The organism is Anaerococcoides asporogena, assembly GCF_029590275.1.
GTDB lineage: Bacteria > Bacillota > Clostridia > Clostridiales > Clostridiaceae > JG1575.
This window is the reverse complement of the sequence record NZ_CP120965.1, coordinates 1,954,694-2,012,364: the sequence shown is the minus strand read 5'-3', so window position 1 is coordinate 2,012,364 and position 57,671 is coordinate 1,954,694. Positions and strand designations below refer to the sequence as shown.

Annotated in this window: 46 protein-coding genes (1 of these 46 cut by a window edge); 38 read left to right on the top strand and 8 right to left on the bottom strand. The window is 51.1% G+C overall.

From position 1 onward, the window contains the following. Positions 1–15 precede the first annotated feature (15 nt). Positions 16–1,698, bottom strand: coding sequence for a hypothetical protein (locus tag P6M73_RS09380; RefSeq protein ID WP_277852795.1), 1,683 nt, complete (start codon positions 1,696–1,698; stop codon positions 16–18). A 466-nt stretch (positions 1,699–2,164) separates the two neighbouring features. Here P6M73_RS09380 and P6M73_RS09375 point away from each other — a divergent pair, with 466 nt between their 5' ends. Continuing rightward, complete coding sequence (locus P6M73_RS09375; protein WP_277852794.1) at positions 2,165–2,833, top strand: cell division protein ZapA; 669 nt, start codon at positions 2,165–2,167, stop codon at positions 2,831–2,833. 210 nt (positions 2,834–3,043) lie between these two features. Here the strand turns inward: P6M73_RS09375 and P6M73_RS09370 are convergent, their stop codons facing one another. Both P6M73_RS09370 and P6M73_RS09365 read right to left on the bottom strand, forming a co-directional pair. Continuing rightward, complete coding sequence (locus P6M73_RS09370; RefSeq protein WP_277852793.1) at positions 3,044–4,342, bottom strand: ISAs1 family transposase; 1,299 nt, start codon at positions 4,340–4,342, stop codon at positions 3,044–3,046. After that, positions 4,339–4,965 carry a hypothetical protein gene (locus P6M73_RS09365; protein WP_277852792.1) on the bottom strand — a complete coding sequence of 209 codons (627 nt, stop codon included), beginning with the start codon at positions 4,963–4,965 and terminating at the stop codon, positions 4,339–4,341. The genes P6M73_RS09370 and P6M73_RS09365 overlap by 4 nt, the downstream gene beginning before the upstream one ends. 194 nt (positions 4,966–5,159) lie before the next feature. Between P6M73_RS09365 and P6M73_RS09360 the strand changes: the two genes are divergently transcribed. The 5 genes from P6M73_RS09360 to P6M73_RS09340 all read left to right on the top strand — a co-directional run bounded on the left by P6M73_RS09360 (position 5,160) and on the right by P6M73_RS09340 (position 12,549). Next, the gene (locus tag P6M73_RS09360; RefSeq protein ID WP_277852791.1) at positions 5,160–7,505 is read left to right on the top strand and encodes a U32 family peptidase; all 2,346 of its coding nucleotides are present in this window, start codon (positions 5,160–5,162) and stop codon (positions 7,503–7,505) included. Between the two features lie 6 nt (positions 7,506–7,511). After that, entirely contained in the window at positions 7,512–9,872 is a 2,361-nt protein-coding gene (locus tag P6M73_RS09355) for an endonuclease MutS2 (protein ID WP_277852790.1), read from the top strand. Continuing rightward, positions 9,869–10,354, top strand: a complete 486-nt coding sequence (locus P6M73_RS09350) for a 2-thiouracil desulfurase family protein (protein ID WP_347276270.1) — start codon at positions 9,869–9,871, stop codon at positions 10,352–10,354. The genes P6M73_RS09355 and P6M73_RS09350 overlap by 4 nt, the downstream gene beginning before the upstream one ends. A 224-nt stretch (positions 10,355–10,578) precedes the next feature. After that, on the top strand, positions 10,579–11,604 hold the full coding sequence (locus P6M73_RS09345; protein ID WP_277852789.1) for an alpha-hydroxy-acid oxidizing protein: 1,026 nt from the start codon (positions 10,579–10,581) through the stop codon (positions 11,602–11,604). Positions 11,605–11,655: 51 nt separating this feature from the next. Further along, positions 11,656–12,549 carry a bifunctional enoyl-CoA hydratase/phosphate acetyltransferase gene (locus P6M73_RS09340; protein ID WP_277852788.1) on the top strand — a complete coding sequence of 298 codons (894 nt, stop codon included), beginning with the start codon at positions 11,656–11,658 and terminating at the stop codon, positions 12,547–12,549. Between the two features lie 181 nt (positions 12,550–12,730). Here P6M73_RS09340 and P6M73_RS09335 read toward each other — a convergent pair whose 3' ends face one another. After that, entirely contained in the window at positions 12,731–14,191 is a 1,461-nt protein-coding gene (locus P6M73_RS09335) for an aminotransferase class I/II-fold pyridoxal phosphate-dependent enzyme (protein WP_277852787.1), read from the bottom strand. A 294-nt stretch (positions 14,192–14,485) separates the two neighbouring features. Here P6M73_RS09335 and P6M73_RS09330 point away from each other — a divergent pair, with 294 nt between their 5' ends. From P6M73_RS09330 to P6M73_RS09285, 10 genes are all read left to right on the top strand, one after another. Further along, on the top strand, positions 14,486–16,213 hold the full coding sequence (locus P6M73_RS09330) for a phospho-sugar mutase (RefSeq protein WP_277852786.1): 1,728 nt from the start codon (positions 14,486–14,488) through the stop codon (positions 16,211–16,213). A 344-nt stretch (positions 16,214–16,557) separates the two neighbouring features. Next, positions 16,558–17,634 (top strand): tetratricopeptide repeat protein, encoded by a 1,077-nt coding sequence (locus tag P6M73_RS09325; protein ID WP_277852785.1) that lies wholly within the window; start codon positions 16,558–16,560, stop codon positions 17,632–17,634. 125 nt (positions 17,635–17,759) lie between these two features. Further along, positions 17,760–18,851 (top strand): recombinase RecA, encoded by a 1,092-nt coding sequence (gene recA / locus P6M73_RS09320; RefSeq protein WP_277852784.1) that lies wholly within the window; start codon positions 17,760–17,762, stop codon positions 18,849–18,851. Positions 18,852–19,073: 222 nt separating this feature from the next. Continuing rightward, positions 19,074–20,633 carry a ribonuclease Y gene (gene rny / locus P6M73_RS09315; protein WP_489666501.1) on the top strand — a complete coding sequence of 520 codons (1,560 nt, stop codon included), beginning with the start codon at positions 19,074–19,076 and terminating at the stop codon, positions 20,631–20,633. Positions 20,634–21,333: 700 nt separating this feature from the next. Further along, positions 21,334–22,569, top strand: a complete 1,236-nt coding sequence (locus P6M73_RS09310; RefSeq protein ID WP_277852782.1) for a glycosyltransferase family 4 protein — start codon at positions 21,334–21,336, stop codon at positions 22,567–22,569. 146 nt (positions 22,570–22,715) lie between these two features. Further along, positions 22,716–23,915 (top strand): pyridoxal phosphate-dependent aminotransferase, encoded by a 1,200-nt coding sequence (locus P6M73_RS09305; protein WP_277852781.1) that lies wholly within the window; start codon positions 22,716–22,718, stop codon positions 23,913–23,915. Positions 23,916–23,918: 3 nt separating this feature from the next. Beyond that, a complete protein-coding gene (locus P6M73_RS09300; protein ID WP_277852780.1) occupies positions 23,919–24,377 on the top strand; it encodes a PTS sugar transporter subunit IIA in 459 nt (152 codons plus the stop codon). Positions 24,378–24,479: 102 nt separating this feature from the next. Next, complete coding sequence (locus P6M73_RS09295; RefSeq protein WP_277852779.1) at positions 24,480–24,740, top strand: HPr family phosphocarrier protein; 261 nt, start codon at positions 24,480–24,482, stop codon at positions 24,738–24,740. 87 nt (positions 24,741–24,827) lie between these two features. After that, positions 24,828–26,258: an adenylosuccinate lyase gene (purB, locus tag P6M73_RS09290; protein ID WP_277852778.1), complete on the top strand. Its 1,431-nt coding sequence runs from the start codon at positions 24,828–24,830 to the stop codon at positions 26,256–26,258. Positions 26,259–26,557: 299 nt separating this feature from the next. Beyond that, a complete protein-coding gene (locus P6M73_RS09285) occupies positions 26,558–26,878 on the top strand; it encodes a putative heavy metal-binding protein (RefSeq protein ID WP_277852777.1) in 321 nt (106 codons plus the stop codon). Between the two features lie 173 nt (positions 26,879–27,051). On the opposite strand, the gene P6M73_RS09280 is transcribed toward P6M73_RS09285, so the two are convergent. Both P6M73_RS09280 and P6M73_RS09275 read right to left on the bottom strand, forming a co-directional pair. Next, on the bottom strand, positions 27,052–28,071 hold the full coding sequence (locus P6M73_RS09280) for a hypothetical protein (RefSeq protein WP_277852776.1): 1,020 nt from the start codon (positions 28,069–28,071) through the stop codon (positions 27,052–27,054). A gap of 321 nt (positions 28,072–28,392) precedes the next feature. Beyond that, entirely contained in the window at positions 28,393–29,730 is a 1,338-nt protein-coding gene (locus tag P6M73_RS09275) for an MATE family efflux transporter (RefSeq protein ID WP_277852775.1), read from the bottom strand. Positions 29,731–30,321: 591 nt separating this feature from the next. Between P6M73_RS09275 and P6M73_RS09270 the strand changes: the two genes are divergently transcribed. The 22 genes from P6M73_RS09270 to garR all read left to right on the top strand — a co-directional run bounded on the left by P6M73_RS09270 (position 30,322) and on the right by garR (position 55,993). Then, positions 30,322–30,894, top strand: a complete 573-nt coding sequence (locus P6M73_RS09270; protein ID WP_277852774.1) for a MogA/MoaB family molybdenum cofactor biosynthesis protein — start codon at positions 30,322–30,324, stop codon at positions 30,892–30,894. Beyond that, positions 30,818–32,350 (top strand): formate dehydrogenase accessory sulfurtransferase FdhD, encoded by a 1,533-nt coding sequence (fdhD, locus tag P6M73_RS09265; protein ID WP_277852773.1) that lies wholly within the window; start codon positions 30,818–30,820, stop codon positions 32,348–32,350. Before P6M73_RS09270 ends, fdhD begins: the two co-directional genes overlap by 77 nt. A 130-nt stretch (positions 32,351–32,480) precedes the next feature. Beyond that, positions 32,481–33,359, top strand: a complete 879-nt coding sequence (locus P6M73_RS09260) for an ABC transporter substrate-binding protein (RefSeq protein ID WP_277852772.1) — start codon at positions 32,481–32,483, stop codon at positions 33,357–33,359. Positions 33,360–33,610: 251 nt separating this feature from the next. Continuing rightward, positions 33,611–34,309: an ABC transporter permease gene (locus P6M73_RS09255; RefSeq protein WP_277852771.1), complete on the top strand. Its 699-nt coding sequence runs from the start codon at positions 33,611–33,613 to the stop codon at positions 34,307–34,309. Further along, positions 34,300–34,932 carry an ATP-binding cassette domain-containing protein gene (locus tag P6M73_RS09250; protein WP_277852770.1) on the top strand — a complete coding sequence of 211 codons (633 nt, stop codon included), beginning with the start codon at positions 34,300–34,302 and terminating at the stop codon, positions 34,930–34,932. Before P6M73_RS09255 ends, P6M73_RS09250 begins: the two co-directional genes overlap by 10 nt. Continuing rightward, complete coding sequence (locus tag P6M73_RS09245; protein WP_277852769.1) at positions 34,929–36,146, top strand: molybdopterin molybdotransferase MoeA; 1,218 nt, start codon at positions 34,929–34,931, stop codon at positions 36,144–36,146. The genes P6M73_RS09250 and P6M73_RS09245 overlap by 4 nt, the downstream gene beginning before the upstream one ends. After that, positions 36,143–38,044 (top strand): molybdopterin biosynthesis protein, encoded by a 1,902-nt coding sequence (locus P6M73_RS09240; RefSeq protein WP_277852768.1) that lies wholly within the window; start codon positions 36,143–36,145, stop codon positions 38,042–38,044. Before P6M73_RS09245 ends, P6M73_RS09240 begins: the two co-directional genes overlap by 4 nt. Then, positions 38,025–38,975: a GTP 3',8-cyclase MoaA gene (moaA, locus tag P6M73_RS09235; RefSeq protein ID WP_277852767.1), complete on the top strand. Its 951-nt coding sequence runs from the start codon at positions 38,025–38,027 to the stop codon at positions 38,973–38,975. The genes P6M73_RS09240 and moaA overlap by 20 nt, the downstream gene beginning before the upstream one ends. Positions 38,976–38,977: 2 nt before the next feature. Beyond that, positions 38,978–39,478, top strand: coding sequence for a cyclic pyranopterin monophosphate synthase MoaC (gene moaC / locus P6M73_RS09230; RefSeq protein ID WP_277852766.1), 501 nt, complete (start codon positions 38,978–38,980; stop codon positions 39,476–39,478). Between the two features lie 317 nt (positions 39,479–39,795). After that, complete coding sequence (locus P6M73_RS09225; protein ID WP_277852765.1) at positions 39,796–40,341, top strand: MOSC domain-containing protein; 546 nt, start codon at positions 39,796–39,798, stop codon at positions 40,339–40,341. After that, entirely contained in the window at positions 40,328–40,729 is a 402-nt protein-coding gene (locus tag P6M73_RS09220) for a hypothetical protein (protein ID WP_277852764.1), read from the top strand. The genes P6M73_RS09225 and P6M73_RS09220 overlap by 14 nt, the downstream gene beginning before the upstream one ends. 158 nt (positions 40,730–40,887) lie before the next feature. Continuing rightward, entirely contained in the window at positions 40,888–41,427 is a 540-nt protein-coding gene (locus P6M73_RS09215; RefSeq protein ID WP_277852763.1) for an NADH-quinone oxidoreductase subunit NuoE family protein, read from the top strand. A 53-nt stretch (positions 41,428–41,480) separates the two neighbouring features. Beyond that, on the top strand, positions 41,481–43,298 hold the full coding sequence (locus P6M73_RS09210) for an NADH-quinone oxidoreductase subunit NuoF (RefSeq protein WP_277855754.1): 1,818 nt from the start codon (positions 41,481–41,483) through the stop codon (positions 43,296–43,298). A gap of 10 nt (positions 43,299–43,308) precedes the next feature. Next, positions 43,309–44,265, top strand: coding sequence for an NADH-quinone oxidoreductase subunit G (locus P6M73_RS09205; protein WP_277852762.1), 957 nt, complete (start codon positions 43,309–43,311; stop codon positions 44,263–44,265). A 3-nt stretch (positions 44,266–44,268) separates the two neighbouring features. Beyond that, positions 44,269–46,938 (top strand): formate dehydrogenase subunit alpha, encoded by a 2,670-nt coding sequence (fdhF, locus tag P6M73_RS09200; protein WP_277852761.1) that lies wholly within the window; start codon positions 44,269–44,271, stop codon positions 46,936–46,938. After that, positions 46,938–47,444, top strand: a complete 507-nt coding sequence (locus P6M73_RS09195; protein WP_277852760.1) for a ferritin-like domain-containing protein — start codon at positions 46,938–46,940, stop codon at positions 47,442–47,444. Before fdhF ends, P6M73_RS09195 begins: the two co-directional genes overlap by 1 nt. 1,011 nt (positions 47,445–48,455) lie before the next feature. Beyond that, entirely contained in the window at positions 48,456–48,983 is a 528-nt protein-coding gene (locus tag P6M73_RS09190; protein WP_277852759.1) for a hypothetical protein, read from the top strand. Between the two features lie 1,067 nt (positions 48,984–50,050). Continuing rightward, complete coding sequence (locus tag P6M73_RS09185) at positions 50,051–50,986, top strand: hypothetical protein (RefSeq protein ID WP_277852758.1); 936 nt, start codon at positions 50,051–50,053, stop codon at positions 50,984–50,986. A 313-nt stretch (positions 50,987–51,299) separates the two neighbouring features. Beyond that, a complete protein-coding gene (gene rlmN / locus P6M73_RS09180; protein ID WP_277852757.1) occupies positions 51,300–52,370 on the top strand; it encodes a dual-specificity RNA methyltransferase RlmN in 1,071 nt (356 codons plus the stop codon). 29 nt (positions 52,371–52,399) lie between these two features. Further along, positions 52,400–53,443 (top strand): alpha/beta hydrolase, encoded by a 1,044-nt coding sequence (locus tag P6M73_RS09175; RefSeq protein ID WP_277852756.1) that lies wholly within the window; start codon positions 52,400–52,402, stop codon positions 53,441–53,443. A 208-nt stretch (positions 53,444–53,651) separates the two neighbouring features. Then, the gene (locus tag P6M73_RS09170; protein WP_347276269.1) at positions 53,652–54,989 is read left to right on the top strand and encodes a DUF1722 domain-containing protein; all 1,338 of its coding nucleotides are present in this window, start codon (positions 53,652–53,654) and stop codon (positions 54,987–54,989) included. Between the two features lie 113 nt (positions 54,990–55,102). Further along, on the top strand, positions 55,103–55,993 hold the full coding sequence (garR, locus tag P6M73_RS09165) for a 2-hydroxy-3-oxopropionate reductase (protein ID WP_347276267.1): 891 nt from the start codon (positions 55,103–55,105) through the stop codon (positions 55,991–55,993). 1,021 nt (positions 55,994–57,014) lie between these two features. On the opposite strand, the gene P6M73_RS09160 is transcribed toward garR, so the two are convergent. Beyond that, entirely contained in the window at positions 57,015–57,548 is a 534-nt protein-coding gene (locus tag P6M73_RS09160; protein ID WP_277852755.1) for a GNAT family N-acetyltransferase, read from the bottom strand. A gap of 40 nt (positions 57,549–57,588) precedes the next feature. Continuing rightward, positions 57,589–57,671, bottom strand: partial view of a CC/Se motif family (seleno)protein gene (locus tag P6M73_RS09155; RefSeq protein WP_277852754.1) — the end only. The gene runs 241 nt beyond the window's last position; 83 of the gene's 324 nt are visible here — the last part of the coding sequence; the start codon falls outside the window, past its right edge; the stop codon is at positions 57,589–57,591.

Sequence of the window (57,671 nt, the reverse complement as noted above, 5' to 3'; positions counted from 1 at the left end):
CTTATGGTTGATGTCTTAGGATTCAGGTGGCGAAGGAGCCTGTTCAGTCAATGGGTGATCATCATCCTCGGGATGGAGCACTTCATCGACAATAAGGGTTTCAAAGGTTCCTCCGGCCGGAGTGACCAGTTCGAGAAATTTCAGGGCTTCGATGTCCAGCCAGGCCTTGCTGATTCGGAAGGTCTTCTGTACTTCGATGGCATGGCTGAATTTTTCGGCTAACCCATGATCCCTGACGTGGGCTGTATTGTCCACATAGATTGCCTGATCAAAGGACTGCTCCGAGGCAATGGATCGAAGGTGACGTAAGAAGGCCAGCGCCGGTTCCTGTTCGGCAAAAGCTGCGCTGAAAATAACGGGCTTGGGATCGGTCAGATCCTCTCCGGCTTCCTCCAGGTCGAACAGTACCATTTCATTGATCAGTCGTACCTTCGTGCGATCGGATGGCATCAGTTCATGGAACGCGCTCCAATCCGTGTCATCGAGGGTCTGGAACTGTACGCTGCCCGACAAGTGTCGCTTCAGCCAACGTTGCAGTTGATGGACCTGCGCCTCTGTTTTGCAGTAGAGCAGGATAGTAAGTGTTTTTTGGGCCGGATCCTGCCGGCTGCCGGCCAGAAGAATGGCATGGTTATTCGAGAACAGAGCCAGGCGGTGATGCAGCGGTTCAGGATCAGCCGCTGACTCCAGATCTGACAAAGTCACCCGGCAGAGGCGTTGGTAGTGTTTGATCGGGAAGGTATCCTGGAGAAACGGATCCACCCGATGAATGGTGCCATTCTGCTCAAAGCGCATGAGTGATCCATGGCGCCGGACACTGTACTGACGCAAAAGCAGAACTACGGAGCTGAAAAAAATGCCAGCCAGCAGAACAATAATCACAAACAGAGGCAATGAACTCTGCCAGGTACGAATCAGAAGCTCAACGATCCCGTACAGGATACCCAGCAGAAGAATACATAAACTCAGGATCAGCAGGCTTTTCAGATAACCCTGATCGAGCAGGAAGATACTGCTGAAAAGCAAGCAAAATCCGATGCCAACGATCCAGACTGCCTGATAGGCATGGCCCGGGAACGGTGAATCGGTTCGAATTCCGCCGAAGATGATCAGACCGACAGAAAGAAGCATTGTCAGACTGGCGATGAAAATCCGCAGGATGCGAGCCGAGCCGGTCAGCTCAAGCAGATTACCCGGCTGGTTCACGGTGTAAGTCATGGCTTTATATTTTTGATGGGTCTCATAATCAACGCCGCAAATTGGGCGGGTTTTCATGCCCTCCTGGTTCCTTCGGATTTCTTCCAACGCGATGGGCGTCTCCCCGGTTAACCGGTGGGTAATCCATCGATCTGCAGCCGGGGGAAGAAACAGCATCAGTGGAATAAATACGATATTGGTGATGGTCGTTGAAGCGCTGTCACCTAGAAAGGTGGGAAGAAGGTGATTTAAGTCAAGCACTAGCGAAAACCCGATGCCAAGCAGCAGCAGAACCCAGTAGAGGAGCCAGCGGATCCCCTTGGCCAGACCGAATATTCGATAGATCAGCGCAATCATCACGGTGCCTGTTCCCAAAAACAGAAGAGCTCCACGGATCAGGGTGTCATCGGTAAAGTGCCAGCCGGATCCCGCCAGTGCGAGGGAACTAAGGATCAGGAGCAGTGCCCAGGGCGTTCTTTTCTGTTCAAGTTTTTGTAGCATATATCAATTACCTTTCAAGCGTGTTGCGGTCGAAATTCAGATACCTGCACCCAGCAGGCGGAAGACCTGGGGGAGAGATCCGTCACTTTGGAAATCCAAATAAGATCAGACGGTGTTATTTAGGCCGGGAGTGGAAGTTCAAAGAAACCGGAAGTCCATGTGGTACTCCTTTTAGAATAATTGAAGCCTTTGTGGTTTACAAGGCGAATCACCGAAGAAAGCTTAGGAATCACCAAATCAGCTCGCGGGGAGAGCTTTGGGATCACCAAATCAGCTCGTGGAGAAAGCTTAGGGATCATTAAGGTGAAGTGATGAAGGGGGTCTTTAAATTTCGCTGATTCCTGATCCTTGGGTGCGGACAGGCAAAAAGACCGGTCAGTTTCCTGAATTTCAGCTGTGGAATGCAGCTGATTAATTAAGGAAGTTCATTGAAATCAAAAGGTACTGTATAGTATGATAAGGATACATGAAAATCGGATCCCGTCGAGCGGGACGCAAAGCGACCCCGTCCAAATTGCGGGGATCGCGGATTCGAAGCGATCAGGAGGAGGAAGACGAGATGAACAAGGTGGCGGTGACTATCCAGGGATTGGATTACAATCTGGTCGGAGAAGAATCAGAAGAACATCTTCAGCGTATCGGAACCATTGTCGATGAACTTCTGGGCACCATGCTGAAGTCCAACCGTAAACTGAATACATCCACTGCAGCCATCCTGACCTCCTGCAATCTGGTTGATGAAAAACTCAAGCTGATGGAACGGATCGAGGCATGGGATGAGGTTCAGGCGAAGGTCGAGGCTGAGAAGGAAGATCTGCGCCGACAGACGGACCTTTTGACCACCCAGCTGGCAGAAAAGGATCAGGCCCTGGCTGCGGCTTCTGACCATGAAGCGGAACGGCTGAAGGAAAAGGACGAGGAATTCCGCAAACTTCAGACAGAAATGACGCTGATGCAGGAATCCGTGAAGGAATACCGAGATGACAATGAACAGTTGTCCAAGTTGAACAAGGAACTGAAATTTGAACTTCAGTCCTACAAATACAAGGTGCTGGATCTGCAGAACAAGCTGTTTGAAAATCAGATCACACCGTCGAAAGACAAAAAAGACGGCACGCCCCGTCCGACCAAATAACGGTCAGGGGAGAGCTGGTTTTATCGACCGGGACTGAGCCAAAACCACAGGGGACGTAATGACGGCCCCTAGGACAAACGCATCAATTCAAACAACATAACCTTAAAGGAAACTGTCCCCTGGCCATTACAGGCCAGGGGACAGTTTCAGCTTGAAAGGTGATTTTGGAGCGCACTTTCCCCAAGGTTTTTGTCGTTTTCTCCAAGATCCCTATTTTTTATTCAAATTTGCATTTTCTAAAGCGTTTTTCAAGACATTCTCGTCAAAGGAATTGAGCAGCTTAGCCAGATTATCTTCGAATCCCCAGGAGAAATCCTTCCGGATCAGCCGGATACTGCTGTTCTTTTTCATCAGTGGCTGGACCAGTTTGAACAGGGACAAGGCCATCTTATTGAGGATGCTCAAATTGGTGAACGCCTGTCGATCCACTGTCGTGTTGTCGTCTTCGTGGAAGGTATAGTCCAGATGCCAGTGCAGCTGGTTTTCCACACTCCAATGCCCCCGGATCGCGTCTCCGCCGAGTTCAACATCATTGAGACTGGTGATATAGTATCGGATTTCAGTGCTCTCTTTGCCGGTTATTGTGCTGAATATCCTTTTCTCGTAACAGATGAAATTACGAAGCCCCTGCCACTCCTTATCCAGATCAATGGCCTTGGTCATATAGAACTGCCTGGTTTCAATCTGACTGTGAGATTTTTCAGTGGTCTCGAAATAATTCTTTCCAGCTTTTCGAATTCTGACTTTATTCTTCTCCGTGAAGGATTCAGCGGCAGCCAGTGCCAATTTTCCCTGATTACCCTTCAGGGCACCAACATAGTTTCCGCCTCGCTCCATGATGATTCCGATGGTTTTGGTCTGCGTGTGCAGAGCATCAAAGGTGACGATGGCATTTTTGAGTTGGAGCATTTTGAGTGCTTCCTGGGCAGCGGGGATCTCATTGGTTTTGCTGTCGATCTGATGAGAGACTATGCAGACGCCATTGGAGGCATCGTAGATATGCAGAGTCTGCAGATTACGGATCTCCTGATCAGTACCGGCTTTGCGTCCCGTACCGCGTTCTTCTTTCCCATCAATGCACAGTTGACGTACCGATGATTTGATGCCCAAAGACTTCCTGAGGACAGCCATATTCTCCATTAGAAACAGTACAGTAGCCTTTTCCAGCTGCTCCGAGGCAATCAGTGAGAAGACCCGGCGAAACGTGTCATGAGAAGGAATCCCATTGTTCAGCTTCAGGAATTTTTTCAGCCACTTGTGCTTGGCATTGCCAAACCGCTCGATCTCATTCCAACTCGAGGCATTGCCAAGCACCGCCAGAAAGGCGATCACCAGGATCTCCTCGAGCGGGTAGTCGGTCATCGCCTGGATCCTGACATCTTCGATCTCCCGGAACAGGCGAATAAACCGCTTCATGATCTTTTGGGGAGGGGTGTACTCGTCAATGGTTATGCCGGTGGCTTTGATGACTTCCCGGTATTCCAGGATGGGTCTGCAAATCTTGCTCATAGCTGGTTCTCCCACTTCAAGTTATATTTCAATCGTAGTTGTCTGGTGACCTCGGGTTCCGCGGAACGGTAAATCCGGTCATTGATGCTGACCATGTAGACCAGAGGAAAAAGGAGCATCACGGTTGGAAGATCCTCACCAAAGTGTCTAGCCATCGTGTCCCGGATCATCAATTGACTCCGCTGGATCCCAAACTCTTGGGGCTTGGTCAGAACCGCGTCAAAATCAAGGTCTGGGAAGCGCCTGGATAGATAGGATTGTTTGAACAGAAGAGAGTCGTAAGTTCCATACAAAAACGAGAGGATGGATGCTGCCATGACCAGGTCACCAGCTTTGGTGAAAGTACGGCGCAGGCCTTTGTGGATGTTCTCGCAGATGGTAAGAACCGTTGTGGACATGCCAAACTCCAAAACAACCGGTGGCTCATTCACTTTGTCCTTGGGCGGGATCAAGCCATCTTTCTCAGTGATCCGACCCAGATAACCATCACTGACCCGGCGAACTTTGTCTGTGCCTTTGATCCGCTCCGAATGGGCAGCATACAGATAGTACTTACCTTTGACGACGTTGATGTAGGTACCTGGTTTCTTATGTTTAAGCACCCAATCGGGATAATCAGCCATTCCTTCACCGCCTTTTGTATTACATAGTATGTAATACAATTATGCGCTAAAAACCGACAAATAACAAGGGGAAGTCATTTGTCGGTTAAAATGAAGGCTAATTGATGCGTTTATCCTAGACGGCCCCTGTTTCGTTCTTTTTGTGCGTCAATTCGTGATATACTTATTCCATATGAAGAAATGAGGCAATAGCGATGAATCCTGAATTATTGAGTCCGGCGGGAGACCGCGATGCGCTGGACGCGGCGCTGAAAGCCGGAGCTGATGCCGTCTATCTGGGCGGCCCGCGCTTTTCAGCCCGTGCCTACGCCACTAATTTCACCGACGAGGACCTGGCTGAGTCGATCCGCCAGTGCCACCGGCTGGGTGTCAAATTATATATCACCATCAATACGCTGTTGAAAGACAGCGAACTTTTTGATGCCTATGAATATGCCGTTAAGGTATGGAATATGGGCGTCGACGCGATTATCATCCAGGATCCCGGACTGATCGCACTGCTGCGTCAGTTTCATCCAGCCATTGAACTGCATGCTTCGACTCAGATGACGGTCCACAATAAAAAAGGGGCGGATCTGATGGCCGGCAAGGGATTGACCCGTCTGGTTCTGGCCCGGGAGCTGACACTTGATGAAATCCGGGAAATTTCGGCAGATCATGAGACGGAAGTGTTCATTCATGGCGCTCTGTGCATCAGCTACTCCGGAAAATGTCTGATGTCCAGCATGCTGGGCGGTCGGTCCGGCAATCGCGGACGCTGTGCCCAGAATTGCCGGATGGAATACGAACTGACCGATGCGGAGGGGAAAACCCGAGCTCAGGGCTATTTAATGAGCCCTAAGGATCTCAGTACGTTGGATGTGATCGAGGACCTGGTTCGTACCGGGACGTCCTCTTTGAAAATCGAAGGTCGGATGAAGCGGCCGGAATATGTCTATGAAACAGTCACCCAGTATCGCCGGGCATTGACCGGTCAGACCTGGAACCATGACGGCATTACCCAGCTGTTCAACCGGGAAGGGTTTAACCATGCCTTTCTCCTGGGAAACGACGGCCGGGATATGATGGCGTTCCATTCCCCGCGCAATTCTGGGGTCGTTCTGGGGCGGGTCCGGCAGGGTCAGATCCGGCTTCAGACCGGGCTCAGTCTGGGTGATGGTCTGGCCAGCGGCGACTCGGGCTTTATCGTAACAAAAATGAAGCGGGGGGAAAAGGAAGTCCGGGATGCTGCCCCGGGCGATACCGTAGAGATCTATCCCAAACACTACCGTGACGGGGATCTTCTCATGAAGACCAATGACGCGGCGCTGATGAAGGACATCCAGGCCAAACTGCGCCAGAAGACCGCAGTCAGCTTTCCCATCCGTCTGCGGGCAGTGTTCCGCCCCGGCGAGAAGCTATTGCTGCGCGCAGACTATGGATCCCATTTCATCGAGGTGACCGGTGAGGTCGTGGAAGCTTCCGAAAATCAATCATTATCCAGGGAACGCCTGACTGAAAACCTCGCCAAAACCGGTGGAACGCCTTTTATTCTGGAAACGTTAGATCTTGAGTATGAGCCAGGCTTCCTTCGGATTTCCTCAGTCAATGAGCTGCGTCGTCAGCTGCTGGCTGACCTTGAGGAAATTTCGCTCCAGATCCGACGAAACCTGACATGCGTCAGCCGCGCAGACCTGGAGGACTTTTTTGCACAGCGGGCAAACGCCCGGTCAAACGGGTTCTTCAGCCTGCCGCCTCATCTGGTCGTAATTACCAGCAAGGAGCAGCTGCTGGCTTGCCGGGAAGTCCAGGGTCAGGGGACAGAACTAACACCAGTTCTGTATTTATGGCATCGGCAGGAAGGCAGTCTTGATTTTTCGGATGCCAGAGCGCTGGATGAAGCAGGCATCCCTTACTGGATCAAGCTTCCTGAGATCCTGAAATCAGAGTTTGAGGCAGTCATGGCGTCCCTGACCCGACTGGAACTTATAAGCGGCATCCTGACGGATAATTACGGTGTTATGGAGCATTTGAAAATCCTGCCGCTTACTCTGGTGGGTGACTATAAGCTCAACCTTCTCAACTCTTACGGCCGCCTCCTGTTCGAGGAACTTCAGGGTGTAACAGCCAGTGAAGAACTCAATTACAGCGAGCTGATCGGCTTGAAGGATAAATCGGACCATTATGTCGTTCTGTATGGACGAACTGAATTAATGCATTCAGAATATTGTCCCATCGGCGCGACGGTCGGCGGACGGACCAGAACAACAGCCTGTTCAGTGCCATGTCAGACGATGAATTTTTCCCTGACTGACCGAAAAGGGGAACGTTTCCCGATCCTGACGGATCGCTTCTGCCGCAGCTATATCCTCAACTGTAAGACCAAGAACAACCTGGATCAGCAGAAGATCCTGAAAAGTCAGGGTTTTTCTCATTTCCGCTGCGATCTGACTACAGAAAGCTACGAGGAGGCCAAGGCAGTGATGCTTGCCCTGACGAAAGGGGAGAGTTATTTTCTGTCGGCCCATACCCGAGGCCACTACAAGCGTGGCGTGGAGTAATATTTTATGAATCAAAAAAGTCTGGAAAAACTGGAATTAAACAAAATTAAAGAAGAAATCAAAAAAAGCGCGGTGTCATCCGCCGGTCAGGACCTGATCGAAGCACTGGCTCCATTTGACAACATTGAACTGGCACAGCGCGCTTTGAATGAAGTCGAGGAAGCGCTGCGGCTGATTTCCATCAAGGGCAGTGCGCCTTTTGAGGGCGTGTTCGATGTGCGCGATGCCATCAGCCGGGCGGGAAAAGGCGGCGTCCTTAATCCTGGCGGACTGCTCCGGATCAGCAATATTCTCCGCAGCAGCCGACTGTTTTTACGCTATATCAAAACGGAAGAATATGATGCGGCCAGCCTGAGGGATCTGACCAGCGGAATCACGCCGCTGCAGTCCCTGGAGGAGGAAATTGCCGATGCCATAATCGGCGAGGACGAAGTGGCGGACCGCGCTTCACAGAAACTGTATTCAATCCGCCGTTCGATCAAAGAAAAATCAGCATCGGTCAAGGATAAAATCCAAAGTCTGGTGCGCGCCAATTCAAAGTACCTGCAGGAAGCACTCTTTACCGTACGGGGTGACCGGTACGTCATTCCGGTCAAAGCCGAACATAAGGGCAGCGTGCCCGGACTGGTTCATGACCAGAGCGCTTCGGGTCAGACCCTCTATATCGAACCAATGAGCCTGGTCAATCTGAATAATGAAATCAAGGAACTCATGCTGCAGGAAAAGGCCGAAGTCGACCGGATTCTGCGCGAACTGTCCGGAAAAGTAACGAATCATCATGGCGCGGTTGCCCGCAATGCAGCCATCATTTTTGAGCTGGACAGCATTTTTGCCCGGGCCAAGTACGCGTCACGCATTGACGCGATGAAGCCGGAAATTCGGCAAGATGGTACATTTCATCTGATCAGTGCCCGACATCCCCTGATTGCGCCAAAAGTGGTCGTGCCTTCCACGATCTACCTGGGAGCTGATTTTACCAGTCTGGTCATCACCGGACCCAATACGGGCGGTAAAACAGTGACGCTCAAAACTGTCGGCCTGCTACACGCCATGGCCTTATCCGGGATCCTGATCCCGGTGAATGATCATTCCCACGTCTCCTTTTTTCGGGAAATCTATGCGGACATCGGCGATGAGCAGAGCATTGAGCAGAGCCTGTCGACGTTCTCCAGTCATATGACGAATATCGTCCGCATCATGAATGAGGCAGACGAAGACAGCCTGTGTCTGTTCGACGAACTGGGAGCCGGAACAGACCCGACCGAAGGAGCAGCCCTGGCTATGGCGATTCTGGAAGAGCTGCGGGAGCGCAGCTGCCGGGTTATCGCCACGACACACTATTCAGAACTCAAAGCCTATGCGCTGAGAACATCTGGGGTTGAAAATGCCTCGGTGGAATTTGACGTCAATTCATTGAAGCCGACCTACCGGCTCTTAATCGGAGTCCCGGGAAAATCCAATGCATTTCTCATCAGCAAACGGCTGGGCCTGTCCGATGAGGTCATCGACAAAGCGAAGGAACTGATTTCAGAGGATACCCTGAAATTTGAGGATCTGATTGAAAATCTGCAGCGATCCAACCTGAGTGCCCGGCGCGATGCGCAAAAGAGCGAAGCTCTGCGGCGGGAACTGGAGGAGAAGGAACAAAAGCTGGACGAAAAACTCAAGGGCATTCAGACCCAGCGGCAGCAGCAGCTCGATGAAGCACGCCGTGAAGCCAGAAATATCCTGCGTCAGGTGAAAGACGAAGCTGATGAAATATTAAAGAGCATTCGCAAACTGGAAACCCAGGGCATGTCCGGAAATATCCGGCAGGAACTGGAAAAGAACCGGCAGCGGCTCCGGGATACCCTGGAATTGATTGAATCCGATCAGACCGGGGAAGAGACGTCGGGAGAAGTCAGCTCCAACGTAAAAAAACAGCTGAAGCCAGGCGCGGAATTTATGCACCGGGGATTTGGTCAGGTCGTATCGATCCTGAGTCTGCCCGATGAGAAAGGCGATCTGATGGTTCAGGCCGGCATCATGAAAATGAAAGCCAATGTCCGGGACCTGGAGATCACGAAAGAAATGAAGAAAGAAGCCAAGGCGGCCCGCCGCCAGGTTAATCTGAACCTTAGACAGGTTGCATCCTCGATTGATTTGCGCGGCTTGGACGCAGAAGAGGCGGCCTACCGGACGGATCAGTACCTGGATGAAGCCGCGCTGGGCGGCTTGAATGAAGTGACCATCATTCACGGCGTGGGAACCGGAGCGGTCAAGAATCGAATCACAGGTCTTCTGCGCAAGCATCCTCATGTCAAGAAGAGCCGCCCCGGTGAATACGGGGAAGGCGGCATGGGCGTGACCATCGTCGAGGTGAAATGATGAAAATATTGGTCAGTGCCTGCCTTCTGGGAGAAGCGGTTCGCTACGACGGACGGTCTAGCCCGGTCGATTGGATTCAGACGCTGGCAGCCCAGCATGAACTCATTTCCTTCTGTCCTGAGGTGGAAGGCGGTCTGCCCGTCCCGCGGGAAGCCGCTGAATTGACCCGTGATGCCAGACTGGTGCTTGAAACAGGTGGCGGCGGCGTCTTAACAAAAACGGGTTCGGATGTGACCGAAGCTTTTGTAACCGGTGCCCGGGCAGCACTGGTCTGTTGTCGGAAATATGGGGTCACCGTCGCTCTGCTCAAAGAGAGAAGTCCTTCCTGCGGCAGTCATGCCGTCTATGATGGAAGTCATACCGGAAGGCTTATCCCAGGTGCCGGACTGACAGCAACACTGCTCGAAGAGAACGGCATCAAAGTCTTTTCAGAAAACGACCGAGATCAGCTGCAACAGTTCGCAAGTTCTTCGAAGGAGTAATACCTGGATCGAAGTAGGAACTCAATAGGGTTTCAGGAAAGGTTTCAGGAAGATTAAATAAGTGATCACAGTCAAGATTACAAAAGAGAATTTAGTGAAGATCACTGCATGCTGGGATAAAGCAAGAAAATTAAAAAGTGAATCGAAATCAATAAATCATAAGAATTCCATCAGAAAAATATATTGGAAAGATGCCAGACTCTTTGTCTGGTCAGGGAGGAACTATGAATCATCAGGAAATCAGAACCAAAGCCAGAGAACTGCTGAAACCTTTCTGCCGGGTCTGTCCCGAATGCAACGGGGTTGCCTGCCGCGGTGAAGTGCCCGGCATGGGTGGTAAAGGAACCGGACGGGCTTTTATGAATAATTATGACGCGATCAAGAAAATCAGCTTAAACATGAAAGTGGTCCATGGAGTGAAAGATCCCGATCTGAGCTGTCAGATCTTCGGAGAAACGATGTCTATTCCTGTGATAGCGGCACCCATGACAGGAACTCAATATAATATGGGGGGCAAGATGACCGAGCCGGAATTTATCCGGGAACTCATTGAAGGCTGTCATCTGGCGAATATTCTGCCATCGCTGGGGGATGGCGAAACCAAGAATCTCTTGATGGAAGGTATCCACACGTTAAATGAATTGAATCATAAGGGACTGGTGTTCATTAAACCCTGGCTCAACGAAGAGCTGAAAAGCCGCATGAGCATGCTCAATCCGGAACTGACTCCAGCCTTTGGCACGGATCTGGATGGATGCGGGCTGGTATTCATGAATAAGAATGGAATGGGAGTGTATCCTAAATCAGAGGCGGAGATCCGGGAAATCAAAAAAGCTTCCCGCATGCCGTTCATCATTAAGGGCATTATGACGGTGGAAGATGCCATTGCCTGCTACAAGGCCGGAGCGGATGCCATCGTCGTGTCCAACCACGGGGGACGGGTACTCGACTGCGCCCGGGGAACAGCCGAGGTGCTTCCGGAAATCGCCAGCAAGCTGAAAGGCAAGCTGACCATCCTTGTCGATGGCGGAATTCGGGACGGAGTGGATGTCTTTAAGATGCTCGCCCTGGGCGCGGATGCAGTCCTGATTGGCCGCCCCTTTGTTACCTACGCGTTTGGCGGCGGTCGGGACGGTGTTGCCCTGTATGTGGAAAAGCTGAGGGCGGAGTTAAAGAGCACCATGCTTCTGACGGGGGCAGCCAACCTTCAGGAGATCACATCCGAAAAGATACATTTACATAATAATTAATATTGGAAATTACAGGCAGAAATACATAACAAAGAGGGAAGGAGATCCTGTATGATTACAAGATTTGAACAGATGAAAGAGGTCAAGCTGAGCCGCCCGGCGGTTTTAGCCGTAGCTGCCGCCGAGGACGAACCGGTGATCGAGGCGGTTGTAGCAGCGAAAAAGCTGGGATTGGTCAGACCAATCCTGTTTGGAGACGAACAGAAGATTCGGGAGCTGCTGGGTTCAGAGACAGAGATTGAAGTTGTGGCAGCCGCGACTCCGGAGGAGTCGGCTCACCTGGCCTGTCAGGCTGCTGATGAGGGTAGGGCGGACATGATTCTGAAAGGGCTTTTAGAAACCAAAACATTGCTGAAAGAAGTTCTGAATAAAGAATTTGATCTGCGTCGTTCACCCGTTCTGTCTCATGTAATGATCTATGATATTCCAACCTACCACAAACTACTGCTGACAACTGACGGCGGAATGGTCGCCTATCCGACACTGGAACAGAAGGTGGAAATTCTCCGGAATGCGGTTCAGGTTGCTCATAAGCTTGAGATTGAATGTCCTAAGGCAGCCTGTGTCTGCGCAGTGGAGAAGGTCAATGAGAAAATGCCCTGCACAGTGGATGCCAGAGCATTGGAAGATATGAATAAAGCCGGTGAATTGACCGGCTGTGTTGTTCAGGGTCCCCTGGCATTGGACAATGCAATATCCAAGGAAGCGGCCGCGCATAAGGGGATTACCGGTGAAGTTGCCGGCGATGCCGACATCATCTTGGTACCGACCATCGAGGCCGGCAATATCATGGGCAAAACCCTGAGCTACTTTGCCAATGCGGTAAATGCCGGAATCATCATGGGTGCCAAGGTTCCTGTTCTGCTCGTTTCCCGGGCCGACAGTGCCGAAGCGAAACTGTATTCCATCCTGCTGGGCGCTCTGGTCAGCCAGGATACCAAGTAGACGTTCCCCAAGCCCACCGTCCAGACAAACCGACACGCCGCAACATCAAACACATTGTAAAAATGAACAGAAGATCTGCCGGATTTTAAGGAAATCCGGCAGATCTTCTGTTATTGATCATTGTTTTAGACCAGTGCAGGCTTATGGAATATGGAATCACCTGCTGGCCACCTTCGTCTGGTTAAACCACGACAAGGATATTTTCCACCTTGGGATCTTCCGTGCCTTGGACGTAGAGTCCGGTTTTCTTCAGATCTTCGACGTAGTTGACAATTTCTTCTGTGATGACTTCTCCAGGGCAAAGGATTGGAATTCCCGGCGGATAGGCCATCAGGAATTCTCCGGATACTTCACCCACGGATTCCTTGAGCGGAACCGAGGTCTTGTTGCCATTGAACGCTTCTCTGGGAATCAGGACCTGTTTGGGGATGGGCGGGATATCCAGGAAGTCTGCCTTGCGGGTATTTTCGTTTATGTATTCTTTGGAGATCTCGCGCAGCGCGTCGAGCAGTTTATCCATATTCTCCCGGGTATCGCCGAAGGAGCCGACGGCCAGAACGTTATACAGGTCAGACAGTTCCATCTGGATGTGATACTTGTTGGAGAGGATCATATCCAGGTCAAAGCCGGTGATGCCAAGATCACGGCAGGTGATGCAGATTTTGGTGGGATCGATGGCATAGACACCGGGCTGACCGAGAAGTTCTTCACCGTAACAGTAAAAGCCGGGAATCTTGTTGATTTCCTGTCGGACATAACCGGCCAGTTCGATTGCCTGATCCAGCAGTTCCTTGCCCTCCAGAGCAATTTGACGGCGGGAGGTATCCAACGATGCCATCAGGATATAGGAAGGGGAAGTGGTCTGCAGCAAGTTCATGATCTGCTGTACGCGGGCAATGTCAACATACTTGGTTCGGACATGAAGGAGTGATCCCTGAGTCATGGCGCCAATGATCTTATGAGTGGACTGGGAGCAAAGATCTGCTCCCGCTTCCATTGCACTCATGGGCAGCTTCTCATTGAACTTAAGGTGCGGTCCGTGGGCTTCATCCACAATCAGCGGAATGTCATAGCTGTGTACAATCTCAGCGATCCGTTTCAGGTCCGTGGATACGCCGTAATAGGTGGGATTGATGATCAGGACAGCTTTGGCATGAGGATTTTCCTTCAGGGTCTCTTCTACCGTTTCGGGCAGAACGCCATTGGCAATGCCGAGGTTTTTATCCAGTTCCGGCTGCATGTAGACGGGCACGGCACCGGAAAGAATGATGCCGGCAGTGACTGACTTATGTACATTGCGGGGGACGATGATGGTATCGCCGGCTCCCACGACGGACATAATCATGGCCTGGATGGCACCGGATGTTCCGTGGATCGAAAAGAATGTCGCATCCGAACCATAGGCGTCAGCAGCCAGAGCCTGAGCTTCTTTAATGGGACCGGTGGGATGATGCAGCGAATCCACCAGCTTGAATACCGTAACGTCTATTTTGAACGGGTTTTCCCCTATGAACTTTTTGAATTCAGCATCGATTCCCTGGCCCTTTTTATGCCCCGGGACGTGAAAGGGAATCGTATCCCTGGCAACATACTCCATTAGAGCATCAAATAGCGGTGTCTCATCTTGGTTGAGCTTATACACCTGGTCGCCACCTTCCTTTAATCTATAAATAGTTGGCCATACCACCGCTTAAGACCGCCCAGGCGGAGAAAGCGATGATTGCCAGAGCCGCACAGGTTCTGCGGGTGAACGTATTTATTCTACTTGATAAATCCATTGAATTCAATGGATTTAATTTTAAGCGATTTTTCAGCGGCAGGTGTAAAAAGTTCTTTAAAAGGAAGCTGGTTTCGGAGCGGTTCGATAAAAAACAGGTATAATGAATGAAAGATAATTGAAAAGCAACCAATCGATGATTTGACAGGGGGAATATCCATGGAATATCGGAAAAAATATGAATCCTGGCTCAGCGATGAGGCCATCGGATCGGAATATCGGGAAGAACTCAGTACTCTTACCGATGAAAAAGAGATCGAGGACCGGTTCTACCGGGAACTGGAATTTGGCACTGCCGGACTGCGTGGCGTACGCGGAGCCGGAACTAACCGGATCAATGAACATACTGTGGGCAAAGCAACGCTCGGACTCGCCCGGTATTTAACCAGACAGAATGGTCAGGCCAGGATTGTCATTGGGTATGATTCCCGGATCAAATCCACCGAGTTTGCCCGGATCTCGGCGCAGATTCTGGCTCATCAGGGTCATAAGGTTTATTTGTTTGATTCGCTGCGGCCTGTGCCGCTGCTGTCCTTTGCCATCCGATACCTGGGCTGTGATTCAGGAATTGTCATCACGGCTTCGCATAATCCGGCCGAATATAACGGATATAAGGTCTACAGCTCCTATGGCGGACAGGTCACAGATGAAGAAGCTGCCGCAATCCTGGCAGAGATTGAAGGAGTATCTTCCTACGGGGAGATTCAGGTCAAAGACTTCGACACGGCTCTGGCGGATCAAAGCATCGAAATCGTGGGTGAAAAAGTAGACCGGGCGTATTATGAATCCATCAAAACGCTGTGCATCAAGAAAGATTTAATTCAGGATCGAGCGGGCGAGCTGAAAGTTATTTATACCCCGCTGCATGGTTCGGGCAATGTCCCGGTGCGGACAATTCTGTCTGAGCTGGGCTACTCCCAGGTCCATGTCGTGCCGGAACAGGAGCTGCCCAACGGCCGCTTTCCCACGGCGCCGTATCCGAATCCGGAAAACCCGGCGGTCTTTGAGCTGGCCTTGAAGATGAATGAAACCATTAATGCGGATCTCATATTCGGTACGGATCCGGATGCGGACCGGCTTGGCGTAGTGGTTATCGAAAAGGATGGCAACACACGGGTCCTGTCCGGCAATCAGACCGGCATGCTGATCACCAGCTACATGCTGAAAGCATTGAGCGAAGAAGGCCGGCTGCCCGACCACGGAGTGGTGATCAAGACCATCGTCACCACGGAAAGCGTCCGGCGCATTGCTGCCAAGTATGGGGTTGAAGTGATGGATGTCCTGACCGGATTTAAGTATATCGGAGAAAAAATCGAAGAATTCCTTGAAACGAAATCCCATCAGTTCATTTTTGGATTTGAGGAGTCCTTTGGCTATTCGCTGGGAACCTATACCCGTGACAAGGATGCCGTTGTAACCGCTATGATGGTATGCGAAATGGCCTTGTATTACAAATCGAAGGGCATGACGCTCTACGATGCTCTCATGGATGTCTATGAGGAATTCGGTTATTTCCGAGAAGGACTGATGTCCTATACCAGAAAAGGCAAGGAAGGCTCGGAAGAAATTCGGGCATCTCTTGATTATTTCCGCACGCTTGATTTGAAAGAGCTGGGCGGAATCCAGGTCGTGAGCAAACAGGATTTTCTCACGTCAAAAGAAATGCTGGCAGACGGTACAGTCAGAGAACTGACGCTGCCGCCCTCCAATGTCATCAAGTTCATGCTGGCGGATGACTCCTGGTTTGTCATTCGGCCCTCCGGTACCGAGCCGAAAATGAAGGCCTATGTCGCCGTACGAGGCACATCGCTTGAAGATGCCCAGCAACGGCTGACTGATTTCACCGCTCGAGTAGAGGAACTGGTTCAGGCATCCTTTGGGTCCTGATTACTGATGTGCCGGCCCGCCGAATCGGACGGTCCGACAAAAGAGGCAGTGCGACAGACCAGACTGACAGTTAAAGCTGACTGATCTTTGAGTGAGCTGAACTCCGGTTAGGTTCCTGATTTAGTCTTTTTCCTCTCTTCGTTTTATGTGTTGCAGTGGGCGACTATGAGAAGCAGCTGGCGCAATCTGCCCGGAGAACGAAGTGCTTGTCAGCGGTCATTGCCCCAGGGGCAGAGCGAGAGATAAAATGTGATATGATAAAACTGGGCCGCAAGCGGTCCAGTTTTATCAATGATTGAGATTTTCCGATCCAGCAGGGATCGAGGCTAATAAAGAGGTGGAGAATGGAACAGCAGAAAGAACGGCTGAATTCGCTTTTATTCCTGGAATTTAACCGGGACAAGGCCGCTGAAATTTTTTCAGCGAAACAGCTGATCAACGAAACGGATGAATTGTATGTTCCGGTCAATCCGGAGTTCTTAGTGCAGAAAATTACGAATAATGAGGTCCCCAAGGAGTTGCCGGTCGCCGAGTTTATCATCGGCATGGCGTTTGCGCTGGCGATCGATCCGGATTTTAAGTACGCCGCGGATTATCGGGCAATGCTGAAAGGCTTTCAAGGAACCGAGCAGATTCTGAAAAAGAAAATCGCTCAGCTTTTCGAGCAGGAGAAACGCATGGACAGTTATCTTCTCCTGAAAGGATTGTATGAAGTCAGCGGAGATGAAGAAACGGAGAATATTCTGCTTTCCACCGGCGAGGAACTGGCACTGGCGGATCCGGCGTGGATGACTGAAGTTCTGCAATGCTGCGAAGAGGCCATTGTCAATGGAAATACCAATGGTTATCTGATCAGAGGTTCGCTGGAAAATGCCCGGGGAAATGAAGTACAGGCTCTGACCGCCCTGAAAAGCTATCTGGAAAAAGGGGGAGAAGCCACAAGCGCGGTTTTGCTTCGAATTGAAGAACTGGAGCGAAACACCCGGGCGGAAGATGCCTACCGGAATATCCAGGAGGATCCCCGGGGCAGTTTGGAAACACTGCTGGAGCTTTATCCCCGGGAACAGACCAATCCTCGGCTTATCTTTGCCATTGCCGTCTGCTATCGATTGCTGGGCAATCATGAAAAGGCCATTTTCTATCTGGAAGAAGCACAGAGCCTTGATCCCAGCTATTTTGACGTCCTGAATGAATTGGGCCTGAATTACGCACTGATGGAAGACTTTGGCACAGCCCGGGATTATTTTAAAGCGGTATTCGATGCCACCAGGGAATTGGAGCCGATGACCAACCTGATGATCAGTCTGTTCCATCTGGGGGAGACCGAGGAGGCGCTGGAACTGTTTCGACGGGCGGAAGAGATCGCCCCGGAAGATGAAATCCTTCAAAGGATTCGTCAGGCTTACGTGGAAGGCGTCTGATTCTGTCCCATCAAAGTGTATAATCAAATCGTGACATCGCCATAATTACTTTGGCAATTGATTGATTTTGTCCGATCAATCCCATATAATGAAATAGAACAAACGTTCTTATGAGAGGAGTTACTATGCCAGTAAACGCAGATAAGCTGAAAGCAATTGAAGCGGCCATGGGCCAAATAGAAAAACAATTCGGAAAGGGTTCCATCATGAAGCTGGGGGATGACGCGAAGATGAACGTCGAATCCATCCCCACCGGATGCCTTGACCTCGACATTGCGCTGGGAATCGGCGGCATTCCCAGAGGCCGGATCGTTGAAGTCTATGGTCCGGAATCCTCCGGAAAAACCACGGTTGCTCTGCACATGGTGGCAGAAGCCCAGAAACTTGGAGGCATTGCTGCCTTCATTGATGTGGAGCATGCCCTGGATCCTCAGTACGCCAAAGTAATCGGCGTTGATATCGACGACCTGATCGTATCTCAGCCGGATACCGGTGAACAAGCCCTGGAAATCACAGAAGCCCTGGTACGTTCCAACGCCGTGGACATTGTGGTAGTAGACTCCGTCGCTGCCCTGGTACCGCGGGCGGAAATTGAAGGAGAAATGGGTGATTCCCACGTCGGCCTGCAGGCCAGACTCATGTCCCAGGCCCTGCGCAAACTGACGGCATCCATCAGCAAGAGCCGCTGCTGCGTGGTGTTTATCAACCAGCTGCGAGAGAAGGTCGGCATTATGTTTGGAAATCCGGAAGTAACGCCGGGTGGCCGGGCACTTAAATTCTACGCATCCGTTCGTCTGGACGTGCGTCGTACTGATACGATTAAAACCGGAGATGAGTTCATGGGCAGCCGGACCCGGATCAAAGTGACCAAAAACAAGGTTGCCCCTCCATTCCGGCAGGCAGAGTTCGACATCATGTACAATGGCGGGATCTCCAGAGAAGGCAATATCATCGATGTCGGTGTCAAAGAAGATATTGTTGGTAAATCCGGCGCCTGGTTCTATTATGGAGAAACCAGACTGGGGCAGGGTCGTGAGAATGCGAAAAATTACCTCAGAGAGAATCCTGAGCTGGCGCTGGTTTTGGAAAACAAGATCCGGGAAAAGCATAATCTGCCCTTGTTGAAGGGAAGTGATTTGCCTGGAGAAACTTCCGGCTCGGAGATGAGTCCTGAAGAAAAGCCGGCAAAAGCTGACAAAGCGAAGACTGTGAAATAAAATAACCGATTGAAAGCAACAGGACGGAAGAAAAACCAGTGATTATGCGGGTTCTGACGTCCTGTTGCTTTTCCTGTGTTTATTGACTTCAAACATTCATTCTAGTAAAATGGAATAGAACTAATTTAGCACTGCCAGTCTGATATTGCGGGTTTTCCCACATCGTAATCAAAATACAATGTTGGAGGATACACAATGGAAGGCATATTCGTGACACCAATTATGGCCATCGGAGGAGACGTCATCCTTACTGCCGTATTATTGGCTGTCGCCCTTGGAGCGGTCGTCTATTCGGGGATCGTTTCTAAAAATAAACTGAAAGAAACCGAAAGCAAGCTGAAAGAAACAGACTTGAAGATCGAGTCTGAACTCTCAGCCGCGAAAGAAAAAGCAGAAAGTCTCAAGAAAGAAGCCTTGCTTGAGGCTAAGGACGAAAATCACAGGCTTCGAATCGAATTAGACCGGGAAATCAAAGAACGCCGTTCTGAGATCGCACGGTTGGAAAAACGTACCATGCAGAAGGAAGAGACGCTCGACCGCAAAATCGATAACATCGAGAAGAAGGAAGAGACGTTAAATCGCAAGCTCAACGACATACAGGAAAAGGAAAAGCAGGCGGATGATCTGCACCAGTTAAGGAAGACTGAACTGGAGCGCGTATCCGGCTACACCTCGGATGAAGCAAAACGCGTGCTGCTGGATGAAATCAGCCAGAGCGCGAAGCATGAAGCCGCCATCCTCGTAAAGGAAATTGAGACCAGAGCCAGAGAAGAAGGCGATCGGCGTGCTCGAGAAATCATCACGCAGTCGATTCAGCGCTGTGCTTCCGATCATGTATCGGAAACTACTGTTCATGTGGTATCGCTTCCCAATGATGAAATGAAAGGCCGGATCATCGGCCGCGAAGGACGCAACATTCGTACCCTGGAAACCCTTACCGGTGTCGATCTGATTATTGATGACACTCCGGAAGCAGTCATTCTGTCCAGCTTTGATCCGATTCGGAGAGAAGTGGCCAAGAACGCTCTGGAAAAACTGATTGTGGACGGACGAATCCATCCCGCCCGCATCGAAGAAATGGTAGAAAAGTCCAAGAAGGATGTTGAAAATGGAATCAAGGAAGAAGGCGAACAGGCTGCTTTTGAAACAGGCATCCATAACCTTCATCCGGAACTGCAGAAATTGGTCGGACGCCTCAAGTTCCGCACCAGCTATGGCCAGAACGTGCTGAAACACTCCATCGAAGTGTCCAAGCTGTGCGGTCTCATGGCAACTGAGCTTGGATTGGATCCCACCGTTGCAAAACGGGCCGGACTGCTCCATGACATTGGAAAAGCCGTAGATCATGAAGTCGAAGGATCGCATGCCATGATTGGAGCGGAGTTAGCCAAGAAGTACCATGAACCACCTGCGGTGGTGAATGCCATCGGTGCACATCACGGGGATCTGGAAATGGAAAACCTGGAAGCCGTTTTAGTCCAGGCAGCAGACGCGATTTCTGCCGCCAGACCAGGCGCCAGACGTGAGACTCTGGAGACCTACATCAGAAGACTTGAAAAATTAGAAGAAATTGCAAATTCATACGAAGGCGTGGAGAAATCTTATGCAATCCAGGCTGGAAGAGAAATCAGAATCGTAGTCAAACCGGAAATCGTTGATGATCTGGGCGCAACACAGATGGCGAAAGATATCGTCAAGCGGGTAGAACAGGAACTGGATTACCCGGGCCAGATAAAGATCAACGTCATTCGTGAGACGAGAGCGATCGATTACGCTAAATAGTTTAAGGGAAGGACACGAAAGTGTCCTTTTTTTAGTCTGCAGAACACACTGACAGTCAAGTGTGTTCATTATGTAGGAAACAGAACGGCCATTGATGATTTCATTTCATATATGGGGTCGATGACAGACGATTTAATATTTTGCCCTCCTATTTTTTTAAGTTCAATCGGACCCCGCATACTGATCTGATGAAGGAAGGGAACTTGCCATGAAAAAAGCAGCAATTGTACTATTGGTTATTCTTATGATAATCACTCGTTTTTCGTCCTGCGCCGATACCAGGACAGTGTTTGATGATATAAAACTGTTTTCGACAGACTCAGTAAAAAAACCGTAAAAGTCTAAATATCCCATCATTTAGATTCCAGTTCTTTGTGCAGACAGTGGGGAGAAACTTGAGCCAGTGATTCTTCTGTTCAGTTATAATGAAATTGAATATTATCGGTTCACGGAAATTAATAGTTTCCCGACCGTTGGAAAAGTTTTGCTCGGCAGGTGGAAAAAGAATATTACTCTAGTTTGTGTCATAATACTGCCAGGCACAGGGGATAAAGGATAATTTGACTCTGCCCGGGCAGTTCACCTGGCATTTAGATAATATTAGGTCTGTCACAAATAATCCGGGAATTTCCGACCGATGGTCTACTCGGAGGGAACGAATGCCGGCTGCTTCTGAATGGAAGCGATGAGGAGGAATGTGATGCGTATTTTGCATATTATTACACAAAAACCATTTGCTACCGGTTCCGGGGTATATCTGACTGGAATTATGACTGCACTGGGGCAAAGACATGACCAGTACCTGATTTGCGGACTGAATCAGGGGGATACGGTCCAACTGCCGCAGATGGATCATCCAGCCCTAGTGGATCCGGTCCTCTTTGAGTCACAGTCATTGCCGTTCCCAGTACCAGGAATGAGTGATGTCATGCCTTATCGCAGTACGCTCTATTCCAAGCTGAGTGAGGAAGATGCAGATTCTCTGGTGCGGGAATTTTTTCGGAAGATCGACAGAGCTTTGGCAGAGTTTGCTCCGGATGCGGTGATCCTGGAACATCTGTATTTGCTGACGGCCCGCACAGCGGCTTGGATCCGGCGGCAGCCCACAGGTGACGATCTTCCTCTGATCGGGATCTGTCACGGGTCTGAGCTGCGTCAATTTGAAAACACGGCTTCCTGGCATCCGGAGATCCAGGCAGGGGTCCAATTGCTGGATCGGGTGATATCCACTCACACGGAGCAGGCTGAGGTGATCACGGATTTACTGGGCGTTTTACCTGAACGAATCCGAATTCTGGGATCGGGCTACAATGATTCAATCTTCAACCGGATCGGCCGCTTGCCTGATCTGCCTGAGTCCCCGCTTCGGATTGTTTATACCGGAAAATTGTCCCGGGCCAAGGGGGTTCCGGAGCTTTTGGCAGCCTGTGCCATCGTTCATTCGAACCATCCGCTGACACTCACCCTGATCGGTTCGGGGGCAGATCCGTTAGAGACTGCGCAGATTGAAGCGAGTGCCGCGTCTCAGACTTATCCGGTGACTCTGACAGGGCAGCTCCGGCAGGAGGAAATAGCCCGAATTTACCGGACCAGTCACCTCTTTGTGCTTCCCTCCTATTATGAGGGGATGCCACTGGTCGTTCCCGAAGCGCTGGCCTGCGGACTGGCGGTGGCCGTGACCCATTTGCCGGGCTACGCCCAATGGCTCGAGCCATTTTCAGATCGGGTGAGCCTGATCGACCGGCCAGCGATGAAGCGTCTGGATGAACCCACCGAGTCAGGCAGAGAACAGTTCGTTCAGTCCATTGCCCACTCGATTGTGGCTTTGGCAGAAGGACTCTCGTCTGCTGGCGAATCTGACCTGGCAAGTCTGTCTTGGGGGGGGCTGGCTCAGCGAATGGAAGGGGTTCTGGAGGAATTGATAAATGGTCAATAAAATTGCGTGGATCTTAAAAATGTTATGTCGGTACAAGGGAATTATTGGAGTAAATTGATTGTTTCATGGGGATTCGGCCCATCGGTCAGGAACTGTGTTATATTTAAATCAACAGATCGACAAATCGAAGGAGAGTTCAAAAAGACATGAAATATGCAGAACGGGTATCTCAGATTACCCCATCCGTCACATTGCAGATCACGGCGAAAGCCGGCCAGTTGAAACAAGAAGGCAAGGACGTCATCGGCTTTGGCGCGGGAGAACCGGATTTCAATACACCAGACCACATCATCCAGGCTGCGATTAAGGCCATGTATGAAGGCAAGACGAAATACACTCCGACTCCGGGCATCAATGAGCTTAAGCAAGCCATCGTCAAGAAATTCCGTGATGACAACGGGCTGGTCTATGAGCCCGCTCAGATCCTGGTATCAACCGGAGCTAAGCAGAGTCTGGCCAATGCCATGCTGGCGCTGGTGGATGATGGCGATGAAGTTCTTATGGCCGTGCCATACTGGGTCAGCTATCCGGAACTGGTCAAGCTGGCAGGCGGTGTTCCGGTCTACTTGAACGGATCTCCGGACAATCAGTATAAAATGACACCGGAACTGATCGAACAGCACATCACTCCGCGGTCAAAGATTCTGATCATCAACAGTCCGAACAATCCGTCCGGTACCATCTACAGCCGGGAAGAACTTTCGGCCATCGCTGATGTATGCAAAGCGCATGACCTGATCATTATCAGCGATGAAATCTATGAGAAGCTTATCTATGGCGGAATTAAGCATGAATCCATCGCTGCCGTGTCACAGGACGCTTTTGACCGCACCATCGTCGTCAACGGGGTCAGCAAGGCGTATGCCATGACTGGCTGGCGCATTGGCTATCTGGCCGGACCGACCGGCCTGGTCAAGCAGATGTCGTCCATTCAGAGCCACATGACCTCCAATCCCTGCTCCATTGCACAGTACGCTTCACTGGAAGCCATTGCCGGAGATCAGAGCTTTGTTGCCGAGATGAAGGATGAGTTCGAAGCCCGGCGGGATCTCCTGGTCAGCCTCATCGAAGAAATTCCGGAAGTAACCTGCATTAAGCCGGAGGGCGCGTTCTATGTCATGATGGATGTCCATCAACTGTTCGGACGCACGTATAAGGGAACACTCATCAGCAATGCCATGGATTTCTCGGATCAGCTGCTGTCAGATCAACTGGTTGCCGTTGTCCCCGGCGAAGGCTTCGGGATCGAAGGGTTTATTCGCTTATCCTATGCAACGTCCAAAGAAAATATCAGGAAGGGAATGACCAGAGTCCGGGATTTCATTGCAGCATTGCACAAGGAGTAATTTATGGCGAGAAAAGTGGATCTCTATATGCCTGTACGGGGCGAGTTAATCCCACTGAATGAAGTCAACAATTACCTGGCGGACGAAACCGTCGACGGACTGGGTGTCGCCATCCTGCCGGAAGAGGATATTTTTTACTCTCCTGTTTCAGGAGAGGTCGTCCTGGTCGGGGAGAACTTCAACACCGTAGGGATCTCGATCACACCGGAACTTACCATCCTGATTCACTGTGCCATCAACGCCGACAAACTCGGGGGACGCGGTTTCTCCTCCTATGTCCGGGTTGGCGATCACGTGACCCTGGGCGATAAGCTGATCTATATGGATCGCGACTACGTTTCCAACCATGCTGATATCACGACACCCATCATCATTTCCAATCGGACCGGAGTCAGTCATGTGAATATCGATTTTTCAGTGACGGATTCATTCCAGAAATTTATGGAAATACACTTGAAGTAAGCTTTTGATTAAACATTTCTTAAAGCAGAATAATGCATTGCAATGCTTTTTTCAATTAGTGTATACTGAGGTTATATTAACCAGTGAGAATGAGGTGAAAGTGTGATTACAAAAGAAGTAACAGTCAAAAACCCCACTGGATTACATGCTAGACCAGCGACATTGCTGGTGAAAAGGGCATCTACCTATAAATCAGATGTAAGCATTGAATTCAATGGCAAAAAAGCAAACGTGAAAAGCCTGATCGGCGTTTTATCACTTGGTGTGGTAAAAGGATCCATCATCAAGGTTGTAACCAGCGGTGAAGATGAGGAAAAAGCAGCTGAAGAGCTGGCCTCGCTCATCGAAAATCTGGAAGAATAGACCGCTTGCTGCGATCAGAATAACTAAATCAATCAATTTTTAAACCCTGTATAACTGGTACAGGGTTTTTTAGCGGGAGAGGATATCATGGAAAAACGAACTCAGTACAACAGTCCCCTGACGAAGAGATATTCCGGAGATGCGATGAGCTATCTGTTCAGCGAGGAATATAAATTTAAAACATGGCGCAGACTCTGGCTGGCACTGGCTGAAGCAGAATCCGAGCTGGGGCTGCCGATCACTGGGGAACAGCTGGAAAATTTGCGCGCCCATCTGGACGATATTAATTACGAAGCGGCCGAAGCACGTGAAAAGGAAGTGCGCCATGATGTCATGAGCCATGTTCACGCATTCGGGCTGCAGGCAGAGAAAGCACGGGGCATCATCCATCTGGGGGCAACCAGCTGCTACGTTGGAGACAACACGGATCTGATCGTCATGCGTGAAGCCATGCTGCTGATCCGGCGCAAGCTCGTGGCTGTCATTCGCAACCTGAAGCGCTTTGCTTTGGAAACGAAGGATCTGCCGACTCTGGGCTTTACCCATTACCAGCCGGCCCAACTGACAACCGTGGGAAAACGGGCTTCTCTCTGGCTTCAGGATCTGGTCATGGATTTTGAAGAGGTTGAGCATGCCCTGTCCATCATGAAATTCCGCGGCGTGAAAGGCACAACGGGAACTCAGGCCAGTTTCATGGCACTGTTTGACGGAGACGAGGAAAAAGTCCGCCTGCTGGATCAGAAGGTTTCCGAAAAATTCGGTTTCAAGCCCTTTGCCGTGACCGGACAGACCTACCCCCGGAAACTGGATTCCATCCTGCTCAATACACTCTCAGTCGTCGCGCAGAGCGCCTATAAGTTCAGCAATGACCTGAGGCTGCTGCAGAATCTGAAAGAAATGGAAGAACCCTTTGAAAAGAATCAGATCGGATCATCCGCTATGGCCTACAAACGCAATCCAATGCGGTCAGAACGCATGGGGTCGCTAGCCCGCTATATCATCATTAATTCCCTGAATCCAGCGATCACGGCCTCCACCCAGTGGTTTGAGCGGACCCTGGATGATTCGGCCAATAAGCGGGTATCCGTTCCGGAAGCTTTCCTGGCGCTGGATGGCGTATTAAGCCTGTATCAGAACATCACAGAGGGTATGGTGGTCTACGAGAAGCAGATTCAGCGGCGCATCATGTCTGAGCTTCCCTTCATGGCCACAGAGAATATCCTGATGGCAGCCGTCAAGCAGGGCGGAGACCGGCAGGAACTTCATGAACGGATTCGGGAGCATTCTATGGCAGCCGCCCGCGTCGTCAAGGAAGAAGGCAAGGACAACGATCTGCTGACTCGCCTGCTGAACGATCCCGCTTTCGGGCTCGATCAGGCCGGTCTGGATCAGATCATGGATCCCACGCAGTTCATCGGCCGCGCTCCGTCTCAGGTGGTCGAAATGATCCGGCAGGAAGTCGATCCGATTCTGGCACAGTTTGAAGAAACCGACGAAGCGACCGACATCAGAGTATAGGAATCAATACGAAATTGAATCAGGATCCATTGACGGAGCATCCACTCTGAGAATCGGCTTCCATGGGCCGGAGCTCATGGTCGAAGCCGATCAGCGAGTCAGCCTCAAATCTGCGGTTTGAGGCTGACTCGTTTTCCATGTGGAAAACAGTCAGATTCTGAATAGGGTCGGATCGAAAGCTCAAGGCCGGCTTGAGTTCACATTTTATTAAAAACTAGGACTTACAATGAAATCAGGTGAAGGCACAGAAATGGCCTGACGCGTTAAGAAAAAATAAAGTATTCAGGGAGATGGATGAAATGATCGTCAGTACGACTCCTTCCATTGAAGGCAAGAAAATCGTCGAGTACAAGCAGATTGTATTTGGTGAAGTGATCGTCGGGGTAAATTTTGTCAAAGACTTTGCCGCGGGTCTGACTAATATTTTCGGAGGACGCTCCAGTTCCTATGAACAGGAATTGATTGATGCCCGCGTGAATGCTCTTCGCGAAATGGAAGAGCGGGCCAGGGATCTGGGAGCCAATGCGGTCGTCGGAGTAGACATTGATTATGAGGTTCTGGGAGCAAACAACGGCATGCTTATGGTTACGGCTTCGGGCACCGCAGTGCTCATCGAATAGTTCAATCCATGGCCTTAACCGGAATTACCGGTTACAGGGTACCGGTTACAGGGGGCAAAAGAAAATAAGAACAGACCTGAATCGGTGATTCAGGTCTGTTCTTATTTCAGATTCCTAATTTGATTGTAAAAATCGCGTGATCGCCCTGGAAGGGGCCTGATTCAGGAGATCCATCAGGCAGAAGGATTCAGTGATTTATTTTTCTGACGTCTGCGCCGGGCGCTTGTGCCAGGATCGATGGCCTGATCATACAGGAAGAGCAGTCCCCACCAGGCAACAACGGAAGCGAAGGCAGTGGTTCCAAGTTTTCCGCCCAGACCGACAAAGTTGATCTGGGTATAGAGGAAGATTACACCGCCAAACAGAGATGCCACATATAGATAAAACTCATTGGAGAGACGATCCAGGATCGTCATGCCGACAAAGGATCCGCAAAAGGCAGCGACTGCATAGCTGGCGCCCACGGGACCGTAGAGTCTGGGCAATACCAGACCGGCAATCAATCCAACGCCGGAGGAAGCCAGAATAGTTCCGGTCCGGTTAATCTTATTGACGTGGTAGGTGAAAACGGCGCCCAGAATGAAGTAGAATACCAGATTGTAATCGCGATTGAGGTCGCCCAGCTGATTGTTGTAGATAAACCGGTCCGATAGGAGGGCGGTCGTGATGGTTCCGAAGAATCCGGCTGCACCTAGTTTTCCACCAAATCCATCATAGATCTCACGCGAAGCGGCCAGCAGCAATCCGGACAGGAATCCAGCCAGACCAACCCACCAGATGTTGGTGAAAATCATGGATGTGGCCATTCCGGCAAAGGAGCCGCAGAAAATAGCGCGCTGCAGTTTGGGTGCCAGCAGGGGACCGAGCAGTCCGACCATGGCCGAAGCCACGACGCCGCCGAGCTGAAGATGGTTGTTCAGGAAAAAGGTGAGCAGTGTACCTCCCAGTGTGGACAGAATGACAAAGAGGTCAAACAGCTGAAAGGAAGCTTTTTTCAGGCGCTCCTTGTCTTCTTCGAGGATCAGCTGGTATTCCCGGTGATGCCCGGAGATCAGTCCGATTAAAACCACCAGAAGGACCGCGGCGAAGAGGTAGGATCCTACCGCTAAGGCGTTGAATAAAGAGGACAGTACCAGAAAAATGCTGATTACAACAAAAATCAAAAAGCTGATAAGAGAAGGAATATACATCATTAGTTCTCCTTGCTGACATTGATAAATCTTTAGTAAAGGTGGGCATTTCATTGGCGGATTTGTCAATATTTCCCCACTCTAAATTGATTATAAGAAACATTGTCCTCCACTGCAACATTTTATTTTCACATAAGGAAGGACGCAATCCGTCGCGATTGTAAGGGTGATAACGAGGGGCAGTTAAATTATGAATTCCGATTGTTAAATCATTATCTATTAACGCTCAGGTAAATATGACTGGATTTTTTTATTTCTTTCCTGAGAACGCGCAGAATCCACTGCGGCTGCAGTGGATTCCAAGAACTTATGCGGGAGATCATGTTATACCAGCTGCCGGGTCCAGCGGTTGCTCCGGTAGACCCAGAAGCCATAGACAATGACTGCGATGTTCGACAGATTCATAGCGATCCAGATGCCGCGCTGGCCAAGCCCGGTAAAATGATCCAGCAGCAGGATGGCAGGTATGCGAATGAGCCAGAGCCGGCCAATGGCCATGAACATGGAATGGTTGGTATGCCCTGAGCCCTGGAACAGTCCCTGGAAAATCGAGAACAGTCCCATCAGCGGGATGGTGGGAAGAATGTACAGCAAGTATTCCATACTATGGGCTACCATCAGCGCCTCAGCAGTGGGCGTGAAAAAGTAGACGAGCTGATAGCGGAACAGGAAGATGAGGATCGATCCGACGACACTGATGGCCATGGACAGACGAATGGCTTTGATGAAGCCTTCGCGAATGCGTTCTTCATTGCCGGCGCCCATATTCTGACCGACGATGGATGTCAGTCCGGAGCCGATGCCCATGGCCGGCATCATGATCATGTCATTCATCCGGTTGATCAGGCTGAAAGCGGCCATCAGGGAGGTACCGTACTTGGCGATGAAGGTGTTCATCAGAATAAAGCCGAAGGCAGATCCGGAATGTCCGGCCGCACTGGGCAGACCGACCGTTACTATTTTTTTAAGCTTTTTGGGATCAAAGAAAACATGGCGAAAGGCAATCGGAAGGGTTACGGAAGTTCGGCGCATGACGTAAAAGCCAAGGATCATGAGGAAGACATGAGCCAGAGAAGTAGCCAGGGCGGCTCCTGCCACACCCAGGCCCAGTCCGGGCAGACCAAGTACCGGAATCCGGCTGAAAATGAAGAACGGATCCATTACGACATTGGCCAGGGCTGCTGCCGAGTTGACCAGAGTGGTGGATTTGGTATTGCCCTGCGCATTCATGATGGCCATAAAGCCCATGAAGACGATCTGAGGCGGTACACCCAGAAAAATATACCGAAGATATACCAGTGACAGTTCACCGAAGCGGCCGGTCCCGCCCATGAAGGAAATAATCCAGGGGGAGGTCAGATAGCCGGTCAGCCCAAGAAGCAGACCCATGCCGACGGTAAACAGAATTACATGCCAGGCATACTCTTTCGCTTCCTGAATGCGGTCCCGTCCAATCAGCTGTGACAGAATCGAGGTGCCGGCGATCTGAATTCCCAGGCCGATGGATCGAAACAGAAACATGACCGGATTGACAAAGGACACCGCGGCAAATTCGGTCGTGCCGAGCTGCCCGACAAATACCGCGTCAGCCATGTTATAGAATGTCATAATTAAATTATTGAGAATCAGCGGCAGGGAGATCATCCAGATTACCTGATACATTGGACCCTGCAGGATCATTTGGGATTTGGTCAGCCCGGAGGCGGAACCTGGTTTATCGATGGACATATATATTACCCTTTCCTGTTTGAGGTTGTCGTTCTGCTCAGCTTTCTTCAAAAGCCCGTAGAGCCGAAGAATTCTGGCAGACCTCAAGTAATTCAGTCATTTCACCGGAATGCCAATTAACACTATAGCATGGACGTTTCACCTCTGACGCCCGGACAGAATACAGATTTGGCGAGAGAGGATACAAAAATCGGTGGAATATCCGGATGGTTCGGATCTGCCCTGAGGACAAACTGCCCATTGACAGGGGTTTCTCTGGATCTCGTTCATCCAGGGCTTCCTCCTCTGATAGGAAATTGTCAGGGCTTCCTATCAGATCGGAAATTGCCGGGGGTTCAACGATTATTCGGAAGGATACAACCGAATAGGGATTTCGTGTACAATAAAATCATTGGACTCATATTGTTTCCATCATCGATCGCAGAATCGTACCCGGCGGAAGCCCGGCGAGGAAGCATTCGGGAACAGATGGCAGCCAGGCAAATTCTATTAAATAATGATCAGTCAGCATTGGAGGAATAAATCATGTATCGAGCAGGCATATTAACCATGAGCGACAAAGGATCCCGCGGGGAACGGGAAGATCTTTCCGTGAAGGTCATACGGGAAATTCTGGAGAAGAACAATTACGAAGTAGCGGCCTACCGACTGATCCCGGATGAGTATGACCAGATTCGGTCCGAGCTGATACAGATGGCGGATGAACAGGGTCTGGATCTGATCCTCACAACAGGCGGAACCGGTTTCTCGCTGAGGGATGTCACTCCGGAAGCGACCCGATCAGTGATGACCCGGGACGTTCCGGGAATCAGCGAAGCCATGCGCTATGACAGCATGAAAGTCACCCGACGGGCCATGCTCTCCCGGGCGGTGTCTGTTTTACGCAACAGTACCCTGATTATCAATCTGCCGGGTTCGCCCAAAGCCTGCCGGGAAAATTTAGAAAGCGTCATTGATCAGCTCCGCCACGGGCTGGATATTTTAACCGGGCGGGATGGAGAATGCGCAGTCCCTGATCCGCATGACCATCATGAGGACGACGAACACCATGTGCACCATGAACACCATGAACACCATGAACACCATGAGCACAACTAATACTGCCATTATTCTGGCCGGGGGCAGAAGTTTGCGAATGGGCTTCGACAAGCAGCTGCTGAAACTGAACGATCAGTTCCTGCTGGAAAAGAATCTGTCGATTTTACTGGAGCTGTTCCCTCAGGTCATTGTTGTCTCCAATGAACCGGCTGAACTGGAGGCCGTCCCGCTGATTGAGCGGACGACCATCGTATCGGATCGGTACCGGGATGCCGGTCCGCTGGCAGGCATACATGCCGGCCTGGAAGCGTCGGAATCAGCGTATGCCCTGGTACTGGCCTGTGACATGCCGGTCATTGATCCGGACTATATCCGGCGCATGAAAGCTATTATGGCACAGGCCAGCGGTGCCGACGGGCTGATCAACCGCAACCGGGTGACGGGTGAACCGGAGCCTTTCTGCGCCTTTTACGGACGCCACCTGCTGCCGGAACTGGAACAGTCCATCCAAAGCTCCCGGCGCTCACTGCGCCGTTTCATCGACAGCCATCAGTTCCTTGATCTGGAATATGCTTCCAAACCGGGGGAGAAGGACATCTTTTTTAACATCAACGACAAGCGGGAGCTGCGGCAATACCATGAACAGAGCGAGCCGCTGGCCCTGCAGCTGAGTCAGCTCTCCGAAGCCATCGCTCCGCCGATTCAGTCTGTCCCGATCATACGCTGCAAAGGGTCAGCCCGGGCCGAATTGGAGGATGAAGTCATTACGGAGGCGGAACTGACGGTCTCCCTGAATGGAGAGTACCTTCAGACCATGTATGCGACCCCCTGCTGCCTGGAGGAGCTGATCACGGGCAATCTGTATGCCCAGGGCCTGATTCAGTCTGCTTCTCAGATTGCTCAGATCAACATCCGGCGGGCGGACGACCTGGGGATTCATCTGCAACTTGAAGTTCAGCTCCGGGAAACCGCTCCCCGAGAGCGGGCAAACCAGCCGATCATCACCACATCCGGCACTGCCCGCCCGGATCTGCCTTTTGCCGGAAGCCTGACCCGGCCCGATGCCGAACTGGTGCTGAATCTTGAACACATTACCCGGATCTCGGCGGCGTTTCAGGATACTTCGGCCTTGTTTGCCCGGACCGGCGGCAGCCATGCCTGTGCCTTGATCCAGCACGATGCGATGGTAGCTTTTCAGGAGGACATCGGCCGACACAATGCATTGGACAAGCTGATCGGTCAGGCTCTGCGGGACGGCCGCGACCTGTCGTCCTGCCTGATTCTTCTGTCCGGCCGAATGGCTTCCGAAATGACCATGAAAGTACTGAAAACACCGGTTACTGCATTGCTTTCCCGGTCTGCTCCCACCGACCGTTCGATTCGTCTGGCGAAGGAGCATAATCTGACCATGATGGGATTTATCCGCGGGGATCGTCTCAATGTCTATCACCTGAACAGGGGCCACCGGCTGGATCCGGGATCGGGAACGATCTCACCAGGAAACCCTTCGACATAGATCGAAAATCATCTGATATCCCTTGTTATTTTATTAACCTGTCAATATTATGCAGAATGAGGTATAATTAATGCAATTGGTTGGGCGCTCTGACGCCCACTCAGCCATTATTAACCCATCGGAGGATATTATGAAACACATCAAGATCACGACTCTGCTGCTCACCGGAATGCTTCTGGCTTCCTGCCAGGCTACTGCCCCGTCGACTACCGCTGGCTCATCCGCTGCCGGAACCACAACACCAGCCAAAGCGGAAGGGGAAATCATTCTGGCAACAACGACTTCCACCCGCGATTCCGGTCTTCTGGATTATTTGCTGCCCGAATTCAAAAAGGCCAAGGGTATCGAAGTCAAAGTCGTGGCTCTGGGTACCGGAGCGGCCATTGACGCTGCCAAGGCAGGCAATGCCGATGTCCTGATGGTTCATGATAAAACCAAGGAAGAACAGTTTGTCAAAGACGGCTACGGCATTAAGCGCTACGATCTGATGTACAATGACTTCCTACTGGTAGGAGCGGCTGAGGTCAAGGCGTCCGTTGGAACGGAAAAGAACATCGTCAATCTGCTGAAAGTCATTTCTGAGAAAAAACTTCCGTTTATCTCCCGCGGAGATGAATCCGGCACTCACAGCTTTGAAAAGAAAACCTGGAAGGCCGCCGGTGTGACTCTGCCGGAAGGAAGCTCCGACTGGTACTTCTCGATTGGCCAGGGCATGGCTGAAACTTTGAACATGGCAGCCGAAAAGAAGGGGCTGACCATTACCGACCGCTCCACCTTCCTGGCGACCAAGGACACCACCAAGCTGGAGGAGGTTTCTGAGCCATCCAAGGAGCTGGTTAATCAGTACGGCATCATTGAGCTTAATAAGGACAAAGTCACCGTGAAAAATCCGGAAGGCGCCAAAGTCTTCATCGAATGGATCCTGTCGGACGAGGCCACGGCGCTGATCAAGGAATACGGCAAGACCCAGTATGGACAGCAGTTATTCTTCCCGGGAACCTTCAAATAAGATTTTCACCTTGCATGGCAATCCTCTCTGGAACGGGCGAAAGAGATACTCAGCCGCAACATCAACCCGGAACCGCTGACAGAAGAAAATGCTGAGCAGCAGCCAATACACGAAGCAAACGACCGCATGCTCCCTGAGTCACTCAGTGAGTGGATCTCAATATCATCCGGGACAGGATCATTCATGGCAGCTCTTCGAAGAGGGCCAAGGGAAGAGAAACCCAGGAACACCGCAAGGAGAGTAGGAAAACAATGACATCAATCTGGGACGGAATTCAAGAGGCATTTGAACTGATTCTCCACTGGAATCCTGAAATAGCCGGCATTGCCGGTCTCTCTTTGGCGGTTTCCGGAGCGGCGACCCTTCTGGCTGCCGCTTTGATGATCCCCCTTACATTGTTAATTTATTTACGGGGCGGGTGGCTGCGGGAATGGACCACCCGCCTGTCCTATATCCTGATGGGAGTGCCCTCGGTCATTGTCGGACTGCTGGTGGTGCTGGTCATATCCGGCAACGGACCGCTGGGAGCTCTGGGGCTGATGTATACGCCCCAGGCCATGGTGATTGCCCAGTTCTTTCTGATTCTGCCGGTGGTCTGCGCACTGACCATGACCATTATCCGGCGGGAGGGACGCTCGATCCTGCGGCTGGCGAAAACCAGCGGAGCGAACAATGGGCAGATCATCCGTCTGCTGATCCGGGAACTGACCCCGGAAATGACCGCTACGGTCATGACCGCTTTTTCCCGGGCCATTGCCGAAGTGGGAACCGTCATGATCGTCGGAGGAAACATCCGGCACAGTACCCGGGTGATGACCACTGCCATTTCCATGTATACGTCCATGGGCCATCAGAGCCTGTCCATCGCGCTGGGCATCATTCTGTTCGTCATGACGCTGGCCATCAATCTGGTGGTTCTGCTGATTCAGGGAGAAAGCCAATGGAAATAACGATCGATGATCTGCAAAAAAGCTACGGCCAGCGCCGGATTCTGGACGTTCCGCATCATGTTTTTGAAGGAGGAGCGATTCATCAGATCTGCGGCGCCAACGGCGCCGGAAAGAGCACGCTGTTTGAGATTCTCTGTCTCCTGGATGAGGAGTACTCCGGCCGGGTCACAGTGGGCCGCACCGATCTTCGCGCCATCCCGGCCGATGGCCGCACGGTGACATGCGTCTTTCAGCAGCCCGTCATGCTGCATCGCTCAGTCTGGGACAATCTGGCCTATCCGCTGCGCCTGAAGGGGACGACTGAAGCAGCCATCCGGCAGGACCTGGCATTTTATCTGGATTACCTGCCCCTGGATCCTCTGCTCCAGCAAAAAGCTACCAACTGCAGTCTGGGCGAAGCACAGAAAATATCCCTGATCCGGGGTCTGGCCATGAAAACACCGGTTCTCCTGCTGGACGAACCGTTCTCAGCCATGGATGCCGCCTCGCGCGAGCGATCCCTGGCCCTTATTCTGGAACATCAGAAACAATACGACACAACGATTCTGATGATTTCGCACCGTGAACTGGAGCATCCGATGATGAAACTGCACTACCTGGAAGGAGGCAAGCTGCGAACATGAAATTCTTAAAAACCGTCAGTCTGGATCAGGCAGTGAATCTCCTGAATCAGCACTGCACGCTCCCCCGCGAGAACGAAATGGTCAAACTGGAAGATTCCCTGGGGCGGTGCCTGTTTGCCGATTTGCTGGCTTCAGAGGATATCCCGTACTATAACCGGTCAACGGTGGATGGCTATGCCGTCGTCTCGCTGACCACCCAGGGCGCTTCGGAGTCCATTCCGGTGGTGCTGAAATCACTGGGCAGCATCCCCATCGGCACAATGACCACGACCCAGGTCACCCCGGAGGCAACTCTGTATGTGCCCACTGGCGGCATGGTCCCCCAGGGGGCCGACGCCATGGTCATGATCGAGGATACCAGGGTGCTGGATGACCTGGTTCTGATTCAGAAAAGTGTTCCGCCTGGCAGCAATCTGGTTCTCCAAGGAGAAGATGTGGCCCAGGGTCAGCTGGTTCTGCCAAAGGGCCATTGCCTCAAGAGCCAGGACATCGCGGCCCTGGCCAGTTTGAACCAGCTGCAGGTGCCAGTCCTGAAGCGGCCGAATGTGATCATTATTTCCACCGGTGATGAGTTTGCCTCCCCCCAGGAGGAACTGACCGATGGCAAGATCCGGGATATTAACTCCCACAGTCTGGCGGCCCTGTGCCGGGAAACCGGACTGAATCCCGTGGGAACAACCCTGGTGCGGGATGATCTGGAAGAAATCCGCAGCGCTATTCGCCAGGGCCTGGATCAGGCAGATCTGGTGCTTCTGTCCGGCGGCAGCTCCGCCGGAGAACGCGACTACACCAAACAGGCCATCCTCGATCTGGGGGGAGACATCCTGTTCCACGGCATCCGGATCAAGCCGGGCAAGCCCACCATCGGCGCTTCGATCCAGGGCAAAGCAGTCATCGGACTGCCGGGGCATCCGGTTTCTGCCATGATGCTGTTTAAAACCCTGGTAACCGACTTTTTCAGGGAACAGACCCGCAGCCAGGTTCCCCGAGTCATGGTGAAAGCCCGGACCCGGGTGAATTTTCCCTCACAGCCGGGACGCCTCACTTGTCAGTTCCTGACCTTATCCGAACAGGATGGGGAATTATTCTGTCAGCCGTATTATTCCAATTCCGCACTGGTCAGCCAGCTGACTCAGGCTCAGGGGTTCACCCTGATCCCAGAGGAAGCGGAAGGCCTGGACGCGGGCACTGTAGTGGATGTGATTTTATTATGATGAATGAAAAGCGATATATCGGAAATACCCGGGAGGAAGAGGCCAGATCGGCTTATCTGGGTGCTCTGGAGCTGCAGCCGGCGACGGAACAGGTGCCGGTTACCGAGAGTCTGGGCCGAGTGACAGCCAAAGCGGTGCAGGCCGTTCTGTCCTCGCCGGCCTTTAACTGTGCCGCCATGGACGGGGCCGCGGTGGTCTCCAAAGTGACCCGCAGCGCCCGCCCGCAGGCACCGGTGCGGTTGGTGGAAGGGGACAACTTTGTGTTCGTCAATACCGGCAATCCGGTGGAAGACCCCTTTGATGCCGTGATCATGAAGGAAGATCTGATCCAGGACGGTCAGGATCTTCTGATTTATCAGCCGGCCATTACCTGGCAGCACGTTCGGCCCATCGGCGAGGACATTGTCGCGACGGAAATGATCCTGCCCCGGGCGCATGTCATCCGGCCCTTTGATCTGGGATCCCTTATTGCGGGGGGCATTTCCGAGCTGGAGGTCATCCGGCGTCCCGTGGTTTCTATCCTGCCCACCGGTACGGAGCTGGTGGAAACTCCGGAAGAAGTCACCAAAGGACATATCCCCGATTCCAATTCCTGGATGCTGAAAGGGCTGGTGGAAGAAGCCGGCGGTGTGGTCCGGCGCTGGGATCCGATCCCGGATGAATATGACCGGATTAAATCAGCCATTGCCCAGGCGGCTGTCGGGTCGGGCCTGGTTCTGGTCGGAGCCGGCTCATCCGCCGGAACAAAGGACTTTACAGCCCGGGCGGTGGCGGAACTGGGAGAAGTCATCGTCCATGGCATTGCTATAAAACCGGGTAAACCGTCGATTCTAGGAAAGGTTGGAACAACGCCGGTCATCGGAATTCCGGGGTATCCGGTATCAAGCTACATCAGCTTCCAGGAATTCGCTGCCCCGGTACTGGCCCGTCTGACGGCCCGGCCGGTGAAAGATACCTTCGTCGAAGCCATTCTGACAGCGGATGTGCATTCGTCCCTGAAAAACAAGGAATATATACGGGTCAGTCTCCACTACGAAGACGGCATTTACCGGGCCACACCCTCGCGAAGTGGCGCAGGTGTCTCCATGAGCCTGGTGCGCAGCGACGGCATCGGCATCATCGAACAGCAGGACGAAGGTCTGTCCCGCGGCGAAACCATCCGGGTCCGGCTCCTGCGGACGTTGGACGAGGTACATGAGCGGCTGACCATCACCGGTTCCCATGATATCTGCATTGACCTGCTGGGGGACCGCATGCCCATTAACTCCACGCATGTGGGATCCATGGGCGGCGTCCTGGCCATGCGCAATCAGGAAGCTCTGCTGGCTCCGGTTCATGTACTGGATGAGACAGATGGTTCCTACAATCTGCATTTACTCAAAAAATACTTCCCGGGTAATACCCATGTCCTGCTGCGCGGTCCCGGCCGAATTCAGGGTCTTATGGTGAAAAAAGGCAATCCGGACGGCATTCATTCGATCCATGACCTGACGCGTCCCGACGTTCTCTTCATGAACCGCCAGCGCGGTTCGGGTACCCGGATTTTCGTGGATCACCTGCTGCGGCAGGAGGCAATCAATCCGGAGCAGATCCAGGGGTACGAGCGGGAGGCGACGACGCATACCACGGTTGCGGCCGCCGTTGCCCAGGGCAATGCCACAGCCGGTGCCGGGGTTCTTTCGGCAGCGCTGGCGCTGAACCTGGACTTCATTCCGCTGGGGCAGGAACATTATGATTTCCTGGTTGCCCGGGACAATCTTGAGGATGAACGGATTCAAGCCTTCCTGGGCTATCTGCGCTCTGACAGCTTCCGGCAGGAACTGGAGGAGCGGGGTGGTTACCTGACGGATGATCTGGGCATGATTTTGGAGGCAGACGATGTTGAAAGATCGATATGACCGAAAACTGAACTACCTTCGCCTGTCCGTCACGGACCGGTGCAATCTCCGCTGCACCTACTGCATGCCGGAAAAGGGCATTCCCATGATCCGGCCGGATGAGATCATGACGAAGCAGGAGATTCTGACACTGGCCCGGGCCTTTCTTGAGCTGGGCGTGACCAAGGTCCGACTCACCGGCGGGGAACCGACGCTGCGGGGAGACCTTTCGGAAATAATCCGGGAACTGAAGGTCATGGGTGCCGAGCAGGTGGTGCTGACTACCAACGGCATTCTGCTCCGGGACAAAGCGAAAGAATACAAAGAAGCCGGGCTTGACCGGGTCAACATCAGCCTGGACACGCTGGACGCGGCCAAGTATCGGGAAATCACCCGGGGCGGAGAACTCAGCGATGCCCTGGCCGGCATCGAAGCGGCTCTGGCAGAGGGGCTCACCCCGGTGAAGCTGAATGTGGTCCTGATGCGGGGCTTCAACGATGTAGAAGCGGATGATTTCATTGAGCTCACCCGAAATCCCGCCATCCATGTGCGGTTCATCGAACTGATGCCCATCGGCCAGGCCGAGGGCAAACAGGCCCAGTTCATGCCCGTGAGTGAAATCATCGAGCGCTATCCGGATTTCATCGAATTGCAGTCCTATGACCACTCGGTGGCCCGCCGCTTCCAAAAGCCGGGCTACCCCGGCATAGTCGGCTTCATCAATCCGGTCAGCTGCAATTTCTGCTCGGACTGCAACCGGATCCGGGTATCGGCTTCCGGCCGGCTCAGACTGTGTCTGCATGCCGGGGAAGTAGGCAATCTGAAGAGCTTCCTGCATGACCCCGACCAGCTGAAACAGGAAATCCTGCGTCTGGTTGATCAAAAGCCCCAGTCCCATCACCTTGATCTGAAAAGCGATGCCGGAACCAACATGAACGAAATCGGAGGATAATCATGGAATTCACTCATCTGAACGAAGACGGCCGCGGCCGAATGGTGAATCTGGCGGACAAGGCCGATACGCACCGGGAAGCGATCGCCAGCGGCCGCATCACTCTCCAGCCTGAAACCATTGCCCGGATCCGCGAAGGTTCCCTGGCCAAAGGCGATGTCCTGGGCATCGCCCAGATCGCCGGAATTATGGCAGCCAAGAAGACACCCGATCTGATTCCCCTGTGCCACAACATTCTCCTGCGCGGCGTGGATCTGTCCTTTGACATCACCTCAACCGGCGTTGCCGTCCAGGCCACTATCCATACCCAGGGCCCCACCGGAGCGGAAATGGAAGCTCTGACCGCCGTATCCGCGGCACTGCTCACGATCTATGACATGTGCAAGGCCATCGACAAGACCATGGAAATCCAGGACATCTGCCTGCTGCGCAAAACCGGAGGCAAATCCGGCACCTTTGAGCGAGACGATAAAACACCCGACCGTGCCGACACCGAAACATAATGATCGAGGGCACGGAATCGACAGGTTGCTGAACTCCCGGAACGAGGAGAAATAAGCCCAGACAAACGGTTCTGAGCTGCAGATCAATTCATCGTGACACCAAAGAGAATTTGAAACCATAACATCCGATTTTAATAGTTTGAATGCTGCATGCGATTCTGAATCGCGTGATAATGTAAAATTCCTCCAAGAAGAAGCTGAAAAAACATGATAACTAAGCAGCAGCTTCTGAACGATAACTCAGCAGAATAGCAGCTTCAACCGACGGGACGCTTGAGAATTATCAAAGGAAATGAGAAACAATGGGAGAAAATAGAATGGATAAGCATGAAAAGAATTCTTTGACTGAGGGACAGGAACCAGACCGCTTCATTGCGCTGGGCAAGAAGCGTGATGTTTCGGAACTGATTGCTCCGGACGCAAAAGTAATCAGTGTCAATATCAGCGAAACCAAGGGAGTTGTCAAAATCCCGGTAGAGCAGGGTGAGTTCGTGGTGGATCTTGGGCTCAAGGGTGATGCCCATGCGGGAGCCTGGCACCGGATGGTCTCGCTGCTGGCCATCGAGTCTTATGGAGCAATGAGCCGGAAGGGGGCCGGCGAACTGGCCATCGGGTCTTTTGCGGAAAACCTGACGACTCAGGGCATCATTCTGCATGAGCTGCCGGTGGGCACGCGGTTGGCCATCGGTGAAACGATTCAGGAAGTAACCCAGATCGGCAAGGAATGCCACACTGGCTGTGCCATCCGTCAGCTGGTGGGGGACTGCGTCATGCCGCGGGAAGGCATATTCACCCGGCTGATCCGGGGCGGCACGATCCGCCCGGGAGATGCGATTCGTCTGGCATCTGATGAAGATAACTAGAATTGCTTCAGGATCTGCCGCATCGGATGAAACGGAACTTAAGGAATTATTCCTGTCGGCGGATGGACTGCGGGACGGTCAGGTGAGTCTGACGGATGAGGCCGTCGTTCGATTCTGTAAATCGACTGATCCGCCCGGATTGTGCACGAGCAAATTCCGGGCAGATCTGATTGTAGATGAGCTGGTGCTGCTGCCATCTGAAAGCCTGGCTGCCTGCGGCGAAGTTCAGTTTCGGGTGGAGGCCAGAAGAAAGCACTGTTATCCTGGCTGCTCGTTGCATCCGGCGAAGTGCCGGCTGAATGGCCGGGTGCTTTATTTAAAAGTGCTTAAGGAAGGCCTGATCCATATTGGAGATGAAATCGTTTTGATGGCTCAGGTGCTGAAATGACACATCCTCCCAATTAATTGTTACCAAATTAACAATTAATTGGTTTTGTGCAATCAGTTTTTCAAGGGTATAATAGATTGTATGGGGTTAACTCCAATTATTTATTAATTTCTTAACAAACAAGGAAAATTCATTAAGACATTGCAAGGGGGAACAAGATGTCAAAATACTTTGATCCGCAGGAACGGGCTCAGGAGCTCCGTGACTTTAAAGACTTTCTGGCACCGCTCAAGGGGAAGGCCGGTCAGCTGATGCAGGCTCTGCATCATGCCCAGGATACGTATGGATTTATTCCGCCGGAAATCCAGGAGCTGATTTCCACGGAACTGAAGATCCCGATGGCTGAAGTTTACGGGGTTATTACGTTCTATTCCCGCTTTACCGAAATCCCGAAAGGCAAGACCCAGATCTCGGTCTGCATGGGAACTGCCTGCTATGTCAAAGGCGCAGTAAAAGTGCTGGAAGAGATTCAGATGGTGACTGGTGTCAAGGCCGGGCATACCAGCGAGGACGGACGGGTGTCAGTATCCACAACACGCTGTCTGGGTGCCTGCAGCATGGCCCCGGTGATGACGGTGGGACATGAAGTGCACGGCCGTCTGCTGCCCAAAGATGTGATTGAACTGCTCAAGCATCTGAAATACGATGAGCAAGCCAAACTGGAAGCGGAAGCGTTTCTGGCCGGGGAGGGGAAATAGCCATGATGACAATTGAACAGTTGAATCAGATTCAGGCCAGAACGCTGGAAGCGATGTCTGCCCGCCTGGGCAAGCGGACTCCCGGCGGCTATAAGTATGAAGTTATGGTCTGCCGTGACACCGGCTGCTCTTCCAACAAAGGAGACAAGGTCATGGAGCGGCTCCAGGATCTGGTCAGAGAGCGCGGACTCGAACACGAGATCAGCATCAAACGGACCGGCTGCTTCGGATTCTGTGCTGCCGGACCTATTCTGGTGGTTTATCCGGAAGGGACATTCTATTCCCGAATCAAGCCGGAGGACGCTCAGCGGATTTTTGAGGAACACCTGATCGGCGACGCACCGGTGAAGGACCTGATCTACCCGGCCAATATCCTGGAAGACAAGTTCCTGCCGCTGCACGAAGCACCGTTTTACAAGTATCAGAAAAAGATCGTCCTGCGCAATACCGGACTCATCAATCCGGAGTCATTGGACGAATACATCGCCATGGACGGCTATCAGGCGCTGCACAAAGTGCTGACAGCCATGACGCCCGAGGAAGTTATTGAAGAAGTCAAGAAGTCCGGGCTGCGGGGACGCGGCGGAGCCGGTTTCCCCACGGGACTCAAATGGCAGTACACCCGGGAAGCGGTCGGGGATCAGAAATACGTCGTCTGCAACGCGGATGAGGGAGACCCAGGCGCATTCATGGACCGGTCCGTGCTGGAAGGGGATCCTCATTCCGTCATTGAGGCCATGATCATCAACGGCTATGCCGTTGGCGCGGATCAGGGATACATCTATGTCCGGGCTGAATATCCGGGCGCGGTGCACCGGCTCAATGAAGCCATTGCCAATGCCAAAGCCTACGGTCTTCTGGGGCAGAACATTTTCGGGACCGGATTTAATTTTGAACTGGAACTGCGTCTGGGCGCCGGCGCTTTTGTCTGCGGCGAGGGCACTGCTCTGGTTCAGTCCATTGAGGGACACCGCGGCATGCCCCGGGTCAAGCCGCCCCGGATGGCTCAGGCCGGACTGTGGCTGAAGCCCACGGTACTGAACAATGTCGAAACTTATGCCAATATTGCGCCGATTATCCTGAAGGGAGCGGACTGGTTCCGAACCATCGGCACCGAAAAGAGCCCCGGCACGAAAGTCTTCGCCCTGGGCGGCAACATCAACAACGTCGGACTGGTGGAAGTGCCTATGGGTACGACGCTGCGTCAGATTATCTATGAAATCGGCGGCGGCATTCCCAATGGCCGTCAGTTCAAGGCAGTTCAGACCGGCGGACCGTCCGGCGGCTGCATCACCGCGGCCCACCTGGATACGCCCATTGACTTTGACAACCTGACCTCCATCGGTTCCATGATGGGATCCGGCGGCATGATCGTTATGGATGACCACACCTGCATGGTGGACGTTTCGCGCTTCTACATGGACTTCATCGTGGAAGAATCCTGCGGCAAGTGCACCCCCTGCCGGGAAGGCACCAAGCGCATGCTGGAAATTCTGGAGAAGATCACAGAAGGCAAGGCAGTGGAGGAAGATCTCACAACCCTGCACGAACTGGCCGAAACGGTAGCTCATGCTTCCCTGTGCGGTCTGGGCGAATCTGCCCCGAACCCGGTCTTCTCAACCATGGCCAACTTTGCCGACGAATATCACGCGCACGTCGTTGATAAGAAATGTCCGGCCGGCGTCTGTACCGAACTGACAACGTATTTCATCACCGATCAGTGCATCGGCTGCACCAAATGCGCCAGAAACTGTCCGGTGTCGTGCATTTCCGGCACCGTCAAGCAGCTCCATGTCATCGATCAGGAGGCCTGCATCAAGTGCGGCACCTGTGCGGAAGTCTGCCCGGTCGGCGCAGTCATTCGCAGGTAAGGAGGGTATTATGGTTCATTTAACAATCAACGGCCGGGCTGTGGAAGCCAAGGAGGGCACCCTCCTCATAGAAGTCTGCCGCGACAACGGCATCGAGATTCCCGCGTTATGCTATGACAAAAATCTGGCCATCGACGGTTCCTGCCGGATGTGCCTGGTTGAAATTGAAGGCCGCCACGGTCTGGAAACCAGCTGTTCCACCGTGGTGCGCAGCGGCATGGTGGTTCACACTGAATCCGAGCGCGTGGTAAAAACGCGCCGGAGTATCCTGCGCCTGTATCTGGACAATCATCCCAATGACTGCCTCACCTGTGAGAAAGCCGGGGACTGCCTGCTCCAGGAGTACGCCTACCGTTATGACGTCAGATTCCGGGAGCATGAAGGCGACCGCCGGGGCACCGGTCTGGCCGGCTGGACGGATACCAGCAGCCCGTATATTTTGCGGGATGAATCCAAGTGCATTCTCTGCGGCAAATGCGTGCGCACCTGCGCCGCCATTCCCGACCGCAATGTCCTGGGCTATGCCGGACGGGGCTTTCATACGAAAATCTCCGCCGATGCCAATCAGTCCCTGGAGGAATCAACCTGTGTATCGTGCAATCGCTGCGTCGTCATCTGTCCGGTGGGCGCGCTGATCGACCGGCGCAGTTACGAGGCCCGCATCCGCAGCTGGGAGGGGCAGCATTCGATTATCAAGTGCAAATCCTGTGATTACGGCTGCAACTTTGACTTACTGGATAAGAACGGGAAAAAGGTCATTCGCCCGCGCAAGCCGACCAACGGCCGGCCGCTCTGCCTGAGGGGACGCCTGTTTACTGAAGCCAGACATAATACGGAGCTGCCCAAAGCCTACCGTAAGGTGGAGACCCCGGACGGACGACGCTTCCAGGAAGTTTCCTGGCCGCAGGCCCTGGAGCTGGACGGACTGCTGGAGCGTTTTTGCACCGAACCCGAACAGGGGGAATAGAACATGCAGATCATCATTGATGGAGTCCATTACGAGGCACAGCGCGGAGAAACGGTTCTCCAGGTGTGTCAGCGCAATGGCATCCATATTCCTACGCTCTGCCATGACAAACGGCTCAACCCCACGGGGTCCTGCCGCCTTTGTCTGGTGGAGATCAAGGGCAAGCTGGATACGTCCTGTACCGTGCAGGTACGCGACGGAATGGAAGTCAGCACTCGGAACGAGCACGTCGTCAAAGGCCGCCGTCAGGTGCTGGACCTGCTGTTTTCAAATCATCCCAATGACTGCCTGACCTGCAAGAAATCCGGCAGTTGCGACCTTCAGGATTACTGCTATGAGTATGACGTGAAGGAAGGGAGTTACCGCAGCGGGGCGCAAAAACACTTTGAAATGGACACCTCCAATAAATTCTATGACTATGACGCGGACAAATGTATTCTGTGCGGCAAATGCGTCCGGGTTTGCCAGGAACTGCAGTGCACCAACGCCATCGGCCTGAAGGACCGCGGATTTGTCACGAAGGTGGCTGCTGCCGGCGGCGGGCTTCTGGCAGACTCACCCTGCGTCTCCTGCGGCAATTGCGTCGCGGTCTGTCCCACCGGAGCCCTGATGGAGAAATCCGGAGGCTACCGGCGCTGGGATCTGAAACGAACTCGAACCACCTGCAGCTTCTGCGGCGTGGGCTGCCAGATCGACCTGTTAACCAAAGGCGACCAGGTGGTCGGCGTGGAACCGGCCTTCGATACGGTGCCCAATGACGGACTCCTGTGCGTCAAGGGACGGTTTGCTTACCATTTCATCAACCATCGCGACCGTCTGACCACGCCGCTGGTCCGGCGTGAGGGAAAACTGGAACCGGCCTCCTGGGATGAAGCGCTGAATCTGATTGCTCAGAAGATCCGACAGGTTCGGACTGAATCCGGTCCGGATGCCATCGCCGGCTTTTCATCGGCCCGGGCGACCAATGAGGACAACTACCTGTTCCAGAAACTCCTGCGCGCCGTGATCGGGACGAACAATGTCGATCACTGTGCCCGTCTCTGACATGCCTCTACCGTTGCAGGTCTTGCAACAACATTAGGCTCAGGCGCCATGACCAACTCCATCGCGGAGACCATGGACAACGATGCGCTGTTCCTCATTGGAACCAATACTTCGGAAAATCATCCGGTCATTGCGACGCTGATGAAGCGGGCGAAGAACAAGGGTGCAAAAATTGTCGTAGCGGATCCCCGCCGCATTGAAATGGCTGACTGGGCGGATGTGTTCCTCCAGCTCAAGCCGGGCACCAACATCGCGCTGATCAACGGAATGGCTCATGTCATCATCCGGGACGGTCTGCTCGATGAGGAGTTCATTCAGACGCAGACAGAAGATTTTGAAGAACTCAAGGAATTCCTTCAGAGTTATACGCCCGAATGGGTATCTGGGATCACCGGCGTTCCGGCTGCGGACATTGTCCGGGCAGCCCACATCTACGGAGAGGCTGAATCCGCCGGGATCTACTATGCCATGGGCATCACCCAGCATGCCACGGGTACCAACGGCGTCATGGCGCTGTCGAACCTGGCCATGCTGACGGGCAACCTGGGCAAGCCAAACGGCGGAATCAATCCGCTGCGCGGTCAGAACAACGTGCAGGGAGCCTGTGACATGGGCTGTCTGCCAGCTGATCTGCCCGGGTATCAGAAAGTGTTCAAGCCGGAAGTTCAGTCCGCGTTTGAAGCCTACTGGGGACGACCGCTGTCCGGAAAAGTCGGTTTGACACTCCCTGAAGTCATTTCCTCCGTGCTCAAGGATGAAGTCCGACTGCTTTGGGTATTTGGTGAGAACCCGGTGGTCTCAGACCCTGATACGAACCATGTGCGCCATGCTATGGAACATGTGGATTTCCTGATCGTCAACGATCTGTTCCTGACAGAAACCGCGGAGTATGCCGATGTGGTACTGCCTGCGGCATCCTTTGCGGAAAAGAACGGAACCTTTACCAATACTGAACGGCGGGTCCAGCGCGTCCGTCAGGCCGTTTCACCGCGTGGTCAGTCCCGGCCCGACTGGCGGATCTTCATGGAAGTCATGAACCGCCTGGGTTATGACAAGACTTATGTGGACGAGTCCCGGATCTTTGAGGAGATCGCCCAGGTGACACCGTCCTACCGCGGCATAGACTATTCCCGTATTGACCAGGTCGGGCTGCAATGGCCCTGTCCCAGTGCGGAGCATCCTGGAACCAAATTCCTGCATCAGGGCAAAATCGCCCGCGGCCGGGGACTGTTTGTCCCGGTGGACTACAAGGAACCCATGGAGCCGGTGGATGTCGAATATCCCTATATCCTGACCACAGGTCGGATTCTCTACCAGTACCACACCATGAGCATGACGGGCAAAACCGAGGGGCTCAATGAACTGACGGGATCCTCCTATGTCGAGATTGCCCCGGAAACGGCTTCGCGCCATGGCCTGGCAACCGGCGACCGGATTAAGCTCTACTCCCGTCGGGGAGAGATTTCCACCACCGTTCGGGTTACGGACATCATCGAGGATGAAGTCATCTTCATGCCATTCCATTTTGCCGAGGGAGCTAATGTACTGACCAACACCGCGCTGGATCCCATTGCCAAGATTCCGGAACTGAAAGTGTGCGCGGTGCGCCTGGAAAAGGAGAAGAACTGATGGATCACAAAGTCATCAATATTCTGAAGTATGCATTGGACATGGAACTGGCCGGCCATAACTTTTTCAAGGAAAAGGCCAGTCAGTTCACCAATCCCACCACCCAGGCCATATTTCTGAACCTGGCTGAAGTGGAGCAGGAACACTATAACCTGATTAAAAAAGAACTGGACCAGTATACCGCCAACCCCGAAGGCTTCCAGGTCAATGAAGAGGTCCTGAAACGGGATGAGTCCACGATTTTCCAGCAGCGTCAGGGATCAGAAGCCCTGGACACCACGCTGGTGGAATCGGATGTACCGGATCTGACGATTCTGCGCATGGCCTATCTCATCGAGCGGGATTTCAAGGAGTTCTATGGGGAAGCCCAGGACATGGTTGAAGACGAGAATGTCAAGACTCTGCTGAAGCGCCTGGCCGACTGGGAGCAGGGGCATGAGACGCTGTTCCGGCGCGAATACGACCGGCTCAAGAAAGAATACCTCAATCTTCCCTGGGGTGGATAGGCAGTCAGCCTGTTCCCAAGGCCAGAAGAATGCGAGGTCCTTACGGGCAACTGAAGCTGTAGCAAGGTCTATGGCAAGATCGAACGTTAAGTGGTAAAACCCCATACTGAGAAGCTGCTGCCTGGTTGTACAACCAGGCAGCAGCTTCTCAGTATTATTTTCTGTGCACTTTTTCTTTTCTTGCACAAATATATGCCTTCGCTTGCCTCATGGTTCTTTCTCTTGAATTGAGTCAATAGACGTGAAGTACAATTCCTATAATAGAAATCTTGACCAAATTGATCGATATACGAAGTTAAGTTTTTCAACGAATCCGTATTTGGTGGTTGGAGGTCATTCGCCCCTGGACCTTAACGAAGAGAGTGGATCAAAATTGGATCGAAATACAAGTTAGCTGATTAAGAAAAGGCTGAAGTGCATTGCGAAATCAAATATGAAAAATGAGCGTTAGAATCTTAACTAATTATTAATATTAAGAATCCCCTTTGAAATAACAAAGAAATAATTTGCGTGTTTGACAACTACTGCGTGCATCTTATGAAAAACTATTCACAAAATTATTTAATAGTGCTATAGTTTGATCAATTTAAGAGTTGTTTTTCAGGCATGGACTATACTCACATTTAATTGATCGTATTGAGTCTTCCCCGATCTCGATTACTGAAGATGTGAATGTATTGTTTTAAGATGAATTAAAAGCCTGAAAATTTGATTCTGTTTATCCCGGTTGCGTTCCTTCGGAAAGACTTCGTCTTCGAATAAAATCCGGATCTGCCGCTGTTCTCTTAGCTGTCTCCAATTCCTTGGCCAGGAATCTTGTTTTTTCAATTAGGAAGGGGGTAGAACACTACCTGTAACGATGGATTCCATAACAATTAATGACTTTGGTTTCATTCTAGAGCACTGGTCTTCACGGTGGTTAACTTCGACCAAAAATGTCATAGAATACGTGATGGTTAAAAGTCCGATTCGTTTCGAACGGAAATATGAGTAAAAAGGAACTTATTAGCGATGAAAATCAATTTTTTCAGAATTATATTGATCGGCATTTGCATAGGCTGTACATCATTAACAGCTGGATGTCAGAATCAACCGGAAATCGATCTTGAAACAGCTGGTTACGCGGATGAACTCATTCTCCCTGATGGCTATGAAAAGTTGACCAACGAAGAAGGTGCCGAAAGGCTATTTCGAACAACGCTGGAAATGAAAGATGGTCAGAAGTCCGGATTAGTTCCGTTTAAAACCTTTCAAACCGGAGATAAATTATCACCCGGCATTATTTATATACCTGCCGAGGCTCATCAGCATGCCATCGAGCAACTTGCAGCTTCCAGAATGGGACCTTTGGAGCAGGGGCTTTACCTGATTCAACAGAACAACGAGTGGAAAGCTTTGAAAATCAACATCGAGTATTTCTATGAAAATCCGAACTCACCGAATGATGACTCCAAAGTCATCATAAATGTTGATGGAACGATTGCTTCGATGCCTTTTAACTATGCTGCGATAGCCTGCTATATTCCAATTAAGAAATGATACCTCTCAATCACATTCTGTTCGATTTCCTGCTCGGTCCTTCCTGCTGGATTTTATTGTCAAGAAATTGTGGTGAATTATGAAAACGGGTCGAATTGCCCCAAGATGAAGTGAGAGACGCAACTAACTCCCTTCCCTAAACATGGCATAAGTCTCCTAAAGCAGAATTGCTCTTTTCGCATGCCTGCTTTAGGAGACTTTTTACTTTAAAATCTCAATTGAAGGATAATATGAGTGTGGATGAAGTACGCGGATGATATTTTCCGTCTGTCGTATTTGTATAAGTTATTTTGGGTCAATCCAAAACCTGTGAGATTGAACGATGAGCTCCAGTTCTTTCTGAGGGTCAAGTTGAATCAATAATATTAACATCATATTTATTTGATCCTATTGTATTTTAAGGGAAATTAATAATGGAAAATAAAATCAATTTATGCAAAATATAGATACCAAGGCTTATTTTTTATTGTTTGCGGTCATCTATAATATTATAGGTTTTTCGGAGTCCATTTTCTGGAATTTGTTGATATTACGTATCCTTCTTATTATCTTTTCGTATGTGGATTGATTTCGATATATATCCGTAAGTTCATCTTATATTCAGAAAGATTTTAGTATTAAGAATTGTTTCATATTAAAATTCGTTAATTTATCTCATAAACTTAATTCCCTGATCCAGTTTATAAAAATATATTAATTACAAATATATAATAGATTGGAATGGTGATAATAAGTTTGCATTGCAGTTGTTTATGATTTCAGCGATTATAGAACAGCTGCCTCTGGCCGGGTTGGACAGGGGATTGCATTTACCAGTTATATGGTATAAAAAGAAGGTAGGGGATATACAAAAAATACTTGGCATCCCATTAGAATTGTCTTTCTTCGAAAAATTACTTCATTGAACATAATAGATCTCAATAGAACGCAATAGAACATAATAGAACGCAATAGAACTCAATAGAATAAGGTTTCAATACTCGGATTCTTCTGATCCTCTTCCAACTTGAAAGAGCATGTGATCAATGATTTAGAATCTTTTTACGGAGTCACAAGGGGGTTCCATTATGAAACAAGCGAATCGAGTTTTAGCCATTTTCTGTTTCCTGATGATTGGTACAGCCTGTACTGGTCCTGCTCCAAATCAAGCAGCAAGTTCAGGAGAACTGCCTGACCGCTCAGTTGCTGTCCAGCCTGCTGTTCCTTCAGCTCCCTTGCCGGTCTCAGCACCTATTCAAAATCGCGTTGCTGTCGTGCCCAAGCCCGAAATGGTTGCCGCTTATTACCCGGCCGAAGATGACATCCAGATGGATCTTGATTTCGATGGAGAACTTGAAACGATCCGATTAAGCACAACTGATTTTACGATTAATAATGTGAGCTGCCGATCGGTAGTTGAGGAAGACTTCTTTGAGGATGATGATCCAATATTGGATGAGTTCCTGATTACTGACATCAATTATCTGGATGAACAGCGGGAAATCGGCCTGATGGTCAGAGGCCCCAGCGATGATCCTGTCACTTACTTCTATACCTGGAAGGAAGGGGCACTTGAAAAAATAGGCGAAATTCCGACGAACATTCCTGATGCGGATGAACAATTTGACGGAGAAGGCCACATTTTTGGAATCATGCGATTCAGTCTTCTCCAAACCTGGTTTGGCAAAGCAACCTGGCGCCTGACGCCGGACAACACCATTGAACCAGTACCGGACCAGGTGTACCCGGTAAAGAAGTATACCTATATGGAGCAGATCTACCTGAAAGTCATGCTGCCCATCTACATGAATCGGGGTGATGCAGCACCTTTCATGAAACTGGCACCTCAAAAGGTCGAGTTCCTGGCCAGTGATAACAAAGAGTGGGTTCAGATCCGAGGCAGTGACGGCAAGGAAGACGGGGAGGGTCCCATCGGCTGGTTCCGGGTTGATGGGTTTGACAGCATCATTGATCTGGGACTAAGACCGGATCATGTGTTTGATAACCTGTCCAATGCGGATTGAGAAAGGACTGGGCTTAACAGTATTAAATTCAGAGTTTTAAATTCGGAAAAAATCAGCCAGCTAGAAAGGCACCGCTCATGCGGTGCTTTTCAGCGTTCCAGCATGATTCTATGAGATTATCGGCTTGAAGGCTCATGATATAATTTAACGTAAGAGACTCATCAGCTCCCATTAAGAAAAGAATGAAACAGGAGACTATCCCACGAACAGCTTGCAGGGGTGAACAATCTCATCCGATGTGGATTCGATGAAGTGACTTCAGGGATTATCAATCGGGGGATAGACCGTCTGATTACTACGAGAGTGAGAAAATATGGAAAAACAACTGATATACGGAATAACAAGGCTGGAACTGGCTGATTGGCTTAAGACACAGCAGCAGAAAGCAGGCTGGGTAGATTCGATCTGGCAGCATTTGTACCAGCATAAAGTGACATCCTTCCGGGAGATGGCGGATCTTCCGCCGCGCCTGGCGGATTTTCTGGAAAAGCATTTTACTTTTCAACCGCTGGAAGAAGTAACGATCCAGGAAGCAGAAGATGGGACAACCAAATTCTTGTTCCGTCTGACGGATGCCTGCCTGATCGAAACAGTTCTGATGCCGAAGGGGTATGGCAAAGCGGTTTGTGTCACCACTCAGATCGGCTGCAACATGGGCTGTCAGTTCTGTGCCAGCGGCTTACTAACCAAGCAGCGGGATCTCACGGCGGGGGAGATTGTTCTTCAAATCCTCCAGGTGGAACGGTGGCTGACCAGCCGCGGATCCAGTGCCGGCGTCTCGCATATTACGGTAATGGGGATCGGCGAACCCTTTGACAATTATGACGAAGTGATGCGTGCAATGCGCATTGTGACAGATCAGAGAGGGCTGTGCATCACGCCATCGCACATCACGGTATCGACCAGCGGTCTGGCACCGAAAATCCGGCAGTTTGCCCGGGAAGGTCTGCCGGTTCACCTGGCGGTTTCGCTCCATGCACCCAACGATGAAATTCGATCCCGATTGATGAGAATCAACCGGGCGTATCCGATCAAAGAATTGATGGATGCGCTGAAAGAATACATCCAGCTGACAAACCGCCGGGTCTTCTTCGAATATATTTTGATTCGGGGCATCAATGATAAGCCGGAACATGCCCTGGAGCTGGCGAAACTGATTCGTCCACTGGGTAAAAAAGGCTATGTCAATCTGATTCCCTACAATCCGGTTCAGGAAAAAGAGTTTGAGCGCAGTGATTCAGAAGACATCTCCAGGTTTTTTGATCTCCTGATGCAAAGTGGAGTCAACTGTATCCGGCGCAAGGAAATGGGCGGAGACATTGAGGGTGCCTGCGGTCAGCTCCGCAGCCAGCAGCTGAAACATGATCAGGTGCTTGGCAAATAGTGGCGGGAACCTCCGGGATTGTTCCAGGGATGATGATCCATCCGAAAAATGAGGACCCAGCGGAGGTTGCTGCATCACCAGAATGGCTTAGGCGGGAGGAATATAATATGAAAATGAAATTCGATCCCCGCATCAGGCTGGTGCGGTATTTTTTAAAAGTGGCAGACGCGCCGCGACTGGCGTTTCAGCAGTTTCATTATCCTGAAGTAACCATAATGAAAAATGTCGGAGGCTCCGAAAAGTCAGATAAAGCTTATCTCTTCGATCTGTACCTACCAGTAAAAAAAGAGAAAGCCTGTCCACTGGTCATTGATCTGCATGGCGGCGGGCTGGTCTATGGCAGCAAGGAACTCAATCAGTGGACTGCCGCGGAAATGGCAGTGCGCGGATATGCCGTGGCGGTGCTGGATTACCCGTTGATCCCTCAGGCCACGGTGACAGAGCAGATTCAAGTCATTCTGTCATCCTTGGCGAGGCTTGAGCAATTGCCAGTCGACATCGATTGGGAGAGAGTCTACCTGAAAGGAGATTCCGCCGGTGGACTGCTGTGTCTGCTTCTGTTGGGGGTTTTGACTACAGGCAAAGGGGAATCAGCTCCGTTATTTAATATCAGGCATTCGTTCCGAATTCGGGCGATCAGCCTGATTCACCCCATGGTAAGAACCAGACGAACAGACATCCTGAATTTCATTCCGCATTATCTCGGATGCAGCCGCCAATCTGAATCAAATCCATTGGGACAAAATCCATTTTCTCAACAGTCTCTACAGACTCAAGCCATTCGGGAGAAGAGCGGGCAACTGACAGACTTTATGACCGACCCCCTGCAGTTAATCCCGCAATTACCGCCTGTATGGCTGGCAACCAGTGGAAATGATGTCATGTTTCACCGTGAAGGGATCGACTTTGCACAAAAAATCAAGCAGGCAAACATCAAACTCCGGTTACATGATTACCCTTTTCGAATCAGAAAACCTTTGAATCACATTTTCATGGTGACACAGCCTCAGCGCAAAGAGAGCCAGGATTTATATGACTCGATGGATCAGTTCTTTCGGACAAGTGAAGGCTAACAGCCCTGAAGCCAAACTCATTTCTTCGCATCATTGACCTTTGGTTGGATGGACATTCCTATGAATCTGAAAGAAGAACAAGGACGACAATAGAGAAAAGTTGAAATACAGAGACATCGACAAGTGAGAAATTGACTAAAGTGAATGACCGATAGAAGAGAAGGGAAAAAGAAGAGTAGAGAAGGGCAGGAAAGGAGGGGATCAGTGCATGGAGCTGACTCAAGTTAACGTTGGATATTCCTGGATGAATCTTGATGCAGGGAATCAATATAAATCGTTCCGGCAAAGCGAATTAAACCGGGAGAATTGGGCAGAACGGATCCGATGGAATCTTTCGGTGCTTGAATCGACAATACGTTACAACCGAGCTCTTCGGATTCCGCTTTATGGAATTTCTCCTGATCTCCTTCCTTTTTCCATCACGGAGAATTTGCCTTTTGATTGGGAAAAGAAACTTGAGAAAGAGTTTGAGTCGATCAAACAGCTTCTCTGGGGGAAAATCCGTATCGTTATGGAAATGGGATCACCCAGTGAACTGAGTTCACCGGATGAAAAAGCTTGGCGGGAGATGGCGCGTCTTTTGGAACATCAGGTCCGGATTATGGAGCTGATGGGAACCGATCCGGATAACAAGCTGATCCTTCGAATCTCTGCAGTGAATGATGTTAAAGCCGTCGTAATGGAACGGTTTATTGAGCGAGCCGCCTCACTGGATGCAACCATTCGTGCACGCCTCGTCCTTGAAAATGACGAAAAAAACTTCAACATCGCTGATGTACTGAAAATCAGCCAGCGAACTGGTTTTCCAGTTGTTTTCAGTCATCTTGCTCATCAATTGAATCCACCGCCGGAGGGCAGGTCGATGGCAGAATGGATCCAACTGGCCGGTCAGACCTGGGGCCCAGGCGATGGCCGGCAGATCATCCGGTACAGTCAACAGGCAGTGGGGAAGCTTCCAGGAACTCAGTCCGATACCATTGCCGCAGACTCATTCATGGAGTTGATCCAGACCCTTGCAGAATCATTGGATGTTCTTCTGGAAGCGCAGGATTCTAATCGATCAGCTGAAAAAATCCAGATGATTCTTCAGCGTGATGTCAAGCTGGCTGAACGATTATGGGCTCGTTCCAAGTATTCAGTTCTGGCTCAATCTCAGCCCATCTATCGGGAGATCCGCATGCTGCTGAAAGATAAATCACAGCCGGACTTTCTTCGGCTGGCCAGACTGCTGGAACAGGCACTCAACCTTCCTGAATCAACCGGAGATGCCGTCAATGCGGCAGAACATGTCTGGGGCTATTTCAAAAATCGGGCAACTGACGATGAACGCCAGGCCTTTCGAACACTCATCGAAGGTCTGGCATCTCGAGAAATACCGGAGCTCACAGTGAGAGAGTACCTGTACAATATGCTCCGAAAATACCCGCATCCTTATCTTCAGGCAAGCTACTATTTCAAGGAAGCAGACAAACAAGCAGACAAGCAGACATGCAATCATACAAGGATGGATCTTAGCAAAATCTATATCGGCCAAAATGAAATCTGATGCATTCCTTCCTGTCAGCCACTTGCACAGGGAAGCATGCGAGAGTAGGCTAAAATAGGAAAAACAATGCAGCCAGCAACATAACTGACTGCATCTTGAAGGAGAACATATTCATGAAAATTGGATTCATCGGGCTGGGTATTATGGGCAAGCCCATGAGCACGAACCTGATTAAAGCAGGACATGACCTCATGGTTCATACCCCGAAAGAACATGTAATGGATGAAGTAGTCGCGCTTGGCGCGAAGAAAGGGACATTGGCAGAAACAGCGGCATTTGGGGATGTCTTGATTACCATGGTGCCGGATTCTCCTCAGGTCCGTCAGGTAGCCTTAGGTCAAGACGGTATTCTCGAGAACGCTCGTCCAGGGACAACACTCATTGATATGAGTTCTATTGATCCCAACGAAACCAGAGCCATCGGTGCGGCTTTACTGGAAAAAGGTATTCACATGCTGGACTGTCCCGTTAGCGGAGGAGAACCGAAAGCCATTGAAGGAACGTTAGCCGTCATGGGTGGGGGAGATCCGGAAGTGTTTGAGCGGTATCGGGACCTATTGATGGCCATGGCCGGATCGGTCACATACGTCGGGCCGCTTGGATCAGGCAACGTGGCGAAACTGGCCAATAACATCATCGTGGCAGTCAACATTGCCGTCGCTTCGGAAGCCCTGATGTTTGCCCAAAAGTCCGGAGCTGATCCGGAACGGGTCTATCAGGCCATTCGCGGCGGTTTAGCCGGTTCCACTGTCCTGGATGCGAAAGCGCCCATGATGCTGTCAGGCAATTTTAAACCCGGATTCCGCATTGGTCTCCACATCAAAGATCTGAATAACGCGATTAAAGCCGGACATGCCGTTCAGTCTCCGCTGCCACTTACGGCTCAGGTCATGGAAATGATGCAGGTTCTGCGTGGTGCCGGTTATGACCATGAAGACCACAGCGCGCTACTTCGCTACTATGAGAAACTGGTGGATACGACCCTGACCCCTCGAGAAGAATAAAACTGATTGCGGAAATTACCAAATTTAACAAATCGCCTGCAAGATTCCTGTGAGGTTGTCTTGCAGGCGATTCCAATTGAACCTGACATAGTTGATGCAGACCTGTCCAATGAACAGGAATTGAAAGAAAAAAACATAGAATTACGGTGCGCCGAAGAACTGTAATGTGGACTCTTTCTCATAAGTGAAATATTTAACATTCAAGGCGAAGAAAAGGGGATAGATCGATTTTATCGAGGTACCAACAGAAGGGAAGTCTGAATTTTGTTACCCGCAAAATTTTAACATTAGCTTAGAATTTGATATTTAAATACCGTATATAACAACAACGCCTGTTGAGAATTCCTGAGTTCTTGGTTAGGATGTCGCATGATAATTCAGCTCAACAACCGCATAATGGCAAACAATCCGATTCAACCAAGATTCCGGTGACATGTCAACCTGAGAATTGAATTATGAAAATAATCCGGATGCCAGGCCATTTCCATCGGATACAGACCAATAATATGCGAAAAAACTTTTCGTAAGATGAAGGATTCTGTGTCAGAAGGTAAAGTAGACGCGATGATTTCGCTCAGAATCGATGAGTAAATTTAATGATAGAAAAGACGGAAGATGTGGGCGAAATTGCTTCATGATAATCTGCGTAGTTTGCGAGTTTTGATTCAAGATCCTTGGATCCTAGGTCAGGCGATCCAAGATTTGAGGAATTTAGATTAGATGATTTATAGCAAGAGGATAAACTGGATATCATAGTGATTAGTGATGGCATGTGCCCAACATAACCCAGGGTTCAACGGCAGCCCGTGTTGCTAAAAAAGGAGGATGGGGGATAAAAAAAATAATGTCGCGAAATATACATTTCGCGACAAATACAGGGAGATTAGTGGAATTCGGAAGGCTGAATCTCATATCTGGGTCCTGAAAGCAAAATCCAGTCGGTTTATTTCAGATTCTCACCCAAGCAAACTTTTCATGTGTTCGCATGATTGCAAACCGAGATTGCAGTTCGATGGAATCCTTAGCCATGTTCTCTCAACTTCTTCAAAAAGAATAACACCAAGTCATCATCATTGACACATTCAGTGTATGGTTCTAATGGTTGTTCCTTATACCAGACTCCGGAACCATCCGGTACGTATTCACGTTTCATATACATTCTCTGAGCAGTCCCATAACCGCTGTGCAGACCCACTGCAAGTGATACCGAGTCACTCATCTCTTTAGCCAGGCTCTCGGCAACATCCATCAGCTTGCTGCCAATTCCTTTGTTCTGATATTTGATCAACACATTAAAATCAACGATTTCAGGGATGTTTCTTTCGGCATATGGCCCAGCGATGGCATTCGCAAGCAAGGTCACGTAACCGGAAACCTCATCGCACTGTTCAGCAATAAGCACGAACCGTACTTTCAGTTCCTGTTGCTTATAATACTTTTCGAACAACTCATATGACTTATGCCAACCTTGTTCCGCGAAACCGCTGACAAGTTTCTCAATGTCACGTTCCGCCATGGAACGTACCGTTAAATCAGCATTTCTATAATAAATCAATTGTAACGCCCTCAATTCCAATTGTACGAATCATCCCGGTTTAATCCTGGCTGGTTGCCTTAAACCCGGTTATTTTTAGGAACTTGATCCCCAGAATCGATTCCAGGTCGATAGTGACTTTGT

What these genes read in the sequence shown, in the direction of transcription:
- P6M73_RS09380 (WP_277852795.1), bottom strand. Translation starts at nt 1,698, where the DNA reads ATGCTACAAAAACTTGAACAGAAAAGAACGCCCTGGGCACTGCTCCTG.
- P6M73_RS09375 (WP_277852794.1), top strand. Translation starts at nt 2,165, where the DNA reads ATGAAAATCGGATCCCGTCGAGCGGGACGCAAAGCGACCCCGTCCAAA.
- P6M73_RS09370 (WP_277852793.1), bottom strand. Translation starts at nt 4,342, where the DNA reads ATGAGCAAGATTTGCAGACCCATCCTGGAATACCGGGAAGTCATCAAA.
- P6M73_RS09365 (WP_277852792.1), bottom strand. Translation starts at nt 4,965, where the DNA reads ATGGCTGATTATCCCGATTGGGTGCTTAAACATAAGAAACCAGGTACC.
- P6M73_RS09360 (WP_277852791.1), top strand. Translation starts at nt 5,160, where the DNA reads ATGAATCCTGAATTATTGAGTCCGGCGGGAGACCGCGATGCGCTGGAC.
- P6M73_RS09355 (WP_277852790.1), top strand. Translation starts at nt 7,512, where the DNA reads ATGAATCAAAAAAGTCTGGAAAAACTGGAATTAAACAAAATTAAAGAA.
- P6M73_RS09350 (WP_347276270.1), top strand. Translation starts at nt 9,869, where the DNA reads ATGATGAAAATATTGGTCAGTGCCTGCCTTCTGGGAGAAGCGGTTCGC.
- P6M73_RS09345 (WP_277852789.1), top strand. Translation starts at nt 10,579, where the DNA reads ATGAATCATCAGGAAATCAGAACCAAAGCCAGAGAACTGCTGAAACCT.
- P6M73_RS09340 (WP_277852788.1), top strand. Translation starts at nt 11,656, where the DNA reads ATGATTACAAGATTTGAACAGATGAAAGAGGTCAAGCTGAGCCGCCCG.
- P6M73_RS09330 (WP_277852786.1), top strand. Translation starts at nt 14,486, where the DNA reads ATGGAATATCGGAAAAAATATGAATCCTGGCTCAGCGATGAGGCCATC.
- P6M73_RS09325 (WP_277852785.1), top strand. Translation starts at nt 16,558, where the DNA reads ATGGAACAGCAGAAAGAACGGCTGAATTCGCTTTTATTCCTGGAATTT.
- recA (WP_277852784.1), top strand. Translation starts at nt 17,760, where the DNA reads ATGCCAGTAAACGCAGATAAGCTGAAAGCAATTGAAGCGGCCATGGGC.
- rny (WP_489666501.1), top strand. Translation starts at nt 19,074, where the DNA reads ATGGCCATCGGAGGAGACGTCATCCTTACTGCCGTATTATTGGCTGTC.
- P6M73_RS09310 (WP_277852782.1), top strand. Translation starts at nt 21,334, where the DNA reads ATGCGTATTTTGCATATTATTACACAAAAACCATTTGCTACCGGTTCC.
- P6M73_RS09305 (WP_277852781.1), top strand. Translation starts at nt 22,716, where the DNA reads ATGAAATATGCAGAACGGGTATCTCAGATTACCCCATCCGTCACATTG.
- P6M73_RS09300 (WP_277852780.1), top strand. Translation starts at nt 23,919, where the DNA reads ATGGCGAGAAAAGTGGATCTCTATATGCCTGTACGGGGCGAGTTAATC.
- purB (WP_277852778.1), top strand. Translation starts at nt 24,828, where the DNA reads ATGGAAAAACGAACTCAGTACAACAGTCCCCTGACGAAGAGATATTCC.
- P6M73_RS09285 (WP_277852777.1), top strand. Translation starts at nt 26,558, where the DNA reads ATGATCGTCAGTACGACTCCTTCCATTGAAGGCAAGAAAATCGTCGAG.
- P6M73_RS09280 (WP_277852776.1), bottom strand. Translation starts at nt 28,071, where the DNA reads ATGATGTATATTCCTTCTCTTATCAGCTTTTTGATTTTTGTTGTAATC.
- P6M73_RS09275 (WP_277852775.1), bottom strand. Translation starts at nt 29,730, where the DNA reads ATGTATCAGGTAATCTGGATGATCTCCCTGCCGCTGATTCTCAATAAT.
- P6M73_RS09270 (WP_277852774.1), top strand. Translation starts at nt 30,322, where the DNA reads ATGTATCGAGCAGGCATATTAACCATGAGCGACAAAGGATCCCGCGGG.
- fdhD (WP_277852773.1), top strand. Translation starts at nt 30,818, where the DNA reads ATGACCATCATGAGGACGACGAACACCATGTGCACCATGAACACCATG.
- P6M73_RS09260 (WP_277852772.1), top strand. Translation starts at nt 32,481, where the DNA reads ATGAAACACATCAAGATCACGACTCTGCTGCTCACCGGAATGCTTCTG.
- P6M73_RS09255 (WP_277852771.1), top strand. Translation starts at nt 33,611, where the DNA reads ATGACATCAATCTGGGACGGAATTCAAGAGGCATTTGAACTGATTCTC.
- P6M73_RS09250 (WP_277852770.1), top strand. Translation starts at nt 34,300, where the DNA reads ATGGAAATAACGATCGATGATCTGCAAAAAAGCTACGGCCAGCGCCGG.
- P6M73_RS09245 (WP_277852769.1), top strand. Translation starts at nt 34,929, where the DNA reads ATGAAATTCTTAAAAACCGTCAGTCTGGATCAGGCAGTGAATCTCCTG.
- P6M73_RS09240 (WP_277852768.1), top strand. Translation starts at nt 36,143, where the DNA reads ATGATGAATGAAAAGCGATATATCGGAAATACCCGGGAGGAAGAGGCC.
- moaA (WP_277852767.1), top strand. Translation starts at nt 38,025, where the DNA reads ATGTTGAAAGATCGATATGACCGAAAACTGAACTACCTTCGCCTGTCC.
- moaC (WP_277852766.1), top strand. Translation starts at nt 38,978, where the DNA reads ATGGAATTCACTCATCTGAACGAAGACGGCCGCGGCCGAATGGTGAAT.
- P6M73_RS09225 (WP_277852765.1), top strand. Translation starts at nt 39,796, where the DNA reads ATGGATAAGCATGAAAAGAATTCTTTGACTGAGGGACAGGAACCAGAC.
- P6M73_RS09220 (WP_277852764.1), top strand. Translation starts at nt 40,328, where the DNA reads ATGAAGATAACTAGAATTGCTTCAGGATCTGCCGCATCGGATGAAACG.
- P6M73_RS09215 (WP_277852763.1), top strand. Translation starts at nt 40,888, where the DNA reads ATGTCAAAATACTTTGATCCGCAGGAACGGGCTCAGGAGCTCCGTGAC.
- P6M73_RS09210 (WP_277855754.1), top strand. Translation starts at nt 41,481, where the DNA reads ATGTCTGCCCGCCTGGGCAAGCGGACTCCCGGCGGCTATAAGTATGAA.
- P6M73_RS09205 (WP_277852762.1), top strand. Translation starts at nt 43,309, where the DNA reads ATGGTTCATTTAACAATCAACGGCCGGGCTGTGGAAGCCAAGGAGGGC.
- P6M73_RS09195 (WP_277852760.1), top strand. Translation starts at nt 46,938, where the DNA reads ATGGATCACAAAGTCATCAATATTCTGAAGTATGCATTGGACATGGAA.
- P6M73_RS09190 (WP_277852759.1), top strand. Translation starts at nt 48,456, where the DNA reads ATGAAAATCAATTTTTTCAGAATTATATTGATCGGCATTTGCATAGGC.
- P6M73_RS09185 (WP_277852758.1), top strand. Translation starts at nt 50,051, where the DNA reads ATGAAACAAGCGAATCGAGTTTTAGCCATTTTCTGTTTCCTGATGATT.
- rlmN (WP_277852757.1), top strand. Translation starts at nt 51,300, where the DNA reads ATGGAAAAACAACTGATATACGGAATAACAAGGCTGGAACTGGCTGAT.
- P6M73_RS09175 (WP_277852756.1), top strand. Translation starts at nt 52,400, where the DNA reads ATGATGATCCATCCGAAAAATGAGGACCCAGCGGAGGTTGCTGCATCA.
- P6M73_RS09170 (WP_347276269.1), top strand. Translation starts at nt 53,652, where the DNA reads ATGGAGCTGACTCAAGTTAACGTTGGATATTCCTGGATGAATCTTGAT.
- garR (WP_347276267.1), top strand. Translation starts at nt 55,103, where the DNA reads ATGAAAATTGGATTCATCGGGCTGGGTATTATGGGCAAGCCCATGAGC.